The sequence below is a fragment of the Leifsonia sp. NPDC058194 genome (assembly GCF_042883605.1).
In the GTDB taxonomy this organism is placed as follows: domain Bacteria; phylum Actinomycetota; class Actinomycetes; order Actinomycetales; family Microbacteriaceae; genus Leifsonia.
Genome location: NZ_JBHVVL010000006.1, coordinates 1 through 52,040, shown reverse-complemented (window position 1 = coordinate 52,040; position 52,040 = coordinate 1). Strand labels below are relative to the sequence as shown.

67 protein-coding genes (1 of these 67 running past the window's edge) are annotated in these 52,040 nt (G+C 66.8%); 32 read left to right on the top strand and 35 right to left on the bottom strand.

The features are described from left to right. The 9 genes from ACFVU2_RS19160 to ACFVU2_RS19120 form a co-directional block, all read right to left on the bottom strand. Window positions 1-11, bottom strand: partial view of a hypothetical protein gene (locus tag ACFVU2_RS19160; RefSeq protein ID WP_387877772.1) — the beginning only. Its footprint begins 331 nt before the window's first position; only the first 11 of its 342 coding nucleotides appear in the window; it begins with the start codon at window positions 9-11; its stop codon lies beyond the left edge, outside the window. A gap of 66 nt (window positions 12-77) precedes the next feature. Further along, on the bottom strand, window positions 78-248 hold the full coding sequence (locus ACFVU2_RS19155) for a hypothetical protein (protein ID WP_387877769.1): 171 nt from the start codon (window positions 246-248) through the stop codon (window positions 78-80). Further along, window positions 245-589: a hypothetical protein gene (locus tag ACFVU2_RS19150; protein WP_387877766.1), complete on the bottom strand. Its 345-nt coding sequence runs from the start codon at window positions 587-589 to the stop codon at window positions 245-247. The genes ACFVU2_RS19155 and ACFVU2_RS19150 overlap by 4 nt, the downstream gene beginning before the upstream one ends. A 286-nt stretch (window positions 590-875) precedes the next feature. Beyond that, a complete protein-coding gene (locus ACFVU2_RS19145; RefSeq protein ID WP_387877763.1) occupies window positions 876-1,247 on the bottom strand; it encodes a hypothetical protein in 372 nt (123 codons plus the stop codon). 18 nt (window positions 1,248-1,265) lie between these two features. Continuing rightward, complete coding sequence (locus ACFVU2_RS19140) at window positions 1,266-1,451, bottom strand: hypothetical protein (protein WP_387877760.1); 186 nt, start codon at window positions 1,449-1,451, stop codon at window positions 1,266-1,268. Between the two features lie 27 nt (window positions 1,452-1,478). Continuing rightward, window positions 1,479-2,021 (bottom strand): hypothetical protein, encoded by a 543-nt coding sequence (locus ACFVU2_RS19135; RefSeq protein ID WP_387877757.1) that lies wholly within the window; start codon window positions 2,019-2,021, stop codon window positions 1,479-1,481. A gap of 126 nt (window positions 2,022-2,147) precedes the next feature. Next, the gene (locus tag ACFVU2_RS19130) at window positions 2,148-2,957 is read right to left on the bottom strand and encodes a DNA polymerase beta superfamily protein (protein WP_387877754.1); all 810 of its coding nucleotides are present in this window, start codon (window positions 2,955-2,957) and stop codon (window positions 2,148-2,150) included. A 72-nt stretch (window positions 2,958-3,029) separates the two neighbouring features. Continuing rightward, window positions 3,030-3,557 carry a hypothetical protein gene (locus ACFVU2_RS19125; RefSeq protein ID WP_387877751.1) on the bottom strand — a complete coding sequence of 176 codons (528 nt, stop codon included), beginning with the start codon at window positions 3,555-3,557 and terminating at the stop codon, window positions 3,030-3,032. 44 nt (window positions 3,558-3,601) lie between these two features. Then, window positions 3,602-3,970 (bottom strand): hypothetical protein, encoded by a 369-nt coding sequence (locus tag ACFVU2_RS19120; protein WP_387877748.1) that lies wholly within the window; start codon window positions 3,968-3,970, stop codon window positions 3,602-3,604. Between the two features lie 290 nt (window positions 3,971-4,260). Here ACFVU2_RS19120 and ACFVU2_RS19115 point away from each other — a divergent pair, with 290 nt between their 5' ends. After that, a complete protein-coding gene (locus tag ACFVU2_RS19115; protein ID WP_387877745.1) occupies window positions 4,261-4,764 on the top strand; it encodes a single-stranded DNA-binding protein in 504 nt (167 codons plus the stop codon). Window positions 4,765-4,906: 142 nt separating this feature from the next. Here the strand turns inward: ACFVU2_RS19115 and ACFVU2_RS19110 are convergent, their stop codons facing one another. The 4 genes from ACFVU2_RS19110 to ACFVU2_RS19095 all read right to left on the bottom strand — a co-directional run bounded on the left by ACFVU2_RS19110 (window position 4,907) and on the right by ACFVU2_RS19095 (window position 6,502). Beyond that, window positions 4,907-5,302: a hypothetical protein gene (locus ACFVU2_RS19110; protein ID WP_387877742.1), complete on the bottom strand. Its 396-nt coding sequence runs from the start codon at window positions 5,300-5,302 to the stop codon at window positions 4,907-4,909. A 56-nt stretch (window positions 5,303-5,358) separates the two neighbouring features. Further along, window positions 5,359-5,658 (bottom strand): hypothetical protein, encoded by a 300-nt coding sequence (locus tag ACFVU2_RS19105; RefSeq protein ID WP_387877739.1) that lies wholly within the window; start codon window positions 5,656-5,658, stop codon window positions 5,359-5,361. A gap of 63 nt (window positions 5,659-5,721) precedes the next feature. Further along, complete coding sequence (locus ACFVU2_RS19100; protein WP_387877736.1) at window positions 5,722-6,117, bottom strand: hypothetical protein; 396 nt, start codon at window positions 6,115-6,117, stop codon at window positions 5,722-5,724. A 232-nt stretch (window positions 6,118-6,349) separates the two neighbouring features. After that, window positions 6,350-6,502: a hypothetical protein gene (locus ACFVU2_RS19095; RefSeq protein ID WP_387877733.1), complete on the bottom strand. Its 153-nt coding sequence runs from the start codon at window positions 6,500-6,502 to the stop codon at window positions 6,350-6,352. 258 nt (window positions 6,503-6,760) lie between these two features. On the opposite strand from ACFVU2_RS19095, the gene ACFVU2_RS19090 reads away from it, so the two are divergent. Then, window positions 6,761-7,273, top strand: a complete 513-nt coding sequence (locus ACFVU2_RS19090) for a hypothetical protein (protein ID WP_387877730.1) — start codon at window positions 6,761-6,763, stop codon at window positions 7,271-7,273. A 17-nt stretch (window positions 7,274-7,290) separates the two neighbouring features. Here the strand turns inward: ACFVU2_RS19090 and ACFVU2_RS19085 are convergent, their stop codons facing one another. Further along, window positions 7,291-7,587, bottom strand: a complete 297-nt coding sequence (locus ACFVU2_RS19085; RefSeq protein ID WP_387877727.1) for an ATP-dependent DNA ligase — start codon at window positions 7,585-7,587, stop codon at window positions 7,291-7,293. A 107-nt stretch (window positions 7,588-7,694) separates the two neighbouring features. Here ACFVU2_RS19085 and ACFVU2_RS19080 point away from each other — a divergent pair, with 107 nt between their 5' ends. From ACFVU2_RS19080 to ACFVU2_RS19065, 4 genes are read left to right on the top strand one after another with little or no spacing between them, the layout of a single operon-like run. Next, window positions 7,695-9,227, top strand: coding sequence for a DUF3375 domain-containing protein (locus tag ACFVU2_RS19080; protein ID WP_387877725.1), 1,533 nt, complete (start codon window positions 7,695-7,697; stop codon window positions 9,225-9,227). Beyond that, window positions 9,224-9,964, top strand: coding sequence for a DUF4194 domain-containing protein (locus ACFVU2_RS19075; RefSeq protein WP_387877723.1), 741 nt, complete (start codon window positions 9,224-9,226; stop codon window positions 9,962-9,964). Before ACFVU2_RS19080 ends, ACFVU2_RS19075 begins: the two co-directional genes overlap by 4 nt. Then, entirely contained in the window at window positions 9,961-13,362 is a 3,402-nt protein-coding gene (locus tag ACFVU2_RS19070; protein WP_387877721.1) for an ATP-binding protein, read from the top strand. Before ACFVU2_RS19075 ends, ACFVU2_RS19070 begins: the two co-directional genes overlap by 4 nt. Next, the gene (locus tag ACFVU2_RS19065; protein ID WP_387877719.1) at window positions 13,359-14,519 is read left to right on the top strand and encodes a Wadjet anti-phage system protein JetD domain-containing protein; all 1,161 of its coding nucleotides are present in this window, start codon (window positions 13,359-13,361) and stop codon (window positions 14,517-14,519) included. Before ACFVU2_RS19070 ends, ACFVU2_RS19065 begins: the two co-directional genes overlap by 4 nt. A 6-nt stretch (window positions 14,520-14,525) precedes the next feature. On the opposite strand, the gene ACFVU2_RS19060 is transcribed toward ACFVU2_RS19065, so the two are convergent. Together ACFVU2_RS19060 and ligD are read right to left on the bottom strand one after the other, a co-directional pair. Then, complete coding sequence (locus tag ACFVU2_RS19060; protein WP_387877716.1) at window positions 14,526-15,110, bottom strand: DNA-binding protein; 585 nt, start codon at window positions 15,108-15,110, stop codon at window positions 14,526-14,528. A gap of 131 nt (window positions 15,111-15,241) precedes the next feature. Beyond that, window positions 15,242-17,104, bottom strand: coding sequence for a non-homologous end-joining DNA ligase (ligD, locus tag ACFVU2_RS19055; RefSeq protein ID WP_387877714.1), 1,863 nt, complete (start codon window positions 17,102-17,104; stop codon window positions 15,242-15,244). Window positions 17,105-17,237: 133 nt separating this feature from the next. On the opposite strand from ligD, the gene ACFVU2_RS19050 reads away from it, so the two are divergent. Both ACFVU2_RS19050 and ACFVU2_RS19045 read left to right on the top strand, forming a co-directional pair. Next, entirely contained in the window at window positions 17,238-17,438 is a 201-nt protein-coding gene (locus tag ACFVU2_RS19050; RefSeq protein WP_387877711.1) for a hypothetical protein, read from the top strand. A 59-nt stretch (window positions 17,439-17,497) separates the two neighbouring features. Then, window positions 17,498-17,686 carry a hypothetical protein gene (locus tag ACFVU2_RS19045; protein ID WP_387877708.1) on the top strand — a complete coding sequence of 63 codons (189 nt, stop codon included), beginning with the start codon at window positions 17,498-17,500 and terminating at the stop codon, window positions 17,684-17,686. Between the two features lie 695 nt (window positions 17,687-18,381). Here ACFVU2_RS19045 and ACFVU2_RS19040 read toward each other — a convergent pair. The 3 genes from ACFVU2_RS19040 to ACFVU2_RS19030 all read right to left on the bottom strand — a co-directional run bounded on the left by ACFVU2_RS19040 (window position 18,382) and on the right by ACFVU2_RS19030 (window position 19,830). Next, entirely contained in the window at window positions 18,382-18,660 is a 279-nt protein-coding gene (locus tag ACFVU2_RS19040; protein WP_387877705.1) for a hypothetical protein, read from the bottom strand. 152 nt (window positions 18,661-18,812) lie between these two features. Next, window positions 18,813-19,379 carry a hypothetical protein gene (locus ACFVU2_RS19035; protein WP_387877703.1) on the bottom strand — a complete coding sequence of 189 codons (567 nt, stop codon included), beginning with the start codon at window positions 19,377-19,379 and terminating at the stop codon, window positions 18,813-18,815. A 157-nt stretch (window positions 19,380-19,536) separates the two neighbouring features. Then, window positions 19,537-19,830, bottom strand: coding sequence for a hypothetical protein (locus ACFVU2_RS19030; RefSeq protein WP_387877701.1), 294 nt, complete (start codon window positions 19,828-19,830; stop codon window positions 19,537-19,539). 451 nt (window positions 19,831-20,281) lie between these two features. Between ACFVU2_RS19030 and ACFVU2_RS19025 the strand changes: the two genes are divergently transcribed. The 10 genes from ACFVU2_RS19025 (at window position 20,282) to ACFVU2_RS18980 (ending at window position 31,641) form a co-directional block, all read left to right on the top strand. Beyond that, complete coding sequence (locus tag ACFVU2_RS19025) at window positions 20,282-21,454, top strand: GspE/PulE family protein (RefSeq protein ID WP_387877698.1); 1,173 nt, start codon at window positions 20,282-20,284, stop codon at window positions 21,452-21,454. Continuing rightward, on the top strand, window positions 21,447-22,556 hold the full coding sequence (locus ACFVU2_RS19020; protein WP_387877696.1) for a type IV pilus twitching motility protein PilT: 1,110 nt from the start codon (window positions 21,447-21,449) through the stop codon (window positions 22,554-22,556). Before ACFVU2_RS19025 ends, ACFVU2_RS19020 begins: the two co-directional genes overlap by 8 nt. A 47-nt stretch (window positions 22,557-22,603) precedes the next feature. Further along, on the top strand, window positions 22,604-24,049 hold the full coding sequence (locus ACFVU2_RS19015) for a type II secretion system F family protein (RefSeq protein ID WP_387877693.1): 1,446 nt from the start codon (window positions 22,604-22,606) through the stop codon (window positions 24,047-24,049). Between the two features lies 1 nt (window position 24,050). Further along, window positions 24,051-24,551, top strand: coding sequence for a prepilin peptidase (locus ACFVU2_RS19010; protein ID WP_387877690.1), 501 nt, complete (start codon window positions 24,051-24,053; stop codon window positions 24,549-24,551). A 175-nt stretch (window positions 24,552-24,726) separates the two neighbouring features. Then, window positions 24,727-25,215: a hypothetical protein gene (locus ACFVU2_RS19005; RefSeq protein WP_387877687.1), complete on the top strand. Its 489-nt coding sequence runs from the start codon at window positions 24,727-24,729 to the stop codon at window positions 25,213-25,215. A gap of 106 nt (window positions 25,216-25,321) precedes the next feature. After that, window positions 25,322-26,134: a hypothetical protein gene (locus ACFVU2_RS19000; protein ID WP_387877685.1), complete on the top strand. Its 813-nt coding sequence runs from the start codon at window positions 25,322-25,324 to the stop codon at window positions 26,132-26,134. Beyond that, on the top strand, window positions 26,131-27,678 hold the full coding sequence (locus ACFVU2_RS18995; RefSeq protein ID WP_387877682.1) for an RCC1 domain-containing protein: 1,548 nt from the start codon (window positions 26,131-26,133) through the stop codon (window positions 27,676-27,678). The genes ACFVU2_RS19000 and ACFVU2_RS18995 overlap by 4 nt, the downstream gene beginning before the upstream one ends. 43 nt (window positions 27,679-27,721) lie before the next feature. Continuing rightward, entirely contained in the window at window positions 27,722-30,634 is a 2,913-nt protein-coding gene (locus ACFVU2_RS18990) for a hypothetical protein (RefSeq protein ID WP_387877679.1), read from the top strand. Continuing rightward, window positions 30,631-31,389, top strand: coding sequence for a hypothetical protein (locus ACFVU2_RS18985; protein WP_387877676.1), 759 nt, complete (start codon window positions 30,631-30,633; stop codon window positions 31,387-31,389). The genes ACFVU2_RS18990 and ACFVU2_RS18985 overlap by 4 nt, the downstream gene beginning before the upstream one ends. Before the next feature lie 42 nt (window positions 31,390-31,431). After that, window positions 31,432-31,641: a hypothetical protein gene (locus ACFVU2_RS18980; RefSeq protein ID WP_387877674.1), complete on the top strand. Its 210-nt coding sequence runs from the start codon at window positions 31,432-31,434 to the stop codon at window positions 31,639-31,641. A gap of 76 nt (window positions 31,642-31,717) precedes the next feature. On the opposite strand, the gene ACFVU2_RS18975 is transcribed toward ACFVU2_RS18980, so the two are convergent. Further along, window positions 31,718-32,236, bottom strand: a complete 519-nt coding sequence (locus tag ACFVU2_RS18975) for a hypothetical protein (RefSeq protein WP_387877672.1) — start codon at window positions 32,234-32,236, stop codon at window positions 31,718-31,720. 338 nt (window positions 32,237-32,574) lie between these two features. On the opposite strand from ACFVU2_RS18975, the gene ACFVU2_RS18970 reads away from it, so the two are divergent. Beyond that, complete coding sequence (locus tag ACFVU2_RS18970) at window positions 32,575-33,576, top strand: G1 family glutamic endopeptidase (protein ID WP_387877670.1); 1,002 nt, start codon at window positions 32,575-32,577, stop codon at window positions 33,574-33,576. A gap of 96 nt (window positions 33,577-33,672) precedes the next feature. Next, window positions 33,673-34,101: a hypothetical protein gene (locus tag ACFVU2_RS18965; RefSeq protein ID WP_387877667.1), complete on the top strand. Its 429-nt coding sequence runs from the start codon at window positions 33,673-33,675 to the stop codon at window positions 34,099-34,101. An 81-nt stretch (window positions 34,102-34,182) separates the two neighbouring features. Here the strand turns inward: ACFVU2_RS18965 and ACFVU2_RS18960 are convergent, their stop codons facing one another. The 7 genes from ACFVU2_RS18960 to ACFVU2_RS18930 form a co-directional block, all read right to left on the bottom strand. Further along, entirely contained in the window at window positions 34,183-34,917 is a 735-nt protein-coding gene (locus ACFVU2_RS18960; protein ID WP_387877664.1) for a hypothetical protein, read from the bottom strand. Between the two features lie 136 nt (window positions 34,918-35,053). After that, window positions 35,054-35,323: a hypothetical protein gene (locus tag ACFVU2_RS18955; RefSeq protein ID WP_387877661.1), complete on the bottom strand. Its 270-nt coding sequence runs from the start codon at window positions 35,321-35,323 to the stop codon at window positions 35,054-35,056. Further along, entirely contained in the window at window positions 35,320-35,916 is a 597-nt protein-coding gene (orn, locus tag ACFVU2_RS18950; RefSeq protein WP_387877658.1) for an oligoribonuclease, read from the bottom strand. The genes ACFVU2_RS18955 and orn overlap by 4 nt, the downstream gene beginning before the upstream one ends. A gap of 18 nt (window positions 35,917-35,934) precedes the next feature. Then, window positions 35,935-36,294 (bottom strand): Panacea domain-containing protein, encoded by a 360-nt coding sequence (locus ACFVU2_RS18945; RefSeq protein WP_387877656.1) that lies wholly within the window; start codon window positions 36,292-36,294, stop codon window positions 35,935-35,937. 3 nt (window positions 36,295-36,297) lie between these two features. Then, the gene (locus ACFVU2_RS18940; RefSeq protein ID WP_387877655.1) at window positions 36,298-36,609 is read right to left on the bottom strand and encodes a hypothetical protein; all 312 of its coding nucleotides are present in this window, start codon (window positions 36,607-36,609) and stop codon (window positions 36,298-36,300) included. An 87-nt stretch (window positions 36,610-36,696) separates the two neighbouring features. Further along, window positions 36,697-37,353 (bottom strand): hypothetical protein, encoded by a 657-nt coding sequence (locus tag ACFVU2_RS18935; protein WP_387877652.1) that lies wholly within the window; start codon window positions 37,351-37,353, stop codon window positions 36,697-36,699. A 113-nt stretch (window positions 37,354-37,466) separates the two neighbouring features. Continuing rightward, entirely contained in the window at window positions 37,467-38,171 is a 705-nt protein-coding gene (locus tag ACFVU2_RS18930) for a hypothetical protein (RefSeq protein ID WP_387877651.1), read from the bottom strand. A 149-nt stretch (window positions 38,172-38,320) separates the two neighbouring features. On the opposite strand from ACFVU2_RS18930, the gene ACFVU2_RS18925 reads away from it, so the two are divergent. Both ACFVU2_RS18925 and ACFVU2_RS18920 read left to right on the top strand, forming a co-directional pair. Beyond that, the gene (locus ACFVU2_RS18925) at window positions 38,321-39,052 is read left to right on the top strand and encodes a DUF4190 domain-containing protein (RefSeq protein WP_387877648.1); all 732 of its coding nucleotides are present in this window, start codon (window positions 38,321-38,323) and stop codon (window positions 39,050-39,052) included. A gap of 40 nt (window positions 39,053-39,092) precedes the next feature. Further along, window positions 39,093-39,488, top strand: coding sequence for a hypothetical protein (locus ACFVU2_RS18920; RefSeq protein WP_387877646.1), 396 nt, complete (start codon window positions 39,093-39,095; stop codon window positions 39,486-39,488). 51 nt (window positions 39,489-39,539) lie between these two features. Here ACFVU2_RS18920 and ACFVU2_RS18915 read toward each other — a convergent pair whose 3' ends face one another. From ACFVU2_RS18915 to ACFVU2_RS18900, 4 genes are read right to left on the bottom strand one after another with little or no spacing between them, the layout of a single operon-like run. Next, window positions 39,540-40,100: an SLOG family protein gene (locus tag ACFVU2_RS18915; RefSeq protein WP_387877645.1), complete on the bottom strand. Its 561-nt coding sequence runs from the start codon at window positions 40,098-40,100 to the stop codon at window positions 39,540-39,542. Continuing rightward, on the bottom strand, window positions 40,097-40,549 hold the full coding sequence (locus ACFVU2_RS18910; RefSeq protein WP_387877643.1) for a hypothetical protein: 453 nt from the start codon (window positions 40,547-40,549) through the stop codon (window positions 40,097-40,099). Before ACFVU2_RS18910 ends, ACFVU2_RS18915 begins: the two co-directional genes overlap by 4 nt. Window positions 40,550-40,583: 34 nt before the next feature. Continuing rightward, window positions 40,584-40,751, bottom strand: a complete 168-nt coding sequence (locus ACFVU2_RS18905; protein WP_387877641.1) for a hypothetical protein — start codon at window positions 40,749-40,751, stop codon at window positions 40,584-40,586. 24 nt (window positions 40,752-40,775) lie between these two features. Next, entirely contained in the window at window positions 40,776-41,801 is a 1,026-nt protein-coding gene (locus ACFVU2_RS18900; protein ID WP_387877639.1) for an ATP-grasp domain-containing protein, read from the bottom strand. A 240-nt stretch (window positions 41,802-42,041) separates the two neighbouring features. Between ACFVU2_RS18900 and ACFVU2_RS18895 the strand changes: the two genes are divergently transcribed. From ACFVU2_RS18895 to ACFVU2_RS18855, 9 genes are all read left to right on the top strand, one after another. After that, window positions 42,042-42,416 (top strand): hypothetical protein, encoded by a 375-nt coding sequence (locus ACFVU2_RS18895; RefSeq protein WP_387877636.1) that lies wholly within the window; start codon window positions 42,042-42,044, stop codon window positions 42,414-42,416. A gap of 64 nt (window positions 42,417-42,480) precedes the next feature. Continuing rightward, complete coding sequence (locus tag ACFVU2_RS18890) at window positions 42,481-43,476, top strand: hypothetical protein (protein WP_387877634.1); 996 nt, start codon at window positions 42,481-42,483, stop codon at window positions 43,474-43,476. Next, window positions 43,473-43,775 carry a hypothetical protein gene (locus ACFVU2_RS18885; RefSeq protein WP_387877632.1) on the top strand — a complete coding sequence of 101 codons (303 nt, stop codon included), beginning with the start codon at window positions 43,473-43,475 and terminating at the stop codon, window positions 43,773-43,775. The genes ACFVU2_RS18890 and ACFVU2_RS18885 overlap by 4 nt, the downstream gene beginning before the upstream one ends. Before the next feature lie 2 nt (window positions 43,776-43,777). Continuing rightward, on the top strand, window positions 43,778-44,044 hold the full coding sequence (locus ACFVU2_RS18880; RefSeq protein WP_387877629.1) for a helix-turn-helix domain-containing protein: 267 nt from the start codon (window positions 43,778-43,780) through the stop codon (window positions 44,042-44,044). 207 nt (window positions 44,045-44,251) lie between these two features. Next, complete coding sequence (locus tag ACFVU2_RS18875; RefSeq protein WP_387877626.1) at window positions 44,252-44,794, top strand: hypothetical protein; 543 nt, start codon at window positions 44,252-44,254, stop codon at window positions 44,792-44,794. Then, window positions 44,791-44,973, top strand: coding sequence for a hypothetical protein (locus ACFVU2_RS18870; RefSeq protein WP_387877623.1), 183 nt, complete (start codon window positions 44,791-44,793; stop codon window positions 44,971-44,973). The genes ACFVU2_RS18875 and ACFVU2_RS18870 overlap by 4 nt, the downstream gene beginning before the upstream one ends. Before the next feature lie 221 nt (window positions 44,974-45,194). Further along, entirely contained in the window at window positions 45,195-45,803 is a 609-nt protein-coding gene (locus tag ACFVU2_RS18865) for a hypothetical protein (RefSeq protein ID WP_387877620.1), read from the top strand. 857 nt (window positions 45,804-46,660) lie between these two features. After that, the gene (locus ACFVU2_RS18860) at window positions 46,661-47,440 is read left to right on the top strand and encodes a hypothetical protein (protein WP_387877618.1); all 780 of its coding nucleotides are present in this window, start codon (window positions 46,661-46,663) and stop codon (window positions 47,438-47,440) included. Continuing rightward, the gene (locus tag ACFVU2_RS18855) at window positions 47,437-47,700 is read left to right on the top strand and encodes a hypothetical protein (RefSeq protein ID WP_387877615.1); all 264 of its coding nucleotides are present in this window, start codon (window positions 47,437-47,439) and stop codon (window positions 47,698-47,700) included. Before ACFVU2_RS18860 ends, ACFVU2_RS18855 begins: the two co-directional genes overlap by 4 nt. A gap of 25 nt (window positions 47,701-47,725) precedes the next feature. Here the strand turns inward: ACFVU2_RS18855 and ACFVU2_RS18850 are convergent, their stop codons facing one another. The 3 genes from ACFVU2_RS18850 to ACFVU2_RS18840 all read right to left on the bottom strand — a co-directional run bounded on the left by ACFVU2_RS18850 (window position 47,726) and on the right by ACFVU2_RS18840 (window position 50,462). Next, window positions 47,726-48,733: a replication protein RepA gene (locus ACFVU2_RS18850; RefSeq protein ID WP_387877612.1), complete on the bottom strand. Its 1,008-nt coding sequence runs from the start codon at window positions 48,731-48,733 to the stop codon at window positions 47,726-47,728. Between the two features lie 144 nt (window positions 48,734-48,877). Then, entirely contained in the window at window positions 48,878-49,510 is a 633-nt protein-coding gene (locus ACFVU2_RS18845) for a hypothetical protein (RefSeq protein WP_387877610.1), read from the bottom strand. Continuing rightward, window positions 49,503-50,462, bottom strand: coding sequence for a ParA family protein (locus tag ACFVU2_RS18840; protein WP_387877607.1), 960 nt, complete (start codon window positions 50,460-50,462; stop codon window positions 49,503-49,505). The genes ACFVU2_RS18845 and ACFVU2_RS18840 overlap by 8 nt, the downstream gene beginning before the upstream one ends. Before the next feature lie 520 nt (window positions 50,463-50,982). Here ACFVU2_RS18840 and ACFVU2_RS18835 point away from each other — a divergent pair. Beyond that, window positions 50,983-51,165: a hypothetical protein gene (locus tag ACFVU2_RS18835; RefSeq protein WP_387877604.1), complete on the top strand. Its 183-nt coding sequence runs from the start codon at window positions 50,983-50,985 to the stop codon at window positions 51,163-51,165. A 4-nt stretch (window positions 51,166-51,169) separates the two neighbouring features. Here ACFVU2_RS18835 and ACFVU2_RS18830 read toward each other — a convergent pair whose 3' ends face one another. Further along, a complete protein-coding gene (locus ACFVU2_RS18830; RefSeq protein ID WP_387877602.1) occupies window positions 51,170-51,841 on the bottom strand; it encodes a hypothetical protein in 672 nt (223 codons plus the stop codon). Window positions 51,842-52,040 lie beyond the last annotated feature (199 nt).

Sequence of the window (52,040 nt, the reverse complement as noted above, 5' to 3'; positions counted from 1 at the left end):
ACATCGGTCATGTCAGAGTTCCTCTCGTCGTGCCGCGCACTTCTCCTGCGCGACGATCTGCTTGCGGTCGATGCGGGTCAACGCTCGTCGTCCACCCGCGCGATGTACTCCTCGGCCAGAGCGTCCGTGTCATCGGGCCCGGGCATCGCCGGGTAGTACGCGCCGGGACCGTTCTCACCCACGCGAAGGGTGAGGGTGCGGCCGTCCTTCGTGGTGCGCGTCGGCCATTCGCTGATGGACTGGCTCATGCGCCGACCCCCGCGAGCTCACGTGCGCCGGATGGGACCAGCACACGCACCTCGTAGGCACGGTCCTTGTACGGACCCACGTTGACGGCTCGGACGATCTCGACCACGCCGGCGGCTTCGAGCGACGCGGCCAGGCCGACGTGCTCGCTCCAGTCCTTGATGAAGGTGGTGTCATCGCGCGGGTTCAGTCCTTCCGGACCGAAGTTGGTGGAGATGCGCTTGCTCAGACCGTAGGGAGTGCGCATCGTCAGCGCGTGCGTGGCCGGGATCCACTCGATGGCACCGGTCAGCTTGGTGGCGGAGAACGTAGCGGTGACGTCCTTGGCGATGATGGCGAACATGGCGGCGTGCTCCTTCGATCAGGGCTGGATTCGGGTGAAGAACAGGCAGGATTCGAACCTGCGAATGGCCCGGTGTTCGATCAGTGGTGCTGTCTCGGTCGCGATCCGTGACGCACGAGCGATGTACTGGCCGGGTGCGTGATGCCTCTCGCCTCCGTAGCGCGCGCCGGGGACTCGGACCCCGGTGTCTGCCTGTCGCGCCTGCTGACTTTTCGTCTGCAGAGAAGTTCTTCTTCGAAGTGGTTTCCGCGGCGACTGTGTCGCCGTGCTCTGAACTGGGAGTCCCCTAGACGGCCGACAGCTCGTCGAGGTTGCAGCGCACCGGAGATCCGTCGCCCCAGTTGACGAGGACGCCGTCGTCGTCCGGGTTCAGCGCAGAGTGACCAGCGATGATGCCGATGCTGCCGATGCGAGCGTTGTGGTGAGTCCGCAGGAACCAGTCGTCCTTCAGCAGAAACACAGGGGTGTCCAGCGGTGGGCGTTCCCTCAGGTGGGGGAAGGAGACCGTGGCCTCCTGGTCGTGGACGTACTCCATGAGGACACGGATCGCGAGGCGGAGCCGCTGCGGCAGCAGCCGCGACGCCCGCGAGTCGAGGAAGCGTCGCAGGGTGCTGGTGTGCGCGATCACCTGCGCGCGGGAGGGTACGGGGGTGGTCATGACGAGTCTCGTTTCTGGTCAGGCGGCGGTCGGCTGAGCGTGGCTGCCGTCCTCGTGGAGGTACTGAGCGAAGGTGCAGCGGAACGGGCGGCCGCAGTGCTCGCAGCGGTAGATGAAGAGGGCACGGCGCGCGGTGGCGACCTGGTGGCCGCCGCGGACCCCCGCGACTGGAGAGGCGGGGGTCCGGAGGATTCGTGCGGCCATCGTTGGCCACCTCCTTCCAGGAGGGGATCAGCTCTGCTTCTTCGGCGCGAACGGATCGGGGAGCGGGTTCCGGTGCGGACGGATGATGAGCGTGGCGTTGGGCTCCATGACGTCGAAATTCGGCTCAAGGAGCACGACCTCGATCGGCTTGTCGTAGGCGAGCTCGACGTAGTCGCGGTCGTGGCGGTCGTAGACGCGCACTGTGCGGACTCGGTAGAAGTCGTTGACCAGGCCGCGATCCGGTTCCAGCCACTCCCGCTCTTCGGGATCGTTGACGAGCCAGTCCGGGAACTCGTACACGTCGAGGCCGCCGCGTTCGCTGCGAACCCAGTTCGTGGTGAGCCAGAGGCTGAACCGGAGGCGACCGAGGAGGTGCTCGTCGGAGGAGAAGCCGCCGGTGAAGGTCTCGATGGTGGTGGACAGTCTTCCCCACTGGTCCGGAGCCGGATCGTGGACACGGAGTCCGCCGTAGATGAGCGATTCCCCGAGCCATTCGATGAAGCCCTGGAACGTTCCGGTGAAGCCCTCTTCGGCCGCGATGTCGGTGCGGCTCTTCTCGTAGTCGGCCATGATGCTGTGCTCTCCTTCTGCGCGTCGGCGCGGGTCGTTGAAGTTGTTCTCGCGCGCTTCGCTTGCGGCGCCGCCGAAACGCTCCGCGTTCCACCGCCTTCAAGGGACGGTGGTGGCGTTGCGGAGTCAGCGGAGAAGGTGGGTGTTTCGGATCTGTCGCAACAGATCGTTGATGGCTGCGATGTCGGCCGAGTCGGGCAATTCGGAGTCTTCGGTCTCGGTGGTGAGGTCGGTCTCGAGCTTCTCGGAGAGGGTGAGCAGGTCGTCCAGAGCGATCTCGCCGCGGCGAATTTCCCGGATGATCTCCACCTGCTCGGGCTTCATCGGCAGGTGGAATGCGCGGTCGCGAACCAGGTCCAGACCGGCCAGCAGCAGGCGGATCATGTGCGCGGCGTACTTGGTGTCGTAGCCGTGCGCGGAGACCAATTCGGGTCGGTTCGTGCGCTTATTGGTGCGGCCGAGCAGGGCGTCCCGCTGCGCGCGGGCGTACCCGGCGTGACGGAAACCTGCGTGCTTGGAGAGGAACGCGTCGCGGTGCCCGATCAGCAGAGCCGAGGCGCGGCCACCGGTGAGCTGCAGCACAGCTGGTGCCCAGAGGGTGCTGAGGACGGACGGATTTCCGCCGGCGGCCAGCGACACGAACTTGCGCAGCGGGTGCAGACTCAGCTCGATCACGTCGGCGCCGCTGCGCGTCTCGGCGTCAGAGACCCCCATCCGCTGCAGCTTCCCGTCCGGATGGATGCGGTAGATCAGCGTCTCGGCTCGCTCCAGGCCATACAGCTGGTGGTCGTGCTCGACGAAGATGCCGATCAGGTCGTGGTCGGAGTTCTCGTCCGCGGTGCCATGAGCTCGGGAGCCGTACTCGATCAGTGCCATGACATCGACGCCGATGGAGTCGATCGCGGCGCGCAGGCGGTGGGATTCGGCGATGTTCATGGCGATGGGCCCCTTCGTGAACGAGGGCGGCCGCCGAGGACGTGTGTCGGCGGCGGCCGCGTGGTCGGTGGATCAGCTGACGGTGTGCGGCTCAGGCAGGTTTGCTTCGGCCAGCAGCTGGATGAAGCGTTCCTTCCATGCCTCACCCGGTACGACCCCTTCCACCCACGTGTAGTCGAGGTGACGCGGGTGGTTGGCGAGGGCTTCATGTGAGACGTTGCACTCGAGGTCGCTGATGATGATGTTGTGGCGGATGCTGCGGTCGTAGCTGGTGTTGATGCGGTCGTAGACGAGCTCGAGGTCGGTTCCTCCGAACACCCGAGGCGTTGCCCTGATGATCCGGACCAGCTCATCGCCAACCGGGAAGGACCCGGTGACCCAGATCGCTGGCGCGTCGTCTCCGATCTCGTGAGAGAAGCCGGTCACGTAGAGCTTCAACGGCCGGCCGAGGTCGGCCGCGCGACTTCTGAGCACGTCGACCTCCGCAGCGATCGCGGGCAGCAGCGAGTCGAGGGGCTGGCTCCCCGACATGTCGATGTAGAGGTGCGTGTCAGAGGTGGGCGTGAGGTCCGGAAGGTGGCTGATTCGCGGTCGGCTCATGGTTGGGACTCGCTTTCTGGTGTCGAGGGTGGCTGCGCGGTAGGTCAGCGGTGGGCGTAGAGCGGGCGGACGAACACGCGGTCGGGCTGCGAGTAGTTCATGAGCTCGGCGGCCGCGCGGGCCTCGTCCTTGGTCTCGAACGGACCGTGCACCGGGCACGCCTCCAGTTCGCCGACCTCGTTGCCGTGCACGGGCGCGATCACGTAGCCCAACCGGGTTCGCGGCGCGACCTCGGACTCGCTCGCCTTGGCCGACAGCGCCTTGGCGGTGCGCAGCATCGTCTGGAACCGCTCGGCCTTCTCGTGGAGACCGTCGGCGACGGCGACGTCGTGGTTGGCGGCGAGGAACACGATCAGCTCGTGGACCTCCTCCTCGGTCGGTAGGGGACGGATGGCGGCGTCGATGGTCGGCATGATGGCTCGCTTTCGAGATGGGGGAGTGGATGGGCGGTTCCCGTTCGTGCCCCGCGAATTGGGTGCCGGAACGAGTGAAAACGTGTTTTCTGCTGGTATACGATGATTTTTGAAGATTCGTCCTCGTGGGAATCGCTGGCGACTCTTCGGCCGGGCGTCTCCACGACGACCTGTCACAGCGGGGGTGCCCACGCATCCTGCGCGGCGGCTTCCGTCGCCGGAGCGCTGAATCGGAAATGTGATCCGCGGTTCTCCGCGAGGGTCTTCGGGGACCCGGAAAGAAGGCACCAATGGCAGGCGAAACAGTCATCACCGTGATCGGCAACCTGACCGCCGATCCGGAACTGCGGTACACGCAGAACGGTCTGGCGGTCGCGAACTTCACCATCGCGAGCACCCCCCGCACGTTCGACCGTCAGGCCAACGAGTGGAAGGACGGCGAGGCGCTGTTCCTGCGCGCGAGCGTCTGGCGCGAGTTCGCCGAGCACGTGGCCGGATCCCTCGTCAAGGGCAGCCGCGTCATCGCCCAGGGTGTGCTGAAGCAGCGCTCCTACGAGACCAAGGAGGGGGAGAAGCGCACGGCCATTGAGCTGGAGATCGACGAGATCGGCCCGTCGCTGCGCTACGCCACTGCCCAGGTCACGCGTACCCAGTCCTCGCGACAGGGTGGCAACGACACCGGACCGGTCGACTCGTGGGCGACCGTGACCCCGGGAGGCGGAAGCACTCCGCCGGCGGACGGCTGGGGCGCCGCAGCTCCCGCTGGTGGCTACAACGACGAGACGCCGTTCTAAGCACACCCCCGCACAAGCGACCGAGCGCTCCGACAGCAACCTCCTGGTTGGACTGTCGGAGCGCTCGGTCGTTTCCACCCGGCATCCCTGCACGCGCATCCACCCCCACCGAACTCTCTGATGGAGAGGAGGGTTCCGACCACTAGGTGGGGCGTCTCGCCAGGCCCGCGGCACGGATCTCATTCAGCGCCTTGTCGCACCGCGTGCAGCGCTCGGCCTTCTTCGGCGCCTGGACCTTGGTCCGTGGCGCGTCGTCTATCAGCGCGGAGCGCGTGTACTTGTAGCCGCACAGCGCCTGCCATGTGAACTCCCACTTTTTGTCCGGATCCTCGCTCCGCGTGCGGCCAGCGAAGACGTGCCACTTGGGCGCGACGTCCTTGAAGCGTCCGTAGAAGCCCCAGAGCGCCCACCACACCGGGCGGTTCTGCTCGACGTAGCCGCGGATGCGGGCGAGGTCCTTGCCACTGCCGAAGGCACGCGCCCAGTTGCTGTCCTCGGCGACCGGCAGGGTGGGTGTCGGCTTGGTCTTCGCTGCCATGGTGGGCGTCCCTTCGGTATGACGATGGTGAACTCCGGGCTGCGGAGGAGTGGAGATCATCGGTCGTATCCCTGCACTGGCCAGCGACCGTCGTCCTCGAAGGGGTCGCAGTCCAGCAGCAGCTGCCCGCGGTCGTCGTAGCAGGAGGGCAGATGCCAACCGCCGCCGCCCGGGAGCGGCTCTCCTCGCTGGCCTGTCCGGCGGTTGTAGAACCCGTGCTCGTGATCCCACGTCGTGAACATGACGACGTTGTGGTCGAAGCCGTTGTCCACCCATGCTCGTGTGATGGTCGGCTCGTTCAGATCCCTGGCGAGCTGACGGGTGGACTTCGGGGACAACTTCTGGATCTGGCTCATTGCCCCGCCTTCTCTGCCAGGGTGGGTGTCGGCTTGGTCTTCCTTGCCATGGTGCCCCTCTTCTCAGACGGTTGCGGCGACAGCCGGCGACGTCGCCAGCTCGAGCGTGCGCAGCGTGCCACGGACGAGCTCGGCCTCCGGGACGGAGACCCGGTAGCCGCCCACCGGGTAGCTCGGGTGGTCGGAGGCGATCACGATGCAGTCCCACCAGCCGTCGTGGCGGCGGTAGGGCATCGTGCGGGCGGCACGCTCCTCCTCGGAGCGCTGGATGCGCTTGAAGGGCACCACGACGACGGTGTGGTTCCAGCCGGCTTCGCGCGGCAGCTCGATCATGAGGTCGTCGAGCACCCCGGGGATGTTCACCGGCAGCAACGAGAGAGCGTGGAGCTTGGAGCCCACCGGCGCTTCGGCCAGACGGGCGACCTCGGCCTCGGGGGTCTCGAAGAAGGATACGAACATACGGGTCTCCGTTCGGGTGGCGCCCTCAAGGGCGGAAGCTGTGGTCCTGCGAGACGAAGACCCCCGCTGCGCGTGGCAACGGGGGTCTTCTGGTGTCTCGGAAGGAATCGATGGCTGAGGTTATGCAGTCCTCGAAGTACTTCTCGGCTGCGACTTGTCGCAGCGTTCTCTGGCTGATTGCGGGGCTGGGAACGGACCCTGCAGGTGAAGGTGTTGCTGACGGAGGCCCCGCCTAACGGTCCTCGTCGGCGAGGAACATGCGGAAGTCCGCGCAGTCCCAGCCGTGCTTGGAGCACCAGCCGTCCTCGTCACGCACAGCGGATGAGTCCGAGGGACAGGGCGTGGTTTTCGGGACGACGTCGTCGTGCTTGATCTCTTCGTTCATCGTCGGTTGGCCTCTCTGGCGGGATTGACGTCCTGGACAAGGTACAGCTGGGGTAGTCACCGCGAGCGGCTTGATAGAGCCCGCTCTGGCGATGACTGCATTGGAGGGGGCATCTGACTCTCTCTGATGGATCCCGGCTGCGACGTGTCGCAGCGCTCTCTGGCTGGTTGCGGGGCCATGAACGTGGCCCGCAGCCCAAAGCACTCCCGTTCGCTTCGGCCTTGACTCCGCCCCGGCGCGGCCGGGTATCGTCCAGCCATGAACGGAGACCAGTGGGCGACCTTCTTCATCACGCTCGCGGCAACCGCGGCCGGCGCTGTCGTTGGCGTCGTGGGCGTCTGGCTGGTTTCGGTCGTGGAGGGTAGGGGTCGGTACTCGCAAGCCCTCGACAGAGCCGTAGCCGAGATCTCCATCGCGATCGCCGCGCGAAGCGATGCACTGCTCGATCGGGAGGATGCCGCGAACGATATCTACAGCGCCCCATCCGGATCGCCGGAGCAGATGGACGAGGAAGTTGAAGCGCTTCCGGCAGTTCGATCTGGCGCGCTCACCTCAGCCGTCGAGGTCTTCATCCTGACGACCAAGAGGGGACGCGACCGGCGCGTGTCGGCGGCGCTTAGATCCGCGGTGGCGACCGCCACCACAAGAGGAGGTCGACACGAGTCGCAGTCTCTGCTGGCCTCGTCAACTGCGCTTGTCGAGTGGCGAGCCAAGATCCGACCTCGCCGTGCGGCGATCAGGGATCTGGAGATGCAAGCAGAGGGACGCTAGGGCCGGGCTGGCTCCCTTTATCGACGCTCATCCGCCAGCACCAACCCCTGAGAGCTGTTCGAACTGGCGGTCAACTCCTCGAGCCACTCGCGGCTGATCTTGGGCGCCTGCACGCTCTCGTAACGGAAGAGCAGAGGGATCGAGTGATCGATCCAGACCGCGCCGCGGCCGCCACCGCCGTCGACCCCGTCTTCCCACGCGAAGAAGAAGCCCTCCTGACGACGCAGCTTCAGACCGATGGCAATCTGCAGGTGGGCGAGCGTCCGGTCATCGAACGCGATCTCTCTCGATCCGGCGTAGATGAGCGTGCCCATGCCTGAACCGTAACGCCGCAAGGCCTCCGGTAGCTACGTGATCTCGTGCGGGTGGGTCTGCGGCCGAGCTCGCACGAAGTGAGCCCGTCGCTTAGGACGAATTGTCCGTGGTCGCTGCCATGCTGGGCGAGACGAGAGCATCCAGCGGCGAGGGGACCGACGAGGTGAGCCACATCACGGGCGAGCTTGTGCGGGTTTCCGCCGCATTCGAGCAGCCGACGCTGTCGCTTTTGAATCAGAAGCAAGCGCCGGTGGTGGTCGCCATCCTGAACGCCTGCTTCTCGCGTGAGACCCGGTCGGTTCCGACGGCGAGGCTTCACGTCCAGGTCGAGGGCCTGATCGCCGAGATGGCCACCTCGGGGCTCGTCGATGTCCCGTCAGGCTCGGGGCGCGATGTGTGCCTGCGCTGGACGAAGGCGCAATGGCTCATCCGGTCGACGGCGTCGGACGGCAGCGAGGTCTACTCGCTCACTTCGCACGCGCAGCAGTCGCTCGACTTCATCGCGAATCTCCGCCAGGAGCGCACAGGTCTGAGCGAGCACCGCATCGCGAACATCGTCGCGACCGCCAGGCGGATCAACCGGGAGAGCAACCCTGACCGGCAGTCCCGAATCGCGATCCTGGACGCGGAGATCACCCAGCTGATGGTGGAGCGCGATCGGCTTGAGGCCGGCGGCGACATCCAGGCGATGACCGAAGACCGTATGCTCGAGGGCTTCGACGAGCTGCTCTCGCTCGTCTCTCAGCTGCCCTCCGACTTCACCCGGGTCGAGGAAGCCTTTCGCCAGGTGCGCGGAGAGATCCTGGAAGACTTCCGGGCGGAACGTCGCGTCCCGGGCGAGGTCATCGATCGGTATCTCGAGCGAGTCGACCAGCTGATCACCGCCACGCCCGAGGGTCGAGCGTTCGAGGGGGCGTTTGCGCTCCTGCGCGACGATGACCTGCTCGACCAGCTCCGCAAGGACGTCGGCGCCCTGATCGAGCAGGGCGAGTCGTTCCTGATGGACCGGGACCGGCAGGAGCTGCGCGGGATCGTGCCCCTCCTGAGGCAGGGACTGGACTCGGTCCTGGACCAGCGGAGCCGGATCACGGATGTGCTGCGGACCTACATCACGACCAGGGACGCAGCGAAGGACCGGGAGCTCGACCGCGTTCTGCGGTCACTGGAAGGCGCCGTGTCCGCCTGGCTCGCGACGGCCGGCGTGCGCGAAACCGCGGGGGTGAGCCTGTTGCCCGACGAGCTCGACATCACCCACCTGCGGGAACGGCTTCACGATCCCTCCGACGACGTCCCGCTCCCGCAGATTCATGCAGCGGATGACGAGCGACCTGATGGTCTCTCGCTCGACGAGCTGCGCCGATTCGGCGGCCCCCGCATGGCCGAGCTGCATGCGGCCCTCGAAGACGCGAAAGGTCGCGCGGGCGGCTGGAGCCTGGGCGCTCTGTTCTCCGAGCTGCCCGACGAGCTTCGTCGGCCGGTAGACGTGCTCGGGCTGCTGCATCTGGCGACCAACAGCGACGAGCTGACACGGACAGAGCAGTCCGAGACCTACTTCACGATCCGTCCCGACGGATCGACCCGTACCCTCAATGTCCCGCAGTTCGCGCCGGACAACGGCCCCGATGAGGAGGAGCTGTGACGTTCATCGAGCAAGATCCGAACGCGGTCGAGGAAGAGCGCGACTGGGACCCGGAAGACACGGCGGCGGACGCCGAAGGCGATGCCGAAGGCGATGCGATCGTCTCCACCCACGCCCTCTTCGATGGCGACGAGGGTGGGCTGGAGCTCGATGAGCGCAAAGCCCTCGTGGTGCTGCTGAAGAACAGGTTCATCACCTCCGAGAGCCATCTTCCGGAGTGGCGGGCGATCGTGAGGTCTAGGAAGGCGATCGCGGAGAGGCTGAACGACCTCTTCCTCGAGCTGGTGATCAACCTGGACCGCGAGGTCGCCTACAAGCGCCCCGTCTCTAGCTCTGGCGGCCGTGAGTTTCCCACCCTGCTGCACGACACCCGCTGGCCACGTGAGGAGACAGCGCTGCTGGTCTACCTCCGGGTCCGGGCGCGGAACGAGCAGGCTCGTGGGGAACTGCACGCACGGGTCAGTCGCGCGGAGATGCTGGAGTACCTCCAGGAAAACCGGCCGGAGTCGGCGACCGACCGGGTCTCTGACGACGGCAGGGGAGAGCGCGCGATCGGTGCGCTCAAGACCGCGGGGCTGTTGGTCAAGACCGACGAGGACGGCGTGTGGCGGATCTCGCCGGCGATCGAGCCGATGCTTCCCGTGACGGCGCTGAACAACCTCCTGGCCTGGCTCAATGTACGCACCGAATCCGAGTCCGACAGCGAGGCCGTATCGACGGCAGAGGAGTCCGAATGAGCCTCATGGAGCAGATCTCGGCGCTGATCGAGACACCCGAGCTGCAGTGGCGCGCAGAGACGATGCAGGTGGTGAACTGGGGCGGCTTCCACGGCCACGCCAGCGCCTCCTTCGGCCCCGGGGTGACGCTGTTCAGCGGACAGTCCGGTGCGGGCAAGAGCACCTTCATGGACGCGGAGATCGCGTTGATGATGCCGCCGAACGTCGCCTTCAACGGAGCCTCCAACGACTCCGGCGGCGGGCGAGCTCGCTCAAGCGACCAGCGGAACCTGCTGAGCTATCTGCGCGGCAAGCTCGACGACACGCTCGAAGAAGGCGAGGTCGTCGACGCCACCCTCCGCGGCCGTGGCGAGCCCACTTGGGGCGCCGTGGCGATGACCTTCGTCAGCGACGCCGGCGAGCGGTTCACCGCCATGCGGGCCTACTACGTGCCGTCCCGTGCATCGCGCACGGGCGACATCAGCATGCGGATGATGACGATCAACGACGCGTTCGACCTGCGCGAGCTGAAGGAGTTCGCCCGAATCGGCGACAACCACTTCCCCCCGCGCGAGTTGAAGGCCGTCTGGCCGGAGATGCACACGTACGACTCGTACAGCTCGTTCGCGCAGGCGCTCTTCGTCAAGCTCGGCATCGGCGCGGGCGGTGACGGCGCCAAAGCGCTGCGGCTGCTGGCGCGCATCCAGGCCAGTGAGGACATCCCGACGGTCGACCGGCTCTACAAGGAGCTCGTGATCGAGAAGCCGGACTCCTACGACAAGGCGGATGCGGCGATCGAACACTTCGACCGGCTGGAGGACGTCTACCAGGAGATGGTGACTGCCCAGGCCCGCGCGGACCTGCTCGGGCCCATCACCAGCGCGCACGATGCGCTCGTGATGGCGCAGAAGGCGATCGAGACGGACGACGAGCTCGGCTCGCTGGATGCGGAGACCACGCCGGCGGGGCTGTGGCGACTGCAGCGCCATAGCGGAATCCTGAGCAGGTCCGTCGACGCCAACCGGGCGGCCGCGCGCGAAGCACGCACCGAGCTGTCGTCGCTCACCGAACGCGAGAACGGGCTCAAGAGCCAGCTGGAGGCGGCCCGGAAGGCGCACAACGACCAGGGCGGCGGCCTGCTGAGCGAACTCGGCAATCAGATCGCGATCGCGGAAGGGCGTATGCAGTCCCGCGAGGAACGGCGCGCCCGGCTCGTCGCGGCGACGACGATCTTGGACGCACGGCTGGTCACCCAGGTCGAGTTCGAGCAGGTCCAGGAGAACGGACGCGCCTTCCTGGCGGCGCACCCGGGCGAACACCAGCGGTTGAGTGCCGCGCGCGACGAGGTTCTCTCGCGTCGCTGGCCTGTCCAGAACCGGTTGAAGGAGATCCGCGCGGAACTGGAGTCCCTCAAGACCCGCGCCGGCCGTGTCGACCAGTATCTGCACGACATGCGCCAGGCAGCGGCGGAGGTGTCCGGCCTGGCGATCTCCGACCTCCCGTTCGTCGCCGAGTTGATCGATGTGATGCCCGATGAGGAGTACTGGCGCACCGCGATCGAGACGTCGCTGTACAGCGGCGCCCGACGCATGCTCGTCCCGCTCGAGCACCTGGAGCACTTCTCGCGCGCCATCGATCCGCTGCACCTGAAGGGGCGACTCCACTTTGAGGGTGTCTACCGGTCGCAGGACCAGCGGCAACCGATCTTCGAGCCGGATCACATCGCCGGAAAGCTGCTCTTCAAGGAGTCGCCGTACCAGTCGTGGGTGACCGAGTACGTGTCGCATCCCTCGCGCGACGCGCTGTGCGTCGCCGGGCCCTCGCAGCTGGACGGCGACGAGCTGCGCATCACGGCCGCCGGCCAGACCCGGCGCGGCAGGGCCGGCAGTCACGGACGCCAGTCGTCGCGCAACGTCATCGGCTTCGACAACGCCGACCTTCGCGAAGAACTGACCCTGGAGAAGGAGGGCCTGAAAGCGCAGCAGGCGTCGACCGACGAGGAAGCCGATCGGATCGCCAGAGAGATCTCTGCCCTCGGCGCGAAGAAGGAGGCCTACGGTCTCCTGACCAACGAGGCCTGGACGGATCTGGACGTTGCCTCGGCCGTCGCAGAGCGGGACGAGCTGACCCGCCGCCGAGACGAGATCCGCGCCAACAACGACGTGCTCGCCGCGCTGGACCAGGAGATCGAGTCTCTCGGCGAGGAGATCGAAGAGGTCCAGCGTGGGCGCCACGGCCGGGAGAAGGTGATCGAGGACCTGGAGAACGCACACAGCGGTCTGGTGGAGGCCGAGGACCGGATCAACCCCGTCCTCGAGCGGATCGAGAACGAAGGCGTCCTCACCCTCCGCGACGAGCTTGCCGAGGACCTGGACAACCTGTGGGCGCAGGTGCTCCTGGGCGAGTCCGAGACTCCGGAGTCCTTCGACCGTCAGGTCAGTCGCCTGCGCATCGTGCTGGGGAAGCGCGCGACGGAGGCCCGCGAGGAGGTGACTCGCCTGACCCAGTTCATCGAGGGGATCTTCAGGCGGTACCTGGGGCTGTGGGATGACTCGAACCTCGGCATGACGATCGACTTCTATGACGACTTCGCGGGCATCCTCGAGGAGATCCTGAGGTCGGGCCTCCATGAGCGCCGCGAAGAGTGGCGACGGCGCCTGCTGGTGTGGAGCGGACAGCACCTGCAGCAGCTGGCGACCGCGTTGACGGCCGCAATCGAGGAGATCGAGGACCGCCTGGATCCGATCAACCAGATCCTGCGCGACCTGCCCTTCGGTCCCACCAACGACCGGCTCTTCATCGACCTGCGCCGGCTGCAGCCCGACGCCGTGGTGAAGTTCCGCAAGGAGCTCGCCCAGCACGCGCGCATGGCCACCACTGGGCTCGACGACGCTCAGCTGGAGCAGGCCTTCAAGGAACTCCGCCGATTCATGGCCCAGCTCCGGCGCAAGGACGACATCCGGCTTCCGCGGGAGCTCGTGGAGGTCGTGGACCGCGACAGGCTGCTGGATGTTCGTCGGCACGTCGAGATCACCGCCCAGCGTCGGAACATCGACGGGGAGCCGCTCAGCATCTACCGGTCGCTGCAGGGCAAGAGCGGCGGCGAGATGCAGGAGCTGATCGCGTTCATCGTCGGCAGTGCCCTGCGTTTCCAGCTCGGTGACCAGCAGCGTGCCAAGCCCCGGTTCGCGCCGGTGTTCCTGGATGAGGGGTTCATCAAGGCGGACGGCCAGTTCACGTCGCGAGCCGTCCAGGCATGGCGGGGCCTCGGCTTCCAGCTGATCATCGGTGCCCCGGTCGACAAGGCCCCCGCGCTGGAGCCGCACGCGGACGTCATCGTGGAGATCGCGAAGAACCTCAGCACCCACCGGTCCTATGTGCTGGAGATCCGCGGCCTGGATCAGACGAGCACAGCGTGAAGCGGCCCACGAACGTCGTCCGCGAGATCGAGCGGCGGCTTCAGCAGACGTGGGCGCAGACCGTCGCCGGTGAGGCTGCCGAGGCTGCGTGGCCGCACCGGTTCTCGCTCTCCTCAGCGTCTTCGAGCGCCATCGAGGCGGACTTCACCACCGTGGTGAACCTCACCGCGGACTGGCGCGCCTGGGCTCGCGGATTCGATGTCGAGCTCGTGGACCGCACCCGACGCATCGGCGCGGTCTCCCACTCGATTCCCTCGCATCTGTCCGTCCCCTCGATCGACGAGGCCGCACACATCTGCGGCGGAGAGTGGCCAGAGCGACTGCGGCGGGGCCGGAATCGGCTGGGGGCGCTGCGCAAACGGTTCCCCGATCTGACCGAGAGGTCAGGCTTCCTGAAGGCGACCGACCGGTTCGACGATGTCGACTTCGAGCTGCTGCTGAGGGCCGGCGCGTGGTTCTCGACGAACTCGGCCGCGGGGCTCACCCCGCGCCAGGTGCCGCTGGAGGGCTTCCACGCCAAGTGGCTGAACACCCGGCAGCATCTGGTGGCAGAGCTCGCTGGAAAGCCCAGCCTGGAGCTCGCGCGGAACCATCCGCCGAGGATCCACTTCAGCTATCTCGACCCGGAGCACTTGGCGCGGGGAGGACGCAAGCACGACAGCGCCAGCGTCGGAGACCGCTTCGCTCCGGCGTACGCCCCACAGGTGGTGATCATCTCCGAGAACAAGGACACCGCCGTCAACTTCCCCGACGTCCCCGGCGCGATCAGCGTCGAAGGCGTCGGTAGGGGAGGAGCCACCTTCGCGGCCTTCGACTGGCTGGTCGATGCTCCGGTCGTCATCTACTGGGGCGACATGGACGCGGACGGCCTGGAGATCCTCCATGGCTTCCGTGACGCCGGGGTGCCCGCGCGTTCGATCTTCATGGACTCCGAGTCGTTCACTCGGTGGGAGAGGTTCGGCACCCACGTCGATAAGAACGGGCAGCAGTTGAAGCCGCGCGATCCTCGGCCTGGTCTTCGTCTGTCCGAAGAAGAGCGCGCGCTCTACCTCGACTTGGTGCACGCGTCGTGGACCAAGGTCCGTCGCATCGAACAGGAGCGGATCCCGCTGGAACTGGCTCGCGAAGCAGTGCTGAAGGCAGCCGGCGAAGAGTAGCGGCAGCTACTTTCCTTCGTCTGCCGCGGGGATACGGGCGATGAGGGCGTTGAGCGTCTCACGCAGCGCCTTGTTCGTGGCGCGCTCTTCGGCCAGCTGCCTCTCCACGGTTGTGCGGGTGTCGATGGCCACCGCGAGATCGTGCAGCGCACGGGCTTCCGCGGACCGGGCCTCCTCCAGCGCTGCTTCTGAGGCAGTGCGCTCGGATGCGAGCGTCTCGGCGGCGGCGGCCGCAGCACGATCGGCCGCGTCGAGGTTCTCGACGAGTTCCGCGATCTCCTTCTCCTGAAGCCTCGCCTGCTCCCCCCACTCCCGTTCGACCGCGGCGTGGGATGCCGACGCCAGCGAGGACGCCTCAGCCCACATCAGCCCGGCGACCCGCTGCGACTGCTCCACGAGTGCGGCCGGAAGCGCCGCGATCTTCGCACCGGAGGACGCTTGCGCCTCACGCCACTCGCGCAGGTAGCGCGTCGCATCCGCGTTGTTGACGCCGGCTCGCTCCCGCACGGTGGCGACGGTGGGCTTGCCGCCTTCGCGCTCGATGTCGTCGGCGGCGGTGTGGACTCGTTCTCGGGCGCTTGCGTCGGTCATCGCCGTCCTCAAATTAGTAGTAGTAGTAGTAGTAGTAATCCTACTACTACTACTACTGAAACAGCGAGAGAGGGCCTCTCCGGGCTGGAGGCAGGGCCGGCGACCGACTCTCTGGGAGGGTTTGTGCGCGACTACGCGGGCTCGCCCGGTGCTACCTCCGGGCGAGCCCTCACGAACCGCGCCGCGTGACGGATCGTCCCGCCGACGATCGCGGTGTCCGCGGAGATCTCGACCGTGAGCGGCTCGATCAGCGTCAGGTGGGTGTCGTGCTTGGGCTGGAAGCGGTCGTAGGCGCTGGAGCGGATCACGCTGGGCCACGGGTGATCCGAGGCCGCTGGGCGCAGCAGCGGCACCAACGACTTCGCAGCGCCAGGCTTGATCGGCGCGGTGCGGCCGATGATCCGCAGCTCGCCTTGCTCGTAGCGGCCGAGGATCAGCTCGCCAGGGTGTGTGAGGGAGCCGATGACAGCGCCGGCGACAACCTCGTAAGTGTCGCGCCGTTTCACCTTGATCCAGTCACGGTGCCCGCCGCGGTACGGCTGCGCGCCGCCCTTGACGACCAGACCCTCGATGCCTTGTTCCGGCAGCTCCTCGAACCAGCGCCGTGCGACGGCGACGTCCTCCGTGGCGTCGACGACGCTGAGCGGCGGCCGCCAGGCGGCGCCGGTCTGCTCGAGGATGCGGCGACGCTCGTCGTAGGGGAGCGCACGCAGGTCGCGGCCGCCGGCGGCGAGGATGTCAAAGACGATGAACTCGACCGGCTCCTCGTCGACAAGTCGGTGCAGCCTGGCCTTCCCGGACGCGTAGCGACGCTGCAGCGCGTCGAAGTCGAGGTGGCCGTCGCTCCACCGCACGAGCTCGCCGTCCAGCACGACGCCAGGCGGGGCCTGTGCCGAGAGAGCCGCGACGACGTCGGGGAATGAGTCAGTGAGGTTCGTCTTCTGCCGCGACCAGAGCGTGACGCGGCCCTCGTCGACGACGGCCGCCGTGCGCCAACCGTCGAGCTTCGGCTCGTAGCGGGCGCCGCCGGGCAGCACCGAGGCCTCAGGCATCCGTTCAGCGGCCTTGGCGAGTGCGAGATCGATCTGCCCCCGCAGCCCCTCTGGCGGGCGCACGGCGGGGGAGGGGTCGAGGCCAGCGAGCTGGTCCCCGGCGGTCTCGACACGAGCGAGGACCTCCTCGAACGTGAGCTGCGCGAGATCCGGACCCATGAGCTCGTCCCAGCGACGCGGGGCGGCCGCGTACGGACGCGAGGTGCCGCGGAGCGAGTACGGCGAGATGGTGGTCTTCTTCGCGTTGTTCTGGGACCAGTCGATGAAGACCTTCCCGATGCGCCGGGCCTTCGGCATCGTCGAGACCACCTCGGCCGGATGGTCGGCCTCGAGCGCTCGGGCAAGCTCGTGCGCGACGGCGGAGACCTGGTCGGAGGTGAGCCGGCCATCCAACGGGGCGTAGACGTGGATGCCCTTGCTGCCCGAGGTGACCGGGAAGGTCGCAAGGCCCATGTCGTCGAGGATCGCCTTGGCCCAGAGGGCAACCTCGGCGCACTCGGCGAGGCCGACGCCGTCGCCGGGGTCGAAGTCGAGCACCATCCGCGTAGGCCGGCGCTCGGTATCGAATCGCCACTGCGGGACGTGCAGTTCCAGCGCCGCTGTCTGGGCGAGCCAGACAAGAGTCGCGCGGTCGGTGACGACCGGGTAGCGCTTCTCGCCGCCGGAGTGCAGGATGCTCTGGCGAAGCACCCAGTCGGGCACGCCGTTGCCGAGGTCCTTCTCGAAGAAGGACTCGACCGGCGCGGCCGCCGTGCCGACGCCGTCGGGCCAGCGCTTGCGGGTCGCTGGCCGCTCAGCGAGATGGGGGACGAGCGCCGGGGCAATTGTCGCGTAGTAGCGGATGACGTCGCCCTTGGTGGTACCGGTTTCGGGGTACAGCACCTTGTCGAGGTTCGTCAGGCGCAGCCGTCGCCCGTCGACGTCGACCAGAGGGCTGGGCATGGGACGACCGTACCGCCGCCACGACCGCAACGGGACTGGGCGTCTCGCCGGGGGTGGGCGACGTCGTTCCCGGAGTCGATCGACGGTGTCCGCGCCGAAATCGGGCACGCGCGCGAGTCGGTACGCTCAACGCATGACTGACCCGAACATCGACCTTGTCCACCTGAGCCACGGACCGCTATTTCGCGGCGAGGGCGAGTACAACGACGGCGAACTCGTGCCGCGATCGCAGGTGCCCGACCATGCCGTTCGAGGAGGGGGCAACGTGCAGAGCGATGGCACCGACGGCGGCGTTGAGGGCCAGTGGTACGAGGAGTGGGTAGTCGAGGACTGAGGCTCTCGTTCCACCTGACAACGATTGACGGGGGAGCGGCCCACGGCCAGCATGTCTCCATGGGCGATGAGGACGATTTCGACGACGAGCCGATCCTCGAGCACGATGATGAGCTCGCGGCCTTCGAGCAGCATCTATTCGCGGCGATTCGGGAGTCGAACAAACTCGATGCCGAGATTGACGACGAGCTTCGACGGCTCGCCAGCGGTGAGTACGACGAACCCGGGCCGACTGAGGAGCCGAACTGACATGGCCAGCCGAAAACGCGAGTGTCCCGTGTGCCATCTCCAACAGGTGTGGCTGGTTGGCGAACAGACGTTCGTTGCCCACTTCTTCGAGGGCGACCGGCGCTGGTGTCCCGGGGGGAAGCCTCCGACGAAGGAGCAGAAGGCCGCTCGGAAGGCCGGGAAGAAGGGCCACTCCATCCGCGGCGTGAGCGGCGGACTCCCCGGACTAGGGCGCTAGGGGCGCATCCGGGTGCTGCAGCCGTCGTAGAAGGCCGAGCAGTCACCCGCGTATTCTGCGTTCATGAGCCTCGAGTCGGCGATCTGCCCAGTGTGCCAGGAGTCGCATCTGCGGCAGGCGAACGGGCTGATGTCGATCCACAACGACTCGACCGGAGTGCGGTGCGCTGGCTCCCAGCCGCCGATCCAGGGCCGTTCTGCCGCAGACGAACACCGACGTCGGGAGGGCACCCTGCCGCCACCAGGACCACAACGCCGCAGGAACGACCCAGACCCCGAGGACACGGAGTTCCAGCGCGCGGTGGAGGTCGCGAACGAGAAGCGCTATGGACGCCTCAGCGGCGGCCAGAGGAGCGATCGCCCCCTCGACCGGAAGATCTACGCCGTCGGCCCGCAGAGGAAACTGAACGGGGGAGCGCCCGGTAGCGGGAAGCGATGAACCGCTGCCTCCGTGATGCAACCGAGGTCGGTGACGGTCGTCAGACGGCGGGGTAACCGTTGGCCACGGCGATCTTGTTCCACTCCGTCAGCCGACGCTGCAGCGTCTGCCGCAACGCTCGGGAAGCGTTCGCGCCTGCTGTGTGCGTGACGTCGTGGATCGTGATCGACACCGCGCGGCCGTCGTGCGCCGCCAGCTGGTTGCCGAGCTCCCTGGCGGTCGAGCTGTGCAGGAAGTGTTCGTAGTTCGCCAGGGTCACGCGGATGCACTCGATCTCATCGTCGCCGGTGAGCGAGACGCCGGTCTGCGATAGCTTCACCCGATCTCCAGAGCTGGCGCCCTGTGGCTCGCGCTCGACCGCGACATGCCCTTCGGGTCAGGTCGGGCTCGGAACGACAGGTTCGTGGGTCTCTTTCGGGCTCATGGATGCAACTTAGCGTTGTCAGAGGGCGACCAACAACGAACGCCGCTTCATGGTGGCGGCTCGGATGGCGGAGCAGGATTCTGTAGGTCACGAAGCGCGTCTCGACCGAGGCTGAGTCTCACTGAGTTCAGAAAGCCGCGACGCTTGTCGTGCAAACGGTCCCACCATTCTTTGTCGGTCAACGGGCTCGGGTCGTTGAAGGCCTGGCTGAGGACGTCGAGGAGCTGCTTAGCGTCGTCGCTTGTATCCGAAGTCGCGATGAAGCGGAGCAGCATTTCCTCCTGTCTCGCATCATTCCTTTCGGATTGGGCCCGCCCGATCGAGGACCTTGCGGATTCAAGCTCGCGGGAGCGCACCGTCGGCGTGACGGCAGTGGTGGATGCGAGCAATATCCGGGCGGATTTCAGATGCGCGCGGGCCTCATCGACATGGTTGAGCAGTCTGACCGAGGTCGCCCAGACCTCGTTGTCCCACTTTTGGGCCCGGTCGCGACGGAATCGGCGCAAATCGACGTATGCGGTGCCCGCGATTGAAAGCAACCCGCCGAGAAGGGCGAACGCGCCGGCCAACGCGGCGACGTACCACCAGGGTGCTGTAGTCGTTGTGGGGTTCATCCCGCAAAAGTTTCCTCGCCCAGACCGCATCTGGCCAGGGTGGATGCGGGGGAGGCAGTCGCGCGTCAGATGCGGACATCATCACGACAAGCTGACATAAGATACATTATCAGCTATTATTTTAGTTTGGCGTCGAGGCCACTTTACCAGGATCGGCTCAGTCCAGCGAGAGCACGCTCAGAAGTCGGTGATCCTCGGGAATCTTCTTCAGGAGAGCCTCGCGGGCGGTCTTGTAGTCGGCACCGTTCGCCTCGAGCTCGACGACGGCAGCCGAGCGGATCTGGCCGGTGGCGATGACCCGGCCACCGCGCGGCATCGAGTTGTGAACCTGGATCAACTCGAAGCCCTCGGGCACCTGCTCTTCGATCAGGGCGCGCGCCGCCTGGGCGTCGTCGGCTTCGGCCGTGAGCTCGGTGACGACTTTGGACTGGATGAGACCTCGGATGCGCATGGGATCAGGCTAGATCGCACCACCGTCGCCGCCCGTGAACATTCGTCGAGATCCAGCCAGTACAAGCCCCGACCGGGTGCCGGAGCTCACGACCACTGCACCCAATTTCGCCGGCACGTTTCACACGACTGCTTGGCACACGTTTGGGGGGTGAAAACGTCAAATCTACGCATTTACGAGCAGAAAATGCGTATAGTCAAGAGTGTCGAATAGCGCCTATCACCTGATGATCGCCCCTACGACAACAACCCAGTCCCCCGACCGAAAGGCGCCAATGAGCAACGACGAAGCCCGACAGCCGGTGAGGACCCTCACGCTGGGCGCACCCTCGACCGCTCGGCCCCGAACAGAGCCCGCTGCGAGCCCCATCGTCACGAGCGCACCGCTGGTCGCACCGTCGACTCTCGGCGCACCGGCCACGCGACCCGCACAGCGGACCGTTGCAGCGCCGGTGACCACTCGCGAGGTCGCCCCGCCGCGCCCGGCTGCCGCCGAGCCCGGACTGAAGCCGGCGGCCGCGATGCACGCCGAGCTGACCAAGCCGTTGAAGGATCTGATCCCTCGGCGCGACGCACAGAGCTTCATCGACCTCTTCCGCGACCTCGTCGGCCGCGGCGTCTCGGATGTGCACATGACCCGCTCGGTCCTGGAAGGCACCTTCACTGTCGAGGCACGCGTCGACGGCAAGAAGCAGCTCGTGCACACCTACACCGGCGTGGAGGCGACGACGATCGCCACCAAGATCAAGACGGACTCCAAGATGAGCTCCGGCGTCAACCTCGTCCCCGAAGACGGCAGCTACGATCTGCCGATCGACGGGTATCCGTACCGGGCCCGAACCGTCGCCTTGCCGCTGTTCGATGGCGGTGAGCGCATCGTGTTCCGACTCCCCCAGACCGGCGAGCTGCGCGCACTCGACTCCCTCGGCTTCACGCCCAAGAACCTCTCCGCCACGACGGACCTCATCGGCATCCCCGGTGGCATGACGCTCTGCGCCGGTCCGACCGGCGAGGGCAAGAGCACGACGGCGCTCAGCATGCTCAAGTACCTGCGCGAGCAGGAGGACGGCGTGTTCATCACCCTGGAAGACCCGGTGGAGCGCGTGATCCCGGGCATCGCCCAGGTCGAGGTGAACGAAGACGTCCCCGGCGCCGGCTTCGGCGACATGATGAAGTACCTCGTCCGCTCCGACGCCAACGTCCTCTTCATCGGCGAGATCCGCGACCGCGCGACCGCCACGGCCGCCGTGGAGATCGCGAAGTCCGGCCGTCGCGTGATTGCGACCATCCACGCCACCGACAACACGAGCGCCTTCCTGCGCCTGATGGAGATGGCCGACGCCACTCCCCTGTCGGTCCTCGAATCGGTCAACGGCATCGTCTCCCAGCGCCTGGTGCCGCGCCTGGTCCCCGGTACCAACCGGTTCGCCGGAAGGTATCCGATCCACGAGGTCACCCGGAACTCCGAAGCGCTGACCGACGCCCTGATCGCCAACGTCTCGCGCGCCGCGATCCGCGCCGCGGCCGAGGCCACCTCGACCACGTTCACCGAGAACGTCGACGAGCTCGTCGCCGCGGGCATCACCACTCGGGAAGAGGCCCGGAAGGTGGTCCGCAATGTCTGATCCGAAACTGGCGCAGGTCTCGGACGTCCTGGAGAAGCTCGGCTCCCAGGGCGCGTCCGACCTCCACCTCACCTCCGACCGCGGGGCGTTCTACGTCAAGGACAAGCAGACGAAGCCGCTGAAGATGCCGCAGTCGATGGCGAAGAATCTGCTCGACGCGCTCATCGAAGCGACCATCGACGGTGGCGTGGGGGCCTTCGGGCGACTCTTCCAGGCTGGCGCATCCATCGACAACGGCGGCGAGTTCCGCGGCCGGCTCGCTGTCGCCCGGGAGATGGGTGGCCTCTCGGGCACGATCCGCCTGATCCCCCGGGAGATTCCGACGTCTGCCAGCCTCCGCCTGCCGCCGGCGGTGACCGCGATCGTTGAGCGTCCAGCCGGCCTCTTCCTCGTGGTCGGCCAGACCGGTTCTGGCAAGAGCACCACGATCGCGGCGATGGCGAACGACTACCTGCAGAGCCACAGCACGGCGATGTACACGATCGAGGACCCCATCGAGTTCGTCTACCCGGAGGGGTCGAGCCTCATCGTCCAGCGCGAGGTCGGGCCCCACGTCGAGTCGTTCGCCGCCGGGGTCGAGGACGCCAAGCGCCGCCACCCGCGCATCATCATCGTCGGCGAGATCCGCAACGTCGAGACCGCTCGCGCCGCACTGCTCGCCGCGGCCTCCGGTCACCTGGTCGTGAGCACGATGCACGCGGGTACCGCCGCCGAGGCCGTGGACTCGTTCACCTCGATGTTCACGCCCGAGGAGCAGGGCCTCGTGCGCACCCAGCTGGCCCAGTCGCTGCTTGCTATCGTGGCGCAGCAGCTCGTGCCGAAGCACGGCGGCGGCCTCGCGCTGGCGCAGGAGATCGCGCACAACACCCCCTCGATCGCCGAACTCATCCGCGGCAGCGGGAGCCGCAGCGACGACACCAAGTTCATCCGCCAGGCGCTGATGAGCAGCAAGGGTGAGCAGGACGGGCAGGTCTCGATGGAGACCGCCCTCGCACGGCTCGTGGCCGAGCGGGCCATCACGACGGCCGCAGCCCGCGACCACGCTCGCGATCACAGCGCACTCGCCGAGAAGCTCCAGCAGCACCCCCTCCGCGTGGCGTAGCCAACCCAGACCAGACCAGACCCGCACACGAGTGCAGAGGAGCCACCATGAGCGACATCTTCACCTTGGACGACGAGCTGTCCACGACCGAGAGCCCCGAGGCGTCACCGAGCGAGGGCGCAACCGGCTGGCAGCCGGGACAGAGGTTCACCGCGCCGTCGAACAGCACGGCTGTTCCGGCCGCGGCCCCCGTGACCCCCGCGACGAAGGCGACGCCGAAGAAGACCAAGCGCGGCGAGCCAGCCGACGAGCTGCCGTACAAGCCGCTGCCCGAGCCGAAGCCGGAGAAGAAGCTCAGCACGCGCGAGAAGGCGAAGGTCGAGAAGGCGGAGCTGATCAAGGAGCGCGAGGCCGACGCCGCCGCGATGCGCATCAACGGTGTCGACGGGGACGTCGAGATCCCGAAGAAGCCGTTCCTGACCGTCTTCAGCGGCAAGCGGGCGCGGCCGGACGAGGTCGCCGAGACCCTCACCGACCTGGCTTCCGCACTGGAGAGCGGCGAGTCCGAGCGCAAGTCCGTCAACGAGCTCGCGATCCAGTACAGCAACTACGACATCGGCCAGGCGTACGAGCGCGTCGTCATGCTTCTGGACCGCGGCGTCACAATCAGCGCGGCCATGGCCGACCAGACCGACACGTTCCCCGCCGTCGTGCGCGAGCTGATCGGCGCGGCGAAGATGCCCAAGGACATGCACCGCAACCTGCGGCAGGCCGCCATCATCATCGTGGAGGCCGACAACATCAAGTCGAAGGTCAAGGGTGCGCTCTTCCAGCCCGGCTTCATGCTGTTCCTCCTGGTCATCTTTGTCATCGCGGCCGTCCAGTTCTTGCTGCCCATGACCACCCAGATGTTCACCGGCATCGGAGCGAAGGCGCCGGCCACGACCCTGCTGATCATCGCTATCGGCGGCTGGCTGAAGTGGATCCTCGGCGCCCTGGTGGTGCTCTTCTTCCTTGCCAGTGCCAGCTGGAAGTTGTTCCTGAAGAACAACGAGACTCTCGCCATTGCGATGGACACCTTCTCGCTGAAGGCACCGCTCGTCGGCGAGATCATGCGGATGTCCACCGCCGCCCGGTTCTGCGACGTACTCGGCGCGTGTCTTGCGGTCGGCATGTCCGAGCTCGAGGCCCTGGAGACCTCGGCGCGCGCCTGCGGAAACAAGGCCCTCCAAGCCTGGGTGAACGACCACGTCGGCCGCCAGAGCTACGGCATCGTGAAGTTCGCCGACGTGGCGAAGACCGAGATGCTCCCGTACAACCTGCGCAACCGCATCGAGACCACCACGTCGATCACCCGTCGCGTCGAGATCCTGCGCGAGCTCTCGGCGACGTTCCACCACAAGTCCAAGGAGCGCCTGAACCGCTTCGCGGACCGGGTCGGCCCGATCACCACGGCGATCGTCGTGGGTGTCGTGATCGCGGTGGTGCTGCTGATCATCAGCCCGATCATGACCTTCATCCCCACGCTCCTCAGCACGATCGGCGGTCACTGACATGAGCCTCCTCATCGGCATTCCGGGGCATGTGACCCCGACCCTCACGATCACCGTCGTCATCGTGGGGATGCTCGTCCTCGCGGTGCTCGACGTCTGGCGCCACGAGGTCGAGGACGTCGCGACACTCGCGCTCCTGGTGGTCGCGGTCGCCGGCCTCGGCATCCAGGGCATCCAGCCGGCCCAGTGGGCTACCGCAGTCGCCTCGGCGGCCATCGCGTTCGTCGTCTACCTCTATCTCGGCACGCGCGGCGTGATGGGCGGTGGCGACGTGAAGCTGTCGGTGGTTCCCGCGCTCGTCCTCGGCGCGAGCAACCCGTTCCTCGGCGTCTGGTGGATCGGCTGTGCGATCCTCCTGCACCAGCTGCTCATCTTCGTCATCGCCCGGACGATCCCGCGGCCCGCCGGCGCAGTGCGGGCGGTACCGATGGCACTCCCCCACGTTCCGGCGATGACGGCTGCGGTGTTGATCGCGACCGCCGTATTCCCCGCGATTCCGTGACGAACAGAAAGCGCGTTTTGATTGGTAAACGAGCAGAAATGATATAGACTCCAGGTCGGGTGGGGCTTCTCACCCGGGCGGAAGAAACACATCGCTCAGCGGAAAGAGTCCCGAGACCCGGATGGACCGAGTCGCTCTCACGCACCGAGCACCCTTACCCAGAAGGAAGTGGAATTTGAGCAAGGCAACCTCGGACGTGACGGACGGTCTGATCCTCCAGGCCTTCGACGAGCAGGGCTCGGCGAAGGCGACTCTGTCGGACAAGCGCGGCCTGTCCGCGAGCATCCCCGAGATCCTCGGCGCGATCGCCATCGGCGTCGTGGTCCTCGCGACCACCGGCTTCGGCATCGCGGCCGGCTACAACTACTCGCAGGACTCCTCGGCGAAGTCCCTGCTCGAATCGGTCAAGTCGGCCCAGACGCTCTACCAGTCGAAGAACCAGACCTTCGGTGCGCTCACCGACCTGACCTCGGGCACCCCTGCCGCCCTCGACGGCAACCCGACCAACGTCGCCATCACCGCCGACACGACCGACTACTGCGCCGTCTCGAAGTCCGGCTCGATGGGTGGCACCGAGTACTGGATCACCGCCAAGAGCGGCACGATCGTGACCTTGCAGCCGACCGCCGCCCAGGCAGGGGTCACCTGCCCGACGCTTCCGTAGCCGTCCCCCGCAGCTGAGCCGCCCGGTGAGAAACCTCATCCGGCGGCTCAGCTGCGTTCCTGCATCACCCGAACCCAAGCAGCGAAACGACCAGATGGGGGCCACCGTGTTCCGAGACACAGCAAGCAAGCGCTCGATCAGACAAGTCCTGCGGGACCGTACCGGCTCCTCCATCGCTGAAGCGATCGCCGGTGTCGCGCTCATCCTGGTCATCGCCGGGGCGCTCGGGATGGGCGCCACCACGGACATCGGGGCCATCTCGACGATGGCCACCAAAGCGGAGCGTCAGGCGCTGGTCACCTCGCTCGTCGGCGACGTCCACGCGATCTCGTCGTGGGGCACCCCCTCCGCCCCGAACACGCAGACGATCACCCTGCCGAACGGCCACCAGGTCAAGGTGACGACCTGGCGCGTTGACACGGCCGTCAGCACCACCCTCACCGCCGTCGCCCCGATCAGCTCCAGCGCAGACGCAGCGGACTGCTCAGGTCCCTCGGCCCTGGCGAAGCAAGGCTGCATCTACGCCAGCCGCCTTCACGCCGACGGCCTGGACGGCGTCGAGCCGTACGCGATCGTGCGCAAGGACCCGACCATGGGCGCGACGGCGCCGGTCGGAACCGTGGACCCCCGGGTCAGCACGACGACCTCGATCCCGCAGGGCACGACCTTCGCGACGGGGACCGACTCCGTCGCCACCGTGTGGCGCTACCTCGTCACCGCGCACTCCACCGAGTCCAACGGCGAGATCCAGATCACACAGGCGGGCAAGGTCCTCGCGCTCTTCCCGGTCGACGGGACCGAGAACAACTACTTCGGGACGTTCACCGCCCAGCTCAACACGCCTGTGACGGCCACCGTCACCTCCGGGAACGTCATCGTCAAGAACGTCTTCATCTACCGCGCCGGGAGCACCTCATGAACCTCTCCCCCAAGACCGTGCTGACCGAGAAGAAGGGCATCGCCGAGGCGCTGGGTGCGGTGATGATCGGCATGATCATCCTCGTCGCGGCGGGAGTGGTGGTCGGCAACTTCGCGATCCTGTCGAAGCAGGCCTCCGAGCTCACCAGCGTCACGCAGGAGATCACCAACCGCGCCGAGCTCTACGCCAGCCAGCTCAACACCGACCTGCTGCACCCGCAGGTCCCGCCGACGGACCGCGAGTGTTCCGTCACTCCCCCGATGTGCACCACGATCCTTTCCGTGACGCCCTCCAGCGACGGCACCTCGACGGTGTTGCGCATCCAGGGCGACACCGCCGCGACGCTTGGTCAGTCGGTCACCAAGGACGTGACCCTGGTGTCCTCGCAGGTGACCCACGTCACCGCCATCGACGCGAACGGCAACAACGTCTGGGCCCGCTCCAACGAGGGCCTGGTCTACACGACCTGGGGCGTCGCCTCGGGAAAGCCGTCCGACGTCACCCCCGACGAGCTCGCCGGGCCGACCGCGGGCGCCACCTGGGTCAGCACCGACGACCGCGCCGGCGTCGACAGCACGGGCGCGCTCTGGGTCTGGGGGGCCAACGACATCGGCCAGGCCGGTATCGGCTCTACAAGCGCGACCCCCGTGGCCCCGCAGAAGATCACCACGGCCACCTTCCGTTCGGTGGTCACCGACGACAGCCGTGGCTACGCGATCGACTCGAGCTTCAACGCCTGGGCCTGGGGCAAGAACGACCAGGGGCAGCTCGGCCTCGGCAACGCGAACGCGGTGACCGCCCCCACGAAGATCCCCGGGATGCGTTTCATGTCGCTCGCGATCGGCAAGAACAACGTCTTCGGCATCACCACTGCAGGCGACCTCGTAGTCGCCGGCGCCTCGCAGGCGGGGCTCCCGGCGAACTCCGGCTACGCGTGGCAGACCATCAACCCCGGGACCAAGTACAAGGCGATCGCCGCATCGCCCACCGGCGCCGTCGCGATGATCGACGCGGCCGGAAACCTCACCATGGCGGGCAACGGCTACCCGTTCGGCAGCCCGTCAGCTCACTTCACCTCCGTGTCGCTCGGCGGCAGCGCTGGCTACGCCATCAGCGACGCCGGGGTCCTGTACTCCTGGGGCACCGGTACGAACGGCCAGCTCGGGCAGGGTGCAACGACGTCGATCGCCCAGCCGACTCAGATCATGGCGGGGGTCGCCAAGGTCCAGGGCGGTCCGACGAGCGCGCTCGTCATCGATGACCAGGGCGGCCTCTACTACGTCGGCAAGACGCCGTCCGGCTACGTGGGCGGAACCGACCTGCCGCAGGTCAACACGCTCACCAAGCTGATGAGCGGAATCACGTTCTCCTCGATCGCAGCGGAGGGCGACAGCACCGCGGCCGCGCTCCGGGACAGCTCGAGCAACGTCTACGGGATGGGAACGGTCACTCCCGGGCTCTGGCCGATCAACTATCAGGGGCCGGCAAACCAGCCGATCCGGATGCCTGTGCCGGGTGGTTTTTCCTCGTTTACGTGGAAATAACGCAGATCGAACACGCTAGGATGGAAGCTGAGAAGGGACCACTATGAGGATCAAAAGACGCTCCATCCGCGCGGTGCTGTTCGACCGACGTGGCATCGCTTCGTCCATCCCCGAGGCCCTGGGCGGCGTCTCCCTGAAGGTGATCACGGTCGCAGGCTCCGCAACCGTTCTCGCCGGGGTCCTGGCCTTCGCGGCAGTCGCCAACGCCAGCGCCGACACCTCATCCGGATTCCAGACCGCGGGTATCGCGTTTGAGAAGGCGGTGCACGACTCGACCCTCGTCGTCGGCATCAACACGAACCGGGTGGGCCTGCTCACCGACACCAGTGACGGCCAGTGCACGGTCCAGACGTGGCAGAACGGCACCCGCGACGGCAAGACCACCCTCCAGGTGGACACGGCCACGGTCGCGGGCGTCTGCACGCCCTCGACGTCGCTCCTGGCGGCCGGTTCCACTCCCCTCACGCGCGAGATGTCGTACAACATCGACACCCCGGTGTTCACGTACGCGAACCTCGGTGGCCGCGAGATCACCTACGACGGTTCGGGCGCTCCGACGCTGACGACGGGTACCGCCCCGGCTGGCGTGAAGGACGGCGACTGGAACGACGTGCGGCCGTACAAGGTGGTGATGACGCTGCACGCGCTGGACACCAGCAACGCTGCCTCCACCCAGAACTACGTGTCGACCGGCTACACGAACGTCGTCAACGTCACGCCGGCCGCCGACGCGCTGCGCTACGTCCCGGCGCCGAGCACCGACCCGATCCCGGGTCCGGTCACGATCAGCGGCGTGCAGCGCTCGACCACCACCGGCTCCGTGGTCGGTGGTGTTCGCGAGGGCATCTCGGTCACCTTCTCCGGCGCGGTCTGCCCGGGCGGCATCCCGACCAAGGTCAACGTCTCCTACACCCAGCAGGGTCCGTTCGCGGCCCCAGCCGTCAACACCGTCATGAGCTCGGTCCTCACCGGGGCCGCGACCACCGTGGACCTTGGCCAGGTTCCGAACGGCTCCACCGGCGCCGTCGAGGTCGACGCGACCTGCATCGACGGCGGCGTGGTCGGAAGCGCGAACACCGGCTTCACCCAGAGCGTTCCCGCCACGGTGCTCTCTGTGACGCAGGACGCGGCACAGGAGAAGCACGACCTGTCGTGGGTCGCTGTCTCCAGCCTGCCGACCTCCTTCGAGCTGCGCTGGAGCGTCGGCTCGATCAACAACCAGCTCCTGACGACGACCAGCCAGCTGAGCTACCAGTCGGTGAACACGCCGGGCGCGAACCTCGGCCTCACGACGACGTACACGATCGTCGCAACCGTCGATTCGAACCAGAGCCCAGTCGCCACCGCCGCGATCACGAACCCGCTCCCCGCGCCTGCAGCGACCACCGTCACAGCGACCGCGACCGGCGCGACATGGACGCCGGTGACCTGCCCGGCGTACTCCACGGCGCAGTACGCAGCTCGCTACTACCAGCAGACCGGCACCAGCACGGCGGTCAGCTGGAGCAGCCTGAGCGCGTGGTCGACGAACCTCTCGCTGACCGGCGTCACGACGCCCGCCTACGGGCGCACCGTCACCGAGGTCCACACCCGATGCGCAGCAACCGTCAGCGGTGCGAACTCGCCGGAGGCGATCTCGTCCACTGACGTCTTCTACGCGCCTGAGGCGATCACGCTCTCGGCGGCGCGCTCGGCAACGACGGGCACCGCGTACTCCGGAGCTCGTGAGGGCATCACCGGCCTGCACACCGGCGCACGCTGCTGGAACGGGTCACCGACGCGGATCGACATGTCCTGGCAGCCGGCCTCGCCGTCCGGGCAGGCGACTGTGAACGGCAGCCTCACCTACGTGCCGACCGGATCCCCGGAATCGTCGGACCTGGCCGGCGTCGCCAACGGCTCCAGCGGCAGCCTCGTCGCGACTGCGACCTGCACCGCGGGCAAGTCGAGCTCCACGACGAGCACGGCGGCGTACACGCAGCCGGTTCCGGCGCCGGTGGTCACCGTCACGCAGGGCAGCCCCGCGAACCAGCACGTGGTCTCGTGGACCGCGGTGTCGAGCCTGCCGTCGAGCTTCGTCGTCTCCTGGTCGGACACCCAGGGTCACTCCGGGTCGCTTGCTCCCACGACGGCGCTGACGCAGACGGCCAACCAGTCCGTGGGCCAGACCTACGGGATCCAGTTCAGCTACAGCGTGGCGGCAACGGTCAACGGTACGACCAGCACGGGCGGCCCGACGAGTATCACCACGCCCTGGCCGGCCGCGCCCAAGCCTGGAGTCATCAACTACATCCACACCGGCGGCGCGAACTACGCGTGGGCCAACATCACGTGGGTGAACACGGGTAGCTGCCCGGCTGGTACCACCCTGTACAGCCAGTACACCACCAACATGGCCGGTACGGGCGTTGCAGGCCAGATCGGCCCCTTCGCGGGTGGGACCACCCCCTGGTACGCGAACGTCACCTCTATCCCCTGGCAGCCCTCCAACGCACTGCAGGGCTGGTGGTACCAGTGGCTGATCAGCAACAAGTGCTCGAACAGCGGCTCGAACAGCGCTGTCGTGTCGACCCAGTCCACCACCGGCCTGACTCCGATGGCGACGCCCGCTACCCCGGTCTATGACGCCTACAACATCTATGCCGGTCCCGGCTCCCATCCGATCTACTGGACGCACACCACGTGCAACGCTCCAAGCGGTTGCGCCTCGCTGGCGGTGAACTACGTCACGTATTGCCCCGCCGGCTCCTCGGTGAACTTCTCGCAGTGGACCTCGCAGGACTGGGGCGGCGGGCACTACTATCACTCGTTCGGCTTCGGCGACTACTGGGCGACTCCCGGCGGCTCGCAGCAGACGGTGTACTACTTCAACGCCTACTACCAGTGCGCAACTCCTTACACTACGAGCCCGCTGAGTCCCTATAGCGGCACGACGGCTGTGACGGTGTTTCCGTGACCCGCGGTCCGGTTCGCCTGGTGCAGCGGCTTCGTGTGATGCCGCTGCACCAGAGGGTGCTCGTGGGTGTGGCGGCTGCCTTGGTGGTAGCGATAGCCGCCTTCAGCACCACGGCGGCGGTCGTTCCGGCGATCAAGGCCCAGCAACAGGCCGACAAGATCTATGCGCAGCATCACCCGGTGGGGATCACTAAGCAGATGATGGCCAAGGCCGAGGCGAAGGTGAAGCAACAGGCCGCGATCGCCGACCAGAGGCGCGAAGACGCCAATGCCAAGGCCGAGGTCACGCCCGGTGCCCAGTACACCCCCGCGCCACAAGCGCAGGTAGCCGGCAACCGCGCGATGCCTCCCGGGCAGGGAGATCCCGCTTCCGGGGTGGTGTCGACGACGAGGCTGCACGCCGACACGTTCGCAGCCGCGCTAGCCGCCAACCGGAGCCAGGTCACCAAGACGGTCCCGGAGCCGGTCACTCTCGTCGATGACAGCTGCCTGGATCAGTGGGTGCTCGACCACCTGCACGACTACGACGGAAAGTCGTTCTACGGGGTCATGACCGTCTGCGGAAAGCAGGTCGCCATGATCGCCGGCGCCGGCGGCATCGACGAGCGCATCCTGCTCGCGGGTGCCACCGAGCCCAACGGGCCCGCGGACGTGAAGCAGCTCCTGCTCGAGTCCACCGGCACCAACGCCTCGTTCGCGTCGAGTGCGACGAAGGACGGCCGGACGGTGCTCCTGGTGGCGTCGGTGGCCGAGTAGCACCGGCAGCTACGGGAACTGACAGCGGAGAGGAAGCGAAGGATGATCCACACCGAGACGCACACGCCCCCCTCGACGCGCAACGGCGTGCTGACGTACGCGAACGCGACACCCGTCGTCGTGGCCACTGCGCTTCGCGTTCTCGCGGCCAGCTTCGAGCACGGGTCCGCTCCTGCTGCGCCCAGCGAGCAGACGGTGAACCTCCTCCGAGAGGCCGCTGAGCGCATCATCGATGCACAGGCGCTGCCCTGACCGACTCGTCAGCGAAAGAAGAACCCCCGCGGCTCCGAAGAGCTCGCGGGGGTTCTGTCGTTGTGCGGTTGCTTCGCTACTGGCCGGCCTTCACAGCTGCGACTTTCGCGTCCATCGTCGCGAGGTCTGCCGTGACAGCGCCGGAGTAGCTGGCCTCGGCATCCTTGGGCTGGAGCACCCAGGTCTGGAGGTCGCCTTCGATGCTGGTGTTCCGCCAGTCGCCGATGGACGGCGGCTCGGAGTCGGCGGTGAAGTTCGCGTCGGCCTGCTTGAAGACACCCTGGACCTCGTTCTCGAGCTTCACGGCATCACCGAAGGACGCCCACCACTGCTGCTGTCCAGCGTCATCGAGCTGCTGCGCCTGGGTGAACCCGGCACGCAGCTTATCGTCCTCCGCCTGGAGGATGGCGGCCGCCTTCGCGTCGGCTGCCGCGTCAATCGTGTGGGTGGGGTCGGTGGTCGCCAGCGGCGCCGGGCTGGAGATCACCTGCTTCGCCGCGGCCTTGTGCGTCGACGAGGCCGCAGGGGTGCTGCTGCACGCGGTGAGCACGAGGAGGGCGGATACTGCGGCTGCAGCAGCTAGTTGGGTACGCATGCGGGCTCTTTCGATCAGGGTCGGTTGAGTCTACTCGTCGCCATGCGACGGAAACGTGAATACCTGCTCGTTCCCGAGCATTCTCGACAGGTGTCCTCGAAGAGGAGGACACTCATTCGAGTGCGACTCGGTATGGGGGCAGAATCCCGAGTCTGGGAGGCCTATGTTTCTCGATGCAAGCAATGGATCGACGCCACTCGGGAAGGCGTCCAACTGGAGAATCTGCGGCTGGCCACACCCCCACGTTCGACGATCGACCCTGCCTAAAAACGAGGACAAGGGAGTAGTACGTGAACACACCGAACCATCGATCGGGACGCGTTGCGGCCCGATTCGCCATGACCGCGGCCATCGCCGCCGGCGCACTCATCGCCGGTGTCGTGATGCCGACGGCCGCCTCCGCGGCACCATCTCCCACCGCTCTGGACCACTCACAGAGCGGCTGCGGCGAGAACCTCACCCTCCACACGCCCGCCAGCGTCGGCGGGCAGCTGTACTCCAGCACAGCGGGATCGAAGTTCAACACCCCGATCCTGAAGAAGGCTGCGGCCAAGAACGTCCGCTGGCTGTCGCACATCACCTGCAAGACGGTCAAGGGTCACACGCAGCCGCTGAAGCCACCCTCGGCGGGCGGCTACGGCACGCCGAACTGGGCGGGACAGGTGGTCGACACCTCGAATTGGCAGGGCGGCGGCTCCCTGACCCCCAACTACGTGCAGGGTGAGTGGACCGAGCCAGCTACCGCGCTTCCAGACGGGTACAACTCCTCGGCGAGCGTGATCTGGCCGGGCCTCGGCGGCTTCTGCTACGACACGGCCGCGAACTGTCAGGCGAACCCGCCGCAGCTGATCCAGGACGGCACCTACCAGCTCGATCAGGCCAGCTCGCCGACGTACTTGGAGAACCACTACTTCTGGTACGAGCTCTTCCCGCAGGAGGATCTGCAGCTCGTCACGAACATGACCCCGAATCCGGGCGATGATGTGGCGACGGCGGTCAACTGGACCAGCGATGGCACGGCAAACTTCACGCTCTGCGACTACACGCAGTCGACGTGCCTCAGCGGATCGCAGGCGTCACCGGCTCCGGCCACGACGGCTGAGTGGGTGGTCGAGCGTCCTACCTACGAGGACGGCTTCCACCCTCTGGCGGACTTCGGCAACGTGACGTTCACGAACGCCGACTTCCAGCTGTCCCCGAACGGCCAGCTCGAGTACAACGCTGCGACGGCCACGACGTACGACATCCAGGATGCGGGCACGAACGACTTCCTGACCGACACCGGCCCCCTCACAGCAACGAATGACTCGTTCACCACCTCCTGGGTGGCGGCGTTCTAAAGGACCTCCGTGGCGTCGCGGGAACTCCGCGGCGCCACGGGGAAATCGGGAAGCGATCACTTGACGGCCACCATCCGGCGCAGCCACGCTGAACGCATGAGGCGCATCATCTTCGCTGCGATTGCAGCCGCCGGGGTTCTCACACTGGCGACAGGATGTAGCAACGGATGCGCCACGGACTCGGCCCCCTACCCACCAACTCTCACCCTCGACGCCTCGTCATGGTTCGCTTCGAACCCCGACACCGCCGTCCAGGTCTGCCTGAACGCCTCCTGCAACACGATGGACAGCGCCAAGGCCACAACAGGCAAGGGGCTGGTCACCGTCGGCCAGGGCGCGGCACGGGCCGGAGATGCGACCGTGAAGGTCACCCTGTACCGCGGGACCGAGGTTCTGGGTAGCGCATCCCGGACCGTCACGATCAAGCAGAACCCGTGCATCTCGATGCCGTGCGGCTGTCTCCCCCAAGGCAGCAGCGCGGGCCCGCTCCGGCTGACATCGAGCGGGCAGGTCTCCTCGAACTGATCGAGCCGGAGGGCGAGACGAAAAAGAAGAACCCCCGCGGCTCCGAAGAGCTCGCGGGGGTTCTGTCGTTGGTGGGGCGGATCAGCCTTGGTAGCCGCTCGGGATCGGCGGCAACTTGAGCGTCGCGACGGCCGACGTCCAGTTGGACGCCATCGCCTGTTGCGCGGGGCCCAGCGGCGCCTGACCGGAACGGATCGCGGAGCAGACGTACGCTTCAACCCGGTCCTTCGAGTTGTGCACGTACGAGCTCGGGCCGCCGTCGCCGGCGAGGAAGTCGTTCTTCTCCGGCCAGAGGTTCCGCACGTCGGAGCTGCCGCCGGCGCAGAGCGGGACCAGGTGGTCGAGCTCGTAGCCGCGCGCCTCGGACCACGGGATGCCGTAGGCCGCCATCAGCTGTCGCTTGGCCGACTCGGTCATCGCCTCCGGCGGGCGCACCGAGGAGGTGTAGCCGCCCGAGCGCCCGAGGGTCGTGGAGATGTTCGACTGGGTGACGGTGGCGTCCACCGAGCCAGGCGTGCAGGTCGCATCGGGCAGCTCGCCGCCAGTAGCACTCCCCCCGACGTGGCAAGCGCCGGACGCCGGGATGGTGCCGTCGAGGCCGGATGCCGTCCAGCCGTGGCCGTTGGCGACGACGACGCTACCGGCCGCAGCGGCTGGCGCGGGGCCAGCGGGTGCGGCGGAGGACGCGCTCTGCGCAGCCTGGCGAGCCTGGGAGGCGGCGTCTTCGGCGGCGTGCCTGACGACGCTGCAGGCGGTGATCGTGGAGGCGAGGATGAGTGCGGCCGCGACGGCGGCGAGAGTCTTGGTCTTCAGCATGTGGGGTCCTCCTTGGACTCTACGGGTCGGTCTTGCCAGGTGTGGCGGGGCTCGCCACGGTCTTCGTGACCGGGTAGGAACGCGCAGCCTCCGATGCCACAGAGCTCGGCGGGGATGCTCATCGCGGACAGGCCGTTCACAGCGGGTACCCGTCGAAGCTGCCCCAGGCGGCGGAGTTCAGGGCGTCGTTCCGAACCTGCTCGTGGTACTCCTCGAGCAGATCGAGCACGTTCTGCGGGACTTCGTTGCGCTCGATGTGCAGGCCCAGCGCCGCGGCCAGTTCCTGCACTACGGCCCGGTGTCTCGCCTCGCCGATCAAGTCGCGCCACCCCGCGGTGGCCGCGCGTGCCGCTTCGCGTTCGGCTTCGCGCTCCCGCCAGCTCTGTTCGCTATTCTGGGTCGTCATCGGCAGGCTCCAGTCGTCTCTGCGTCGAGACCGAAGGCGGCCTTGATGGCGGAACGCTGACCGCGGGCCTTCTCCAGGCTCCACCGGATGTCGTTTGCGGCGCGGTGGGCCGTCCACCCTTCCTTCATCGCGATCTCGTAGGGCTCGGGCGGAACCATCTCCGGCTGCCACATCCGCAGCGCTTCTTCGATCCCGGAGACGTCGATCATCTTGTACGTCAGCAGGCCGGCGAGCTTCGGCATGTGCCGCTCGATGAAGTTGAGGTCGAGGCGGCAGCTGGAGCCGAGGATGATCCCGGATCGCTCAGCGTCGAAGCCATGACCGAGCAGCCACCCGGCCGCCTCCTCGTCGACGGAGTCGATGCTGAGCGTGGACGCGCGGACCTCGTCGAGCAGACCGGTCTCCGTGTGCATCTGCCGCACGAAGGGGTTCATCACGTCGAGTTGCTCTTCGGTAGCGTGCACCACGCGGGAGCCGAAGTCCTCGACGAAATTGAGGTCGCGGTCGACCAGGACCATCGCGAACTCGAGAATGACGCCCTGGTCGGCCTCCAAGTGGGTGGTCTCCAGGTCAATCGGGATTGGCGTGAGCATGTCGGGTCCTTCGCTGGATCAGTGCGCGGCCGTGGCGGCGGCGTGGGCGATGTCGATGTGGAAGTAGTCCGCGAGGAACGTGTCATCGTGGGCGGCGAGCTCGCGCAGCTTGTTGCGGAGGAAGCCCGGCGCGACGGTGGTCTCCCCCGCAAGCAGCTCGTCGAGCTCCGGGACGATGGGGCCCTCGGCACGCGCCTCGATCTGCTCGTCGAAGAGCACGCGGCCGCTCCAGGCGAGGTGCCACGACTGGCTCAGGTAGACGAGCGAGTGCAGCTTGCTCGCTTCCATCTCGCCGCCGAGCTCGAGGATGTGTTCGGCGACGTCGACGACGCTGGCGACGGGCCGCATGGCGGCGATCATCGCTGGGTTGGTGTCCATGGATCAGCCCTTCTTCTTGCCGAGAGCGGCGACGTACTTGACCGGGCCGCGGTAACTGCCCGCCGTGAGCTGGGTGACGATGCCCCGGGTCCACTTCGGGTTCAGGCGCGTAGGTGGGCAGAGCACGGGATCGCCGACCTTGACGGCGAAGGAGCACGCGTAAGCGAGCAGCATCGTCGGGTTCTTGCCGTACTTCTGCACGTGGGGCATGGTGACCCGCACGGTGATGAACGTCGTCGCCGGCTTTCCTCGGCGATCGGGCGAGGTGACCGGCTGCTCGGTGAGCGTCAGCGGGTAGTAGGTGGCGGTACGCATGACGGTCTCCTTCGTTGCTGCAGGGTGGGCGTGAACGCAGAAGCGCCCCGGCCGTGGCCAGGGCGCTTCGAGAGGTGGAGCGTTGGGTCAGTGCTGACCGACGATGATCGCGTAGCTGGCGGCGTCGGGAAGCGCGGAGATTGCCGCCTGCGCAGCTGCGGTGGCTTCTGCGGCAGAATCCCAACCGCCTTTGCTTCCGGCAATGCTGGGCGGTGCCTGGTGTCCGACCACGCCCCATCGGATCACGCTCGTGCTTCCGCCGTCCGCGACGAATGGAATCTGAGTCACAACCACAGTCGTTTTCCCAGTGGCGAACTGAGACGCGTCCGCGAGGCTGTATGCCGCCCGCACAGCGGCGCTGAATTCGTTTGCGACCACGCCGGCTTGAGCGTGGGGTGCCGCGTTGACCTTCGCTTCCTCGGCCGCGACGACCGCGTCCGGGAGCGGCTGGAGCCGGTTCGTCTTGATCCAGCGCCCGTCGGGCAACTTGTAGGCGTAGTCGCCGTTGGCGGGCATGTCCTGACGCAGCCCCAGTGCGGTCTCCTCGTCGAGGATCCCGCCGACTGGAACGACAGTCGGGGTTGGGGTCGGCGTGGCCGTCTTCACGACGGCGGCCGCCGCAGGAGCGGCCTGGATCTTGAACGAGTTGTCGACGAGTGTCTTCACGCCCCAGACGCCGGTGCCGATGGCGGCGAGTCCGACGACGGAGGCGATGACGATGACGGCGATGGTGCGTCGCTTCATGGTGGAGTTCCCCCTGATGGATGTGAGTCCACGGTATCGAGGGCGCGCAGTGGCCCACCGGGATCGGTGAGTGATGGGCGCCCCCAATACGGGTGGAGCGGATGGTTGGCCGGCTACCGGACCCAGTCGTCGAGGTCCTCGTCGAAGTACGCGACCGGGACGGAATTCGGCGCCTGCTGTCGGATCAACGCGTCGATGTGCGCCTGGTCGACTTGACGGTGTTCCCCGCCGTCGTCCGAGAACGCCACAACGTCGCGCGGCTCGCCTTCGCAGATCGAGAGCGCGAGGTTCGTGGAGACCCGGTTGCCACGCGTGGCGGCCGCTGCGTCGAAGCCCCAGTTGCAGGCGCTCGCCTCCAGCGAGTGGCGAAGGCCGTGGATCGGGATGTCGTACTGCTTCGACACCCGCGTGAAAATCGCGTGGTCGAGCACCTTGCGCTCGTAGGTCATCTCCCAGCCGTTGGCGGCGCCGAGTTCGAACAGCTCGACGAGCTCCTCGATCACGGGGCTGTCCTCGGTGATGGCGGTGAGCCAGGCCGGTGCGACGACGTCGTCCAGGGCGCAGCGGACCTGGTGGCCGACGAAAAGCGTGTCGGCATCCCCCGGCTTGTACGGGTCAGCGGCTTTGCGGGCTCGAAGCAGCCAGCCGATCGGCGAGTGGAAGCCGTCGAAGGTCATGCCCTCCTGCAGCAGTGAGACCCGGTCGGCGCCGCGGCGGATCGCGAGCACGGCGAGGTCGATCAGCTGCTGCGGCATCGTGCGGTCAGGGCCAGGGAGCACGGTGAGCGTGAGCGGAGCGGGTGCGTCTGAATCCGTCATGGAATCACGTCCTTCGTGGGTCTGAGCAAGCTGGTCTGATGCACTCCCGGGCGGCCTCTGGGCGCCACGTAATCTACTCGAAAACGAGCAGAAATGACCATTTCCCGGTATGCTTTTCGAGCGCAACGACACAGCGAAAGGCGGCACGGATGAGCGACACGGATCGACCCCTCTTCTTCGGAGGTCTCCCGCCGCGCGAAGCGACCGTCGTAGCTGAACGAGCTGGTGATGCAGCACCAGCCCTCAAGCCGCAGGTCGACACGGCGCCGGCCGCCGCAGTGAGCCCCCTCGCGATCATCGCCCTGGTGTCCTCTTTCGTGGTCTCCGTCGTCGGCCTCGTCCTCGGCATCATCGCCCTCCGACGCATCCGGCGAACCGGTGAGCGTGGTGGCCGACTCGCGATCGCCGCGATCCTCGTCGGCAGCGTGGGCCTGGCGATCCTGCTCGCGATGGTCAGCATCACCCTGATCGGTGGCCCGTCGCTGGCGGGAAGTGTCGCAGGGATCACCCCGCATCCGCACGCGCCAGAACCTCTGGTCACACCGAGGCCGGTCAGCTCCGCCGAGGCAGCCCAGGCGGCGGCCGCAACGGCGGCGGGGGGCGGCGCGATCCCGGGTCACATCGTCAGCGCGGAGCTGTGCACGGCGATCAAGGGGTACACCGCTGTCGGCAACGGCAACGCGTCGTCGACGAACGTGACCCCGCAGCAGCTGGCGGCGATGGAGCAGCTGGCGGCGGTGAAGAGTCCGAATCAGCCGGTCTACCAGCGCTACCTCGCGATGACGAAGGACCCGAAGAGCGTCTCGTCGCTCGACAAGGCACAGGTCCTGGCATCGTCCTTCGCCAAGGCCGTCCAGGTCGACGTCACGACCTGCATGTAGGCGCTGCGCTATTCTCAAGGTCCAAACGCAGGAGTCGCCAATGGACGCAGGAATCGCCGCCGTCATGGGAGCCGCCATTGCGGCCACGATCGCTCTCTACGTTGCCGCCATTTCTACTGGCGGACTGAATCGGATCGATCGGCTGTCCAACATCATCGCGAAGCTCGATGAGGGCGAAGAACGAAACGCGCTTGTCGAGATGCGATCCCGATCCATTCAGCGATACATCCAGCGAGACAGCACATTTGGTTGGACCCTCTTCGGCTGGGGCGCGATTGTCGTGCTGTGTTGCGTCGCAGCCGGAGTGAGCTCGTTCTTCTATCACTACCGAGACGTACTGACGACTCGAATCGTGAGCGGTGTCTTCGGCGGGTTGGGCCTCATCTTGGCTCTCTACGGGTTGTTTCTGCTAGTCCGTAGGGAAGCAGGACGCTAGAACCTCATCGCCCCCCGGTCTCGGCGACCGGGGGGCGATGTTGTTGCAGACTCAGAACGGCAGCCACGTCTCCAGGATCGGCAGCTGACCCGCTCCACCCAGCGTGAGGTCCCTCTCCACAGCCCGACGACGAAGGACCTCGGCGCCAAGGTCGCCGAACGGGTACAGATCCTTCCCCCAGACGACGAGGGTCGGGATACCCGCCTTCATCGCCTTCTCGGCGCAGTCCCATGTGCCGCGCGAGGTACGTGCGCGGTCTTCCCCCTCTGCGAGGTGGTAGCCGTGAGTCGGGAACGCCAGACACGCCTCAGCACCAGCGGCAATCATGGCGTCGTTGCGCCGATGACCGGCCAGCTTGCAGACGTCGAGTCCGTGGTGCCAGGCCGGACACCGCGACGTGTGGACACCCCATTCGGCGGGGTGCCCTTCTGTCGCGATACCGTGCTGCTGAGCCGTCTGGGCGAGAAGCTGATCAGCGCCGGCGGCCCCGCCGTGGACGAGGATCGCTTCGGCCGCGGAGACACCGAGGAGGGCCAGGGTGGCGTTCAGGGCGTCCGCGGAGACCTGCGCGTCGGTCCAGTCGCGGCTTCCGGTCATCAGGATTCGCTTCACGCGAGCACCTCCTGAAGTGGACGCTCCCAGAGGGGCATCCCGGCGTCGTCGAGCTCGGTGGAGAACTCGAGCGGGCCAGTGGTGTCGAGGTGGGTCCCGATTACCGACCACCCCGCAGGTGGAATCGATCGAGTCGAGTCGTCCTGCTGCCCGGTGGCGAGCCAGCGAGGCGAGACGCCGAGCACTCGTGCGAGGAGTCGGAACTCGGCGACCGAGTGGGCGTTCCGTGTCGACAGTCGCAACGCAATCCAGCGGCGCGCGTCGATCCCAGAGTGCTTGCGGCGCTCGGTCAACTTCTGGTCGGCGTAGTCGCCGAGGTGGGCCTTCAGGTCACTAATGGCCTTGCGGACGCGACCCTGGAAGGCGAGGTCGGCCGCTGAGTGGATGACCTGGATGATCCGGTCACCTTCCGAGGCGTTGGCGTCGAGGGTGATGGTGTTCTCGGACACGAGGTCCTCCTTCTGGTTCAGAGTCGGGGTGGGGTCAGGCCTGGTGCTCGCGGATGTCGCGGGCCTTGGAGCGGCGGAGGGTTCGCCGGGCGAAGGGCTTCCAGTCGCCGGTGTTGCAGTACTGGCATCCGCCCACCTGGGACTCGGGGCACTTCTTCCCCGAGTGCGGGCGGCCACGACGATCGCGATCGGACTTGCTCATGGTGGTTCCTCTCTGCAGATGGGGTCAGATGGCGTAGCCGCGGTCGCGGGCGCCGACGAGGGCCATCGCGACGGCCCACGGATCCGAGGCGTACAACCCCGAGTTCGGCAGGTCGTTCAGCTCCACGACGACCGGGGTTCCTTCTGGGCCCGCGGCCGCGTCGAGCGCGACGTCGATCACGACGGTGCCGCCGTGCTGATGGGCCAGCTCGACGCCGAAGTCGAGAAGCCGCCCGACGGCATCGGGGCGGTCTTCGACCGCGGAAGGTGCACCCTGGTGCAGGTGGCCGCGGATGCGGCGGACTCGGGTGTCGAACGGGCCTGCGCTCAGCATCTGGTTCAGGGGTGTGAACTCCTCGACGCAACCGGCTCCGGAGATGAGCTCGCCGTCGACGACGAAGAGCCGGTACTCGAACTGGAGGTCGATCGCGTCCTGCGCGACCACGAGGTCGGAGCCGCCCTCGAGATTCATGTACGCCCAGTCCATCGCCTGGAACAGTCGCCGGGCGATCACCTCTGGGTCGCTGTCGAGCTCGACCGACCAGATGCCGAACTTGCGAGCGACCGCCTTCACGATCCCCCGCTGGACGCCGTGGTCGCGGTGCCGCGCAGCCAGCCACTCGGTGACATCCGTGCTCGGATCGAGATCGATGGATCCGAGGGTCATGGCGCGGCCGCCGTGCTTCTGCAGCAGCGGGTGGAGGATCAGCCGGTCCGGACCGTGGTGGCCACCTTCTTCGGTCCGGGAGACCGGGCCGAGACGGCGCTTCATCTCGGCGTCCGTCCAACGCGTGTTCCAGGAGCCTGGCTCCTTGGCGACGAGGTTCTGGCCGCTGGCCCGCCACGCGGCGGAGACACGGCACGCGTCCTCCCAGAAGTCTTCGATGTCAGCGCTCGTCACCGGGGCACGAAGCATCTCCGGGAAGGCAGCACGCACGTCGGACAGAATCGACTCGGCGATCGCCCGCTTGGCGCTCGACCAGGAGGTGGGTATCCCCGGGAAGGCACGCAGGTTGCCGGAGAACAGCTGAGGTTCCTGAGGTGTAGACATGGTCGCTCCTGCGGATGCTCGGTTGTGGAAGAAGGCGAGGCCGCACCGAAGCGGTGCACGAGCCTCACCACCGCCCCCGTACACGGCTTTGCCGTGACGCAGTACGCTCCCCCGGCCGCGGAGCTGGCCGAGGAAGGAAGAAGCAGGTCAGGCGCGCCGCGAAGCCTGACGCCGGATACCCGTCGAATGCTACGATTACACTCGAATACGAGCAGAAATGACGATTCCAGGAGTATGCAAATGAGCGAAGCTGTCACCGACACGTCGGATCGGGTGCGCAAGACTCTGCGCTTCCACCCGGACACCGTCGAGCGTGCCCGCTACTGGAGCGCGAAGCGCGGCATCACCGAGAACGACTACCTCGTCCTCGCCGTCGAGGAGAAGATCGCGCGCGAGAACGGCGACTACGACCTGCCGACACTGGAGCAGGCCCGGCTGAACCAGCTCATCGACGAGATCCGCGCGTTGTCGACGAACACGGCGAACCTGGAGACAGTGGTCACCACCGGGTTCGATTCCTTGATCGGCCTCACGCGCGGCGACAGCTATCTGCTGGACGCCGAAGACGGTGAGCTCGCCGTGGGTGAAGCCGCCTCGGCGATGGCCGGCGACTGAGCCCCACTCCCCCACTCCCGCATCGCCACCACCACGAACTTCCAGAAGACCGAGGGATCCCCAGATGAGCAGCTTCATGGACCAGGCGCTTGACGCGTATCGGGCCCCGACCTCCGATGACCTGGAGATCGCACTCCCCCCGCGCAGGGAGTCGAAGGCCGAGCCGGCTCGCACAGAGCCAGGCGATCCTGGCCAGCACGGCGGTGCCGCCGATGGCTCGCAGGGTTCCACGGATGCGCACAACGACGACGTCGCCTCGACCGCGGCCGAGCCGGAGCCTCAGCGCGACGAGCCCGACGACGGAGAGCACACCGACTCCACTGAGGCCCAGGTGGCCGCCAGGGCCGCGCGGCAGCGCGCCGAAGCCGTCGAAGAGGCCAAGGAGGCCCCCGCTGAGGATGCTCCCCCACAGGACCCGGAACCGGCCCTGGAGGTGGCTCCTGAGCCGGTGACGGTGGCTGCCAAGCATCTCGACGCGAAGATGGTGCTCGCGACGACCGAGGGGACGTCGCCGCGTTCGTTCACGCGCATCGGCTTTTCCGCCGGGGAGGGCACGCCTTCTCTGGTCCTCAAGCGGTTCCCGCAACCGGCGATCGACAAGCTTCGGGTTCTCCTGGCGCCGTCGCTCGGTGGTGAGTTCGCCGAGCAGATTTCGGCTCCGGCGCTCGTGACGGCGTTCCTGGTCGCGACGATCGGTGTGGATCTCGAGCTGGACGAGAACACGTCGGCGGCCGCCGACGCCTTCCGCACCTCGGACGCCCGGATCGCCGGCGTCGAGGACCGTCTCGACGAGGTGGCGGAGAACGTGGCGCAGCTCGCCAACGCGATGAAGCTGAGCCTGAACCGGATCGGTGAGACCGGAAATCTCGTGGACAACATGGAATTCGCGATGGCGTACCTGGTCGCGGACCGGGTCGCCGGCGTCACCAAGCCCGAAACGACCGAGGTCAACGTCGACGTGGCCCAGAAGAAGGTGCTCGTCGCGCGCGAGAGCATCCGGAAGCGCGCGAAGGCGCAACGTACCATCGAGAAGCAGCGTGACGGACGGAGAATGGAATGACCCCGCAGCACAACCCCAACGGCCGTGTCCCCCGAGGTGTCCCCTCGGCGTCGGGAACGACGTCGTTCGCCGACATCGCCCGCGAGAATCTGAGGACCGACGAGGCCGAGCTCGCCGAGCTGAAGAAGCTCGACAAGGACGGCAACCTCAGCGAGGTGGATTCCAGCGGCAATCCGATCAGCCGCGAGGAAGCGCAGCGCCGACTCGACGGGCGCATCGTCGAGCTGCAGCGTCGAGTCGACGAGACCCGCCTGGAGATCGACAACGCGGACAGCGTCGACGACGCCGACGCCCTCTAGCCGTGGCTGAGGTCGACAACCCCCGGGACTCCTCCACCCCACTCGACCGGGCGCTGGCCGGCGTCCTCGTCGGCGCGTACAAGGGGCGCCGGCTGAACCAGGAGTATCTCCACCACAGGACGGGGATCACGGTCGCGACGCTCCAACGGCTCATGGCCGGCAAATCGCAGTTCAGCGTGCACCAGCTGTCGCTGCTGGCCGAGGCCATCGGCGGCAAGACGGCGCCGGAGTACCTCGAAGAGGCGATGGGGTTGCACGGGCATTCCTGACCGAGCAAAGGAAAACCCCTCGGGTACCAAACCGAGGGGTTTTCGTCCTCCCAGGGACGGGAGGATCCAAGTTCGCAAAGCCATGCAACCAGGGACGGGTTCGATCTTAGCGCAAGGATGCGTCAGATCCGCTCGTGAACGAGGGAGAATAGCGAGTCCGCGATCGTACGACGCTGATACCGCGGAAGAGGGCGACAGAATGACGCCATGACTCTCTCGATCGACCCCAAGCTCCTCCGCCAAGCTGCGCTAGGCGACCTCTCCCCCGATGACATCGCCGGCCTCCGGCCCCTGTTCGTGTCCGGTGCTCTGCACAAGATGTGGCGGAACGGGCCGATCGAAAATGTCCACGCGACCGAGGCGGGCCCGTCGGACGGACGGATGTTCCGCATGAACACGTATCTGACGCAGCGGATCCAGACGATCTTCGACGAATGGGTCGAGTCCAACTCCGTCAAATCGTTCGACGCCGTCACGTCGCAGCAGTTGCTCGATCTGATGGACGAGCTCGGCATGATCTTGATGTCGGGCGAGTCGAAGGTGGCACCCGAGCTCACGCTGAGCGACGTGGCCGGCGACGCGGCCCACGAGGTCATCGAGAATGCGCAGGATATGACCGCCTCGGCGGCGGATTGGGCGGCGGACGACGGCGCTGCGACGCCCCCTCATACGTGTGGACGTTCGATGGCAGAATGCACCGGCATCTCTGGGGGTCGCCGGAATGGGAGTCGATCGTCACGAAGTTCATGACCGCACTCGACGACCCTGGCAACGAGCTGTGGCGCGGCGAGTACGACGAGTACGTCAAGTGGCTCGACGGCATCGACCGGGCCGAAATGGAACAGCTGCTGCGTGAGCGACCTTGGGCAATGACGGAGGAACTCGCCCTGGCCACCGTGCGAGCGGGACTTGGCTTCGTAATGCCGTAGCCGTCTCGCTGATAGGAATCACTGGCACGCTCCGCTTCCTACCGGCGCGGAACCGCTGCGGGCTTCTTTGGCCTAAGAAACTGCCCACTAAGAGCCGGTTGCCAACCCATGACTCACGGTTGCATAATCAGGCGCCGCTCGGCTGGCATCGTGTCGAGCGAGATCCGCGACCTGGTTGGTAGGGGCCGCGCAACCAGTCAAAGCGAAGGGGGAGATTTCCTATGACCCAATCGGATTCCGTTAAGATATTTGACACACCACAGCTGGTCAACACTCTCAACGAGATCGCACCGAACCTGGTAACGCCGCTACAGGTCGCGTCCCAGTCAATCCGATATCCGATCGAAGGCAATGCCGAGTTGTCGGCTGCTCTCGAACCGCTCGGGCAAGCAGATTCGGCTCCCGGGAATCTGCCTGCGCAGTTCTTTCCTATCTTGGACGCAAGCGATCTATTGACCAAGCTCTACATCGCTGGGGAGGCACGAAGTCGATCGCAGGCCGCATGGGATGATTTCGTGAGCAAGGGCGGCGATAACGAAAAGGTGGCCCCCGACGACCTAGCGCCCCCTGTCGCTATCCCTCCCGGTGTATGGACCAAGGTGCTATCTGGATCGGATCTGCAGATTTGGGCGCTTGTGTACTACGGATACTTCACCACGCATGGGCCGGAATTAGTGCAGTTCCGCCGCTACTCCGTTGCGCCCCCCTTCTACAGCGACGGGGACACCAACACGAACGGAGTATTTACCGCGTGGATGATCGGCACTTACACGGAGTTTTGGTTCTTTTCGGCCACGGGTAACCAAGTTTCTTGGGCTCCAGGCGGCTGAATAAGGCCAATCAAAGCGCCAGGCGCAGGGACTGCTAGCAGCCCCTGTGGCCTCGCTGACGGGAACCACTCGCGCGCTCCGCTTGCGGCCGCCGCGGAACCGCTGCGCGCTTCCTTGCCCTCGAATCCGGATGTGGTCGCCTCCCCGAGGTCTGTTTCGCACCTCTTGCGCCACCAATTCATGGGCACGAGAGCGATCTCCAACCGGGAATTCACCTGGGGCTTGGCGCACGATCTGGGCCGATTCGCTCTGTGGTTGCGTTAAGAATCCGGTTTTGGACAGGAAGAGCTACAGGTAGAACTACAGGGGGCGGCTCCCCACAGGGCTCAACTTCCGCTCCACGACTGGCATAGCGGGCTGTTGGCGGGGCTGCATGCGCCACCGGATGACCCCAACTCCGCCACCCGTTGATCCCAGGTGCGCCACCGAAGCACCCCATCTCGCCACCGATTGATCCCACGGAATCCGGGGACATCTTGTGGCGGAAGATCTCCGCTGTCGAGACCGTCTGCGCCACCGAATGACCCCAGAATCCGCCACTGATTGACCCCACTCCCCCGCCACCGATTGATCCCATGGCGCTGCGCCACCGAATGACCCCAGGATGCACGGTTTCGGGCGCCACCGAATGACCCCGCGAACGGCGACATCTCCACGACTTCCGCCACCGAATGACCCCAGATGCGCCACCGATTGATCCCAGCGAGCACCCTGTGGTGATCGAGCCGCGTAAGGTGCGCCACCAATTGACCCCGGAGCGGCGAGCCAGCGAGTGCCCCTGTACGCGCGCCACCAAATGACCCCGCGATCCGCGGTGCTTCACCTGCGCCACCAAATGACCCCGCGACGCGGCGTCGGTGGAGGACGCTATTCTGCGGCCACGAGCCGACGACGAAAGGCAGACGACACGAATGGTTGGCCACGGCAAAGAGACGACACCGGAGATGATGCTCGGCACCCTCGCCGGTGCTTGCGCAACCCGCGTCGCGGCCAAGCCCTACGACCTCACCGGACCGGCCTCACGCAAGAAGTACCGCGAGAAGACCGAGATCATCGTCGGAAAGCTCCACGAGTACCTCTCGCACCAGAATCCGTCGAAGTTCGAGTTCGAGGCGCGCATGCTGGTCGACCACGGCGGGTTCGAGTTCTCTATCGCATACGACAACTTCATGGCCTTCAGCTCACGGCAGCGCGACTGGGTCCTCGAGAGGCTCCCTGGCGCCACCCAGGCGGCTGCCAAGGCGATTGCGTCGCGTGCGACACGGCACGGATGGGAGGCGATGCTCGCGGAGGCGATGGATGCTGCCGGCTGGTTTATCGACGAACGCCACATGGTCCACTACGTCAATGACGGCGGTCGACGCGTAGCTGCACGAGCCGACCTTCTGGTGCGGCTCCCCTTCCTCGACGAAAGGCCTCTCGACCGCCTCATCGTCGACCTCAAGTATCACCAGAGACTGGCCGAGGACGTCATCGAAGCGGACCTCGCCGAGATCGTTCGCCGATACGGGCGTCCCTACGCGGACCTCTTCGGGCGCCCCGTGGCGTGCGTCATCCTCGCCTTCAACGAGCGCGACGGCGCCGTTTGGAGCGAAGATCGACGGGTGGCGCCTCGTCCGTCTTCCCGAACCGCATGAGCGCCGAGTCACAGTCCGCCGGCCATTGGCACTACGCGGCCGCTGTGGAGCTCGTCGACGGCGTGGAGCGCTGGAGCGTGGCGGAGGTGCATCCAGGCCGCGACGGCGGCGTCTGGGGCTACACGAGCCCGTCTGAGGCCGCGGAGGGCGAGACGGCCGCCGAGCTGCAGAAGGACCTGGAGATGATGCTCGAGGACGTGAAGCGGCACGTCCTCGACCTGCGTGGTGAGACACCCGTTCTTCGAGCGCGCGAGGCGTAGCTGGGACGAAGTGCTGGCCCGCTCCCTACTCGGCCTGGCGCTCCTTCGGGTCGAGGCTCTTGTACGGCTTGTTCGAGCGCACGTGGGTCAGCGACGGCCGCAGGATCAAGTAGTCCTGGGTGACCTCGGCGTTCAGCGCCGGGTAGACGATCTGCACCGCCTGCAGCTCCTTGATGAAGGCGGCCTTGAACGCGCGCAGGCGGCCGTATTGGGCGCCGAACTGGTTGCTGAGGTCGGCCCACTTGATGCGGGTCGGCTTGGTCAGGTAGTACATCCGGTACGTGGCCCAGATGTACAGGTCGATCCGCAGGCTGCTGCCCCCGAGCGCGCGGATGGCCTTGAGGTCGACGGGGACCGGCGACGCCTTGATCGAGTTGAAGAACTCCTCCGAGAGGTGCACCTCGGACGCCCAGAGCCCCTCATCGCCGAGCTCCTCCCGGTTCGCCCACCAGAGGCTCACGCTCTTGGCGATCTGGAAGTACTCGGACACGGTGCCGTGCCCGGACTCGTTGACGGCCAGGCCCTCGACGGACAGCTGGGCGCCAAAGAGCGCGGCGAGCTGGTCCTTGACGATGTTCGCGTTGCGGCCGCTGTACTCGACGTTCAGCTTCGACAGGAAAGAGCGCATGCTGCGGCCGAGGTCGACGACGGGGCTCTGGGTCAGGAACGCCTCCGTGGCCACGTAGGTGAGCGCCAGGCGCGGGTAGATGCCGTAGGGGTACTTCCGCACCTTCGTCCGGTCGCGCTTGGTGATGAGCGCGGGGCTCATCGTGAGCGTGACGTTGCCGTTGCGGCGCTCGTAGTACGGGATCTCCCCCGGGTTGCGCTGCGGGAGCGAGACCTGGGCGAACAGACGGGCCGAGAAGCCCACGTTCTGGTCCTCGGCGCCCTGCTCCGCCTTCGTGGCGAAGTCGAGCATCTTCAGCCGCGCCCGCGGCACGATCAGACCCGACCAGCGCTCTTCTTCGATCTCGGCCGGCTCGAGCTCGTCGCCGCGGGACACCTCGTCCTGGAACTCGCTCTCAGCAGACATGCTTCGGGGTCCTGTCGGGGTCGGCGGCCGCGTACTTCACGACCGGTGGATTCCTGTCATTCTCGGCGTGCACGTCGAGCGAGCGAGTGAGATGGCGCGGTGTGTCACGTCTCCACTCCCCCGCCCTGTAACCGGACTGCCGGGTTACGAGCCGATCGGCCGACCGCGCGGCAGGGCCTTCTCACGGACCGGGAACGGCTGCCCGTCGTTGTAGGCCTGCTCGATCCGCCTCGTCTCACGCTCCAGGAGGTCCTGGAAGAACGCCTCGGCGCTCGGCCACCCCTCGTGCAACTTGGCGGCCAGGAAGGCGGCGTCGAACGCCTTCTTCGAGCTGCGGCGGACGCGGAAGGTCGCGTTGACGAGCGGATCCCCTTCCTCGACACGCGGGGCGACGGACACCGGCGGCGCAGGGTCGACGACCGGCGCTGCCTGAGCGACGCTCGGCGCCACCGTAGGCGGCTCCACCGTCGGCCCGGCGTCGGGAGCAGCCGTCGACGCAGCCGTAGCGGCTTCCGGGTGATCCAGAAACGCGACAGGGGCGATCGCCGGCTCGACGTTGCGGGCGTCCTGCAGCGCCGTTCCGGACTCGACATCAGCAGAGGGCACAGGTGAGGTCTCGGTGACAGGTGCCTCGGTCGCGACCTCCTCGGCGGCGGCGAACGACGGCTGGGGCCGGTTCCGCTTGATGAGCGAGCTCGCCGGCGCCGGCTTGGCCGCGCGACGCGGCGGCGGTCCCCCAACGGGACGCGAGCTGGGTTCAGAGCTGGTCTCAGACATCGGCGGTCTCCTGTTCTCCCTCAGCTGCCTGCGCGCGCTCGGTGAAGCGGGCGACGAGCTCCTGCGTGACGGCTTGCAGGCTGTCGGCCACGGACTGCGCCGAGACGGGTCCCGGGCTCGCGATCTTCTCGCCCCTCTTCAACGACTCGTACCACTTCGGGGCGGTGCGGACCGCGTCGTCGACCTCATGGGCCAGCAGGCCCTTGTTGCGCGTCTGCTTTGCAGTCGCTTCCGAGTGGCTGATGAAGCTCTGGAACACAATGCCGTCGGCATTCGTGACGCCGAGGACCTCGTTCACTTCGTCGACGTACTCCTTGCGCACGCGCTTCGCGCTCTGGGAGGTGCCGAAGAGCACGATGCCGAGCAAGTCGAGCTCGGGGTTGAGATCGAGGACCTGATCGAGTCTGTTCGCCGTGAGGATGAGACCCTTCTTGCTCGCAGCGTCCGTCTTGGTCGGGATCAACACGTACCGGGCGGCGGCCACCGCTACGGTTTGGAGGACGTCGATGTTCGGCGGGCAGTCGATCAGGATGATGTCGTAGTCCGCTGAGATGTGCGAGAGCGCGATCGCCAGCGCCATCTTGCCCTCGGCGGCCGCGCGACCGCCCTTGCCGATCTTGGAGGCAAGCGTGGCCGCCGCTCCCTCGAGGTGGTGGCCGCCGGGCAGCACGTCGAGGCCCGGGCGCACGTTCTTCAGCGGCCGGGGCGCGTCGCCATAGACCAGGGCCTTCGAGAGTTCCTTCCCGTCGTCATCCTGCTCCGTGTCGGCGTAGCCGAGGTCGAGACCGACGTTGCCCTGGGGGTCGAGGTCGACGGCGAGAACGCGCCACCCATCTGCCGCGAGCAGTCCCCCACTGTTGGTGGTGATCGTCGTCTTGCCGACGCCGCCCTTGCCGTTGATCAACGCGACGACCTGCTGCAGGTCGCTGCGGTCGAAGTCGAATTCCGCCATTTCAGTCCGATCTCACTGATGAATCCGCTGCCCTCGGTGCCGGCAGCTGTCGGGCACGAGTGTAGCTATCTGGAGCGTCCAGACGTTCTGGATCGTCTGGCGAGTCGGGCATTGCCGGAACTGCCCGATTGCCCTATCTGTTGAGTCTGGAGATGCTGCTATATCCAGACAGCGCTATCGGGGCTTTCTGCTATGTCTGGCAGTTCTGTACTGCACAGTCTGGTTTGCGCTATCGGGTATTTCTGGCAGCGCTGGCGTGTCTGGCATTGCTGGCGTTTCTGGGTGTGCCAACATTGCCCGATTGCGCTGTCTGGCATTTCTGGACGCTCTGGTTAGCGCGAATTCTTCTGTATCGGGCGAACTGGGGGAGTGACGGGTGCTGGGCTCAAAATTGGGGGTAAGCGGCTCAGATCGGCGTACACGGCCGCTGAGAGGGTGGTACCGGCCGACGTGCGGTCGGGGGAGTGCCTCTGATGCGGGGCTATCAGTTGACGGTGGTCACGCTTACGCTCAACCCACCATGGGGGAACACGACGGGCCGCTGAAGCGCGCGGCCGAGGATATGCGGAACATCTACGCGAACGAGATCGCGCGCGTCGTGGCAGCGGGGGAGCAGCCGGCGCTCGAGCTCATCCGATCGTGGCAGCGGTACTCGGCCGAGGCCGGCGCCGGGCATGAAGCATCGGATCAGGTGGGGGAGTAGAGCCTCAGTCCTCGACCGTGTCGATGTCGTCGTTGTCGTCCCCGCCGACTGTGGCAGGAAGCGACTCGACCCTCACGGTCTTCTGTGACAGCGCGAACACTCCCTCCACCGATTTCTGGAGCAGATCGGGCTTGAGTCGTGCCTGGTTGAGGAAGTGGTCGGCGAGGCGCACGTCTTCGTCGGTCAACCTGGGACGAAGACTTTCGATGACCTGTTCGATCTGGTCGAGTTGGTCGTGGAACTCTCGTGAGCGTCGTTCCGATCGCGTTGAAGCGGCTTCTTCGTACGCGAGGTCTCGGCGAGCGTTCGACTCGCTCGCATTCGCGAAATTCAGTCGCAAGCGGCCGATGCCGTTCGCGATGGCGAGGATGGTCGGGGTAGCCGAGATAGCCCAGCTGGCCGCCCAGGAAACCATCTGGAAGTCGATCATCAAGGGGCTGCCGTAGTGAAGGCGCCGCACCTGCAAGAAGTCGATCGCTTCGCTGGAGAGCAGGTCGTCACGATCGTCGAACTCGTCGATGAACGAATGACCGAGCCACATGCTGAGGGCGACGAGCTGCGCCGCAGCGCTGATGTCGTCCTGGACCATGCGGAGGGGGAGAAGCGGGTCTTCGTGGATCGAGACCCTCAGGTCGGCTCGCGATTCCGGTTGAGGTGCAGCTGCGGCATCCGTCATGGCCACAGACTACTCACGCCGGCCACGTTGGCTCACGCGGCCTGGCGGTAGTCCCCGAGCGTCCATCTCGAGCCGGGGTCGAGCAGACCGGCCTCGACATCCTCCCGCGCGCGGCGGTGGTCGGCCAGGGCTCGGGGATCGTCGCGTCGACGTGGGTACATCGGCCACTCGATCTCGCCGCCTCGACGCGCATCGCCAT

Excerpts from the sequence above, each read along its gene's own strand:
- ACFVU2_RS18905 (WP_387877641.1), bottom strand. The coding sequence starts at position 40,751 with ATGAGCAAGTCCGATCGCGATCGTCGTGGCCGCCCGCACTCGGGGAAG.
- ACFVU2_RS18975 (WP_387877672.1), bottom strand. The coding sequence starts at position 32,236 with ATGCGTACCCAACTAGCTGCTGCAGCCGCAGTATCCGCCCTCCTCGTG.
- ACFVU2_RS18885 (WP_387877632.1), top strand. The coding sequence starts at position 43,473 with ATGACCCCGCAGCACAACCCCAACGGCCGTGTCCCCCGAGGTGTCCCC.
- ACFVU2_RS19150 (WP_387877766.1), bottom strand. The coding sequence starts at position 589 with ATGTTCGCCATCATCGCCAAGGACGTCACCGCTACGTTCTCCGCCACC.
- ACFVU2_RS19145 (WP_387877763.1), bottom strand. The coding sequence starts at position 1,247 with ATGACCACCCCCGTACCCTCCCGCGCGCAGGTGATCGCGCACACCAGC.
- ACFVU2_RS18835 (WP_387877604.1), top strand. The coding sequence starts at position 50,983 with ATGGGGGAACACGACGGGCCGCTGAAGCGCGCGGCCGAGGATATGCGG.
- ACFVU2_RS19035 (WP_387877703.1), bottom strand. The coding sequence starts at position 19,379 with ATGAACCCCACAACGACTACAGCACCCTGGTGGTACGTCGCCGCGTTG.
- ACFVU2_RS18970 (WP_387877670.1), top strand. The coding sequence starts at position 32,575 with ATGACCGCGGCCATCGCCGCCGGCGCACTCATCGCCGGTGTCGTGATG.
- ACFVU2_RS19125 (WP_387877751.1), bottom strand. The coding sequence starts at position 3,557 with ATGAGCCGACCGCGAATCAGCCACCTTCCGGACCTCACGCCCACCTCT.
- ACFVU2_RS19050 (WP_387877711.1), top strand. The coding sequence starts at position 17,238 with ATGACTGACCCGAACATCGACCTTGTCCACCTGAGCCACGGACCGCTA.
- ACFVU2_RS18920 (WP_387877646.1), top strand. The coding sequence starts at position 39,093 with ATGGACGCAGGAATCGCCGCCGTCATGGGAGCCGCCATTGCGGCCACG.
- orn (WP_387877658.1), bottom strand. The coding sequence starts at position 35,916 with ATGCTCACGCCAATCCCGATTGACCTGGAGACCACCCACTTGGAGGCC.
- ACFVU2_RS18895 (WP_387877636.1), top strand. The coding sequence starts at position 42,042 with ATGAGCGAAGCTGTCACCGACACGTCGGATCGGGTGCGCAAGACTCTG.
- ACFVU2_RS19085 (WP_387877727.1), bottom strand. The coding sequence starts at position 7,587 with ATGGGCACGCTCATCTACGCCGGATCGAGAGAGATCGCGTTCGATGAC.
- ACFVU2_RS18865 (WP_387877620.1), top strand. The coding sequence starts at position 45,195 with ATGACCCAATCGGATTCCGTTAAGATATTTGACACACCACAGCTGGTC.
- ACFVU2_RS18935 (WP_387877652.1), bottom strand. The coding sequence starts at position 37,353 with ATGAAGCGACGCACCATCGCCGTCATCGTCATCGCCTCCGTCGTCGGA.
- ACFVU2_RS19070 (WP_387877721.1), top strand. The coding sequence starts at position 9,961 with ATGAGCCTCATGGAGCAGATCTCGGCGCTGATCGAGACACCCGAGCTG.
- ACFVU2_RS18900 (WP_387877639.1), bottom strand. The coding sequence starts at position 41,801 with ATGTCTACACCTCAGGAACCTCAGCTGTTCTCCGGCAACCTGCGTGCC.
- ACFVU2_RS19095 (WP_387877733.1), bottom strand. The coding sequence starts at position 6,502 with ATGAACGAAGAGATCAAGCACGACGACGTCGTCCCGAAAACCACGCCC.
- ACFVU2_RS18845 (WP_387877610.1), bottom strand. The coding sequence starts at position 49,510 with ATGTCTGAGACCAGCTCTGAACCCAGCTCGCGTCCCGTTGGGGGACCG.
- ACFVU2_RS18960 (WP_387877664.1), bottom strand. The coding sequence starts at position 34,917 with ATGCTGAAGACCAAGACTCTCGCCGCCGTCGCGGCCGCACTCATCCTC.
- ACFVU2_RS19115 (WP_387877745.1), top strand. The coding sequence starts at position 4,261 with ATGGCAGGCGAAACAGTCATCACCGTGATCGGCAACCTGACCGCCGAT.
- ACFVU2_RS18945 (WP_387877656.1), bottom strand. The coding sequence starts at position 36,294 with ATGGACACCAACCCAGCGATGATCGCCGCCATGCGGCCCGTCGCCAGC.
- ACFVU2_RS19090 (WP_387877730.1), top strand. The coding sequence starts at position 6,761 with ATGAACGGAGACCAGTGGGCGACCTTCTTCATCACGCTCGCGGCAACC.
- ACFVU2_RS18855 (WP_387877615.1), top strand. The coding sequence starts at position 47,437 with ATGAGCGCCGAGTCACAGTCCGCCGGCCATTGGCACTACGCGGCCGCT.
- ACFVU2_RS18870 (WP_387877623.1), top strand. The coding sequence starts at position 44,791 with ATGACCGCACTCGACGACCCTGGCAACGAGCTGTGGCGCGGCGAGTAC.
- ACFVU2_RS19105 (WP_387877739.1), bottom strand. The coding sequence starts at position 5,658 with ATGAGCCAGATCCAGAAGTTGTCCCCGAAGTCCACCCGTCAGCTCGCC.
- ACFVU2_RS19100 (WP_387877736.1), bottom strand. The coding sequence starts at position 6,117 with ATGTTCGTATCCTTCTTCGAGACCCCCGAGGCCGAGGTCGCCCGTCTG.
- ACFVU2_RS19010 (WP_387877690.1), top strand. The coding sequence starts at position 24,051 with ATGAGCCTCCTCATCGGCATTCCGGGGCATGTGACCCCGACCCTCACG.
- ACFVU2_RS19060 (WP_387877716.1), bottom strand. The coding sequence starts at position 15,110 with ATGACCGACGCAAGCGCCCGAGAACGAGTCCACACCGCCGCCGACGAC.
- ACFVU2_RS19120 (WP_387877748.1), bottom strand. The coding sequence starts at position 3,970 with ATGCCGACCATCGACGCCGCCATCCGTCCCCTACCGACCGAGGAGGAG.
- ACFVU2_RS19030 (WP_387877701.1), bottom strand. The coding sequence starts at position 19,830 with ATGCGCATCCGAGGTCTCATCCAGTCCAAAGTCGTCACCGAGCTCACG.
- ACFVU2_RS18990 (WP_387877679.1), top strand. The coding sequence starts at position 27,722 with ATGAGGATCAAAAGACGCTCCATCCGCGCGGTGCTGTTCGACCGACGT.
- ACFVU2_RS19110 (WP_387877742.1), bottom strand. The coding sequence starts at position 5,302 with ATGGCAGCGAAGACCAAGCCGACACCCACCCTGCCGGTCGCCGAGGAC.
- ACFVU2_RS18875 (WP_387877626.1), top strand. The coding sequence starts at position 44,252 with ATGACTCTCTCGATCGACCCCAAGCTCCTCCGCCAAGCTGCGCTAGGC.
- ACFVU2_RS18955 (WP_387877661.1), bottom strand. The coding sequence starts at position 35,323 with ATGACGACCCAGAATAGCGAACAGAGCTGGCGGGAGCGCGAAGCCGAA.
- ACFVU2_RS18840 (WP_387877607.1), bottom strand. The coding sequence starts at position 50,462 with ATGGCGGAATTCGACTTCGACCGCAGCGACCTGCAGCAGGTCGTCGCG.
- ACFVU2_RS19155 (WP_387877769.1), bottom strand. The coding sequence starts at position 248 with ATGAGCCAGTCCATCAGCGAATGGCCGACGCGCACCACGAAGGACGGC.
- ACFVU2_RS18995 (WP_387877682.1), top strand. The coding sequence starts at position 26,131 with ATGAACCTCTCCCCCAAGACCGTGCTGACCGAGAAGAAGGGCATCGCC.
- ACFVU2_RS18925 (WP_387877648.1), top strand. The coding sequence starts at position 38,321 with ATGAGCGACACGGATCGACCCCTCTTCTTCGGAGGTCTCCCGCCGCGC.
- ACFVU2_RS19020 (WP_387877696.1), top strand. The coding sequence starts at position 21,447 with ATGTCTGATCCGAAACTGGCGCAGGTCTCGGACGTCCTGGAGAAGCTC.
- ACFVU2_RS19015 (WP_387877693.1), top strand. The coding sequence starts at position 22,604 with ATGAGCGACATCTTCACCTTGGACGACGAGCTGTCCACGACCGAGAGC.
- ACFVU2_RS18890 (WP_387877634.1), top strand. The coding sequence starts at position 42,481 with ATGAGCAGCTTCATGGACCAGGCGCTTGACGCGTATCGGGCCCCGACC.
- ACFVU2_RS19135 (WP_387877757.1), bottom strand. The coding sequence starts at position 2,021 with ATGGCCGACTACGAGAAGAGCCGCACCGACATCGCGGCCGAAGAGGGC.
- ACFVU2_RS19045 (WP_387877708.1), top strand. The coding sequence starts at position 17,498 with ATGGGCGATGAGGACGATTTCGACGACGAGCCGATCCTCGAGCACGAT.
- ligD (WP_387877714.1), bottom strand. The coding sequence starts at position 17,104 with ATGCCCAGCCCTCTGGTCGACGTCGACGGGCGACGGCTGCGCCTGACG.
- ACFVU2_RS18930 (WP_387877651.1), bottom strand. The coding sequence starts at position 38,171 with ATGACGGATTCAGACGCACCCGCTCCGCTCACGCTCACCGTGCTCCCT.
- ACFVU2_RS18965 (WP_387877667.1), top strand. The coding sequence starts at position 33,673 with ATGAGGCGCATCATCTTCGCTGCGATTGCAGCCGCCGGGGTTCTCACA.
- ACFVU2_RS18850 (WP_387877612.1), bottom strand. The coding sequence starts at position 48,733 with ATGTCTGCTGAGAGCGAGTTCCAGGACGAGGTGTCCCGCGGCGACGAG.
- ACFVU2_RS19140 (WP_387877760.1), bottom strand. The coding sequence starts at position 1,451 with ATGGCCGCACGAATCCTCCGGACCCCCGCCTCTCCAGTCGCGGGGGTC.
- ACFVU2_RS19130 (WP_387877754.1), bottom strand. The coding sequence starts at position 2,957 with ATGAACATCGCCGAATCCCACCGCCTGCGCGCCGCGATCGACTCCATC.
- ACFVU2_RS18940 (WP_387877655.1), bottom strand. The coding sequence starts at position 36,609 with ATGCGTACCGCCACCTACTACCCGCTGACGCTCACCGAGCAGCCGGTC.
- ACFVU2_RS18980 (WP_387877674.1), top strand. The coding sequence starts at position 31,432 with ATGATCCACACCGAGACGCACACGCCCCCCTCGACGCGCAACGGCGTG.
- ACFVU2_RS18830 (WP_387877602.1), bottom strand. The coding sequence starts at position 51,841 with ATGACGGATGCCGCAGCTGCACCTCAACCGGAATCGCGAGCCGACCTG.